At 41.1% G+C, this 57,671-nt stretch carries 55 protein-coding genes and 2 pseudogenes (2 of these 57 running past the window's edge); 16 read left to right on the plus strand and 41 right to left on the minus strand.

All coding sequences use genetic code 11. The features are described from left to right. Window positions 1-189, minus strand: the 5' portion of a protein-coding gene (gene yciH, locus MCT08_RS16400; protein WP_053312100.1) for a stress response translation initiation inhibitor YciH. Its footprint begins 123 nt before the window's first position; only the first 189 of its 312 coding nucleotides appear in the window; the start codon lies at window positions 187-189; its stop codon lies off the left edge, out of view. A gap of 6 nt (window positions 190-195) precedes the next feature. Next, window positions 196-567, minus strand: a complete 372-nt coding sequence (locus MCT08_RS16405; RefSeq protein WP_053312101.1) for a DUF3319 domain-containing protein — start codon at window positions 565-567, stop codon at window positions 196-198. A 101-nt stretch (window positions 568-668) separates the two neighbouring features. On the opposite strand from MCT08_RS16405, the gene MCT08_RS16410 reads away from it, so the two are divergent. After that, the gene (locus MCT08_RS16410) at window positions 669-1,631 is read left to right on the plus strand and encodes a tyrosine-type recombinase/integrase (RefSeq protein WP_274678890.1); all 963 of its coding nucleotides are present in this window, start codon (window positions 669-671) and stop codon (window positions 1,629-1,631) included. On the opposite strand, the gene MCT08_RS16415 is transcribed toward MCT08_RS16410, so the two are convergent. Beyond that, entirely contained in the window at window positions 1,615-2,616 is a 1,002-nt protein-coding gene (locus tag MCT08_RS16415; protein WP_274678891.1) for a D-alanine--D-alanine ligase, read from the minus strand. The two genes, MCT08_RS16410 and MCT08_RS16415, sit on opposite strands and share 17 nt — an antisense overlap. A gap of 177 nt (window positions 2,617-2,793) precedes the next feature. Beyond that, window positions 2,794-3,363: an SPOR domain-containing protein gene (locus tag MCT08_RS16420; protein WP_053312104.1), complete on the minus strand. Its 570-nt coding sequence runs from the start codon at window positions 3,361-3,363 to the stop codon at window positions 2,794-2,796. A gap of 219 nt (window positions 3,364-3,582) precedes the next feature. Here MCT08_RS16420 and MCT08_RS16425 point away from each other — a divergent pair, with 219 nt between their 5' ends. Then, a complete protein-coding gene (locus tag MCT08_RS16425; RefSeq protein ID WP_274678892.1) occupies window positions 3,583-6,270 on the plus strand; it encodes a bifunctional acetate--CoA ligase family protein/GNAT family N-acetyltransferase in 2,688 nt (895 codons plus the stop codon). 78 nt (window positions 6,271-6,348) lie between these two features. Here the strand turns inward: MCT08_RS16425 and MCT08_RS16430 are convergent, their stop codons facing one another. Then, the gene (locus MCT08_RS16430) at window positions 6,349-7,236 is read right to left on the minus strand and encodes a LysR family transcriptional regulator (protein ID WP_261918707.1); all 888 of its coding nucleotides are present in this window, start codon (window positions 7,234-7,236) and stop codon (window positions 6,349-6,351) included. A 160-nt stretch (window positions 7,237-7,396) separates the two neighbouring features. Between MCT08_RS16430 and MCT08_RS16435 the strand changes: the two genes are divergently transcribed. Next, window positions 7,397-7,567, plus strand: coding sequence for a hypothetical protein (locus MCT08_RS16435; protein ID WP_171822952.1), 171 nt, complete (start codon window positions 7,397-7,399; stop codon window positions 7,565-7,567). A gap of 176 nt (window positions 7,568-7,743) precedes the next feature. Here the strand turns inward: MCT08_RS16435 and MCT08_RS16440 are convergent, their stop codons facing one another. The 3 genes from MCT08_RS16440 to MCT08_RS16450 all read right to left on the minus strand — a co-directional run bounded on the left by MCT08_RS16440 (window position 7,744) and on the right by MCT08_RS16450 (window position 10,202). Beyond that, the gene (locus MCT08_RS16440) at window positions 7,744-9,432 is read right to left on the minus strand and encodes an SgrR family transcriptional regulator (RefSeq protein ID WP_274678893.1); all 1,689 of its coding nucleotides are present in this window, start codon (window positions 9,430-9,432) and stop codon (window positions 7,744-7,746) included. Window positions 9,433-9,514: 82 nt separating this feature from the next. Continuing rightward, window positions 9,515-9,748, minus strand: a complete 234-nt coding sequence (locus tag MCT08_RS16445; RefSeq protein ID WP_053312108.1) for a DUF3389 domain-containing protein — start codon at window positions 9,746-9,748, stop codon at window positions 9,515-9,517. Continuing rightward, the gene (locus tag MCT08_RS16450) at window positions 9,738-10,202 is read right to left on the minus strand and encodes a hotdog fold thioesterase (RefSeq protein ID WP_274678894.1); all 465 of its coding nucleotides are present in this window, start codon (window positions 10,200-10,202) and stop codon (window positions 9,738-9,740) included. The genes MCT08_RS16445 and MCT08_RS16450 overlap by 11 nt, the downstream gene beginning before the upstream one ends. A gap of 205 nt (window positions 10,203-10,407) precedes the next feature. Here MCT08_RS16450 and MCT08_RS16455 point away from each other — a divergent pair, with 205 nt between their 5' ends. After that, a complete protein-coding gene (locus tag MCT08_RS16455) occupies window positions 10,408-11,196 on the plus strand; it encodes a M48 family metallopeptidase (protein ID WP_274678895.1) in 789 nt (262 codons plus the stop codon). A 99-nt stretch (window positions 11,197-11,295) separates the two neighbouring features. On the opposite strand, the gene MCT08_RS16460 is transcribed toward MCT08_RS16455, so the two are convergent. Then, entirely contained in the window at window positions 11,296-12,378 is a 1,083-nt protein-coding gene (locus tag MCT08_RS16460; protein ID WP_053312111.1) for a site-2 protease family protein, read from the minus strand. Window positions 12,379-12,581: 203 nt separating this feature from the next. On the opposite strand from MCT08_RS16460, the gene MCT08_RS16465 reads away from it, so the two are divergent. Then, window positions 12,582-13,148: a PhnA domain-containing protein gene (locus tag MCT08_RS16465; protein WP_274678896.1), complete on the plus strand. Its 567-nt coding sequence runs from the start codon at window positions 12,582-12,584 to the stop codon at window positions 13,146-13,148. Between the two features lie 132 nt (window positions 13,149-13,280). On the opposite strand, the gene MCT08_RS16470 is transcribed toward MCT08_RS16465, so the two are convergent. The 3 genes from MCT08_RS16470 to MCT08_RS16480 form a co-directional block, all read right to left on the minus strand. Further along, complete coding sequence (locus MCT08_RS16470) at window positions 13,281-13,472, minus strand: hypothetical protein (protein WP_274678897.1); 192 nt, start codon at window positions 13,470-13,472, stop codon at window positions 13,281-13,283. 381 nt (window positions 13,473-13,853) lie between these two features. After that, a complete protein-coding gene (locus MCT08_RS16475) occupies window positions 13,854-14,801 on the minus strand; it encodes a TerC/Alx family metal homeostasis membrane protein (RefSeq protein WP_274678898.1) in 948 nt (315 codons plus the stop codon). A 522-nt stretch (window positions 14,802-15,323) separates the two neighbouring features. Further along, the gene (locus tag MCT08_RS16480) at window positions 15,324-17,066 is read right to left on the minus strand and encodes a bifunctional metallophosphatase/5'-nucleotidase (protein ID WP_274678899.1); all 1,743 of its coding nucleotides are present in this window, start codon (window positions 17,064-17,066) and stop codon (window positions 15,324-15,326) included. Window positions 17,067-17,323: 257 nt separating this feature from the next. On the opposite strand from MCT08_RS16480, the gene MCT08_RS16485 reads away from it, so the two are divergent. Further along, entirely contained in the window at window positions 17,324-18,961 is a 1,638-nt protein-coding gene (locus tag MCT08_RS16485; protein WP_168524642.1) for an ATP-dependent endonuclease, read from the plus strand. 165 nt (window positions 18,962-19,126) lie between these two features. Here MCT08_RS16485 and MCT08_RS16490 read toward each other — a convergent pair whose 3' ends face one another. Both MCT08_RS16490 and MCT08_RS16495 read right to left on the minus strand, forming a co-directional pair. Further along, on the minus strand, window positions 19,127-19,618 hold the full coding sequence (locus tag MCT08_RS16490) for a DUF1097 domain-containing protein (protein ID WP_168524641.1): 492 nt from the start codon (window positions 19,616-19,618) through the stop codon (window positions 19,127-19,129). 219 nt (window positions 19,619-19,837) lie between these two features. Then, window positions 19,838-20,743: a LysR substrate-binding domain-containing protein gene (locus MCT08_RS16495; protein WP_053312118.1), complete on the minus strand. Its 906-nt coding sequence runs from the start codon at window positions 20,741-20,743 to the stop codon at window positions 19,838-19,840. Window positions 20,744-20,993: 250 nt separating this feature from the next. On the opposite strand from MCT08_RS16495, the gene focA reads away from it, so the two are divergent. Beyond that, window positions 20,994-22,445 carry a formate transporter FocA gene (gene focA / locus MCT08_RS16500; protein ID WP_053312119.1) on the plus strand — a complete coding sequence of 484 codons (1,452 nt, stop codon included), beginning with the start codon at window positions 20,994-20,996 and terminating at the stop codon, window positions 22,443-22,445. A 107-nt stretch (window positions 22,446-22,552) separates the two neighbouring features. On the opposite strand, the gene MCT08_RS16505 is transcribed toward focA, so the two are convergent. After that, window positions 22,553-23,464: a YdcF family protein gene (locus tag MCT08_RS16505; RefSeq protein WP_053312120.1), complete on the minus strand. Its 912-nt coding sequence runs from the start codon at window positions 23,462-23,464 to the stop codon at window positions 22,553-22,555. 307 nt (window positions 23,465-23,771) lie between these two features. Between MCT08_RS16505 and MCT08_RS16510 the strand changes: the two genes are divergently transcribed. After that, window positions 23,772-25,247, plus strand: a complete 1,476-nt coding sequence (locus tag MCT08_RS16510) for a peptide MFS transporter (RefSeq protein ID WP_053312121.1) — start codon at window positions 23,772-23,774, stop codon at window positions 25,245-25,247. Window positions 25,248-25,371: 124 nt separating this feature from the next. On the opposite strand, the pseudogene MCT08_RS16515 reads toward MCT08_RS16510, so the two are convergent. Both MCT08_RS16515 and MCT08_RS16520 read right to left on the minus strand, forming a co-directional pair. Next, window positions 25,372-25,461 (minus strand): annotated as a pseudogene (locus MCT08_RS16515) (type II toxin-antitoxin system RelE/ParE family toxin); the annotation flags it as partial. 84 nt (window positions 25,462-25,545) lie between these two features. Continuing rightward, window positions 25,546-25,986, minus strand: coding sequence for a hypothetical protein (locus MCT08_RS16520; RefSeq protein ID WP_053312122.1), 441 nt, complete (start codon window positions 25,984-25,986; stop codon window positions 25,546-25,548). A gap of 250 nt (window positions 25,987-26,236) precedes the next feature. Between MCT08_RS16520 and MCT08_RS16525 the strand changes: the two genes are divergently transcribed. Beyond that, the gene (locus MCT08_RS16525; RefSeq protein WP_274678900.1) at window positions 26,237-26,656 is read left to right on the plus strand and encodes a BLUF domain-containing protein; all 420 of its coding nucleotides are present in this window, start codon (window positions 26,237-26,239) and stop codon (window positions 26,654-26,656) included. A 127-nt stretch (window positions 26,657-26,783) separates the two neighbouring features. Here the strand turns inward: MCT08_RS16525 and MCT08_RS16530 are convergent, their stop codons facing one another. The 3 genes from MCT08_RS16530 to MCT08_RS16540 all read right to left on the minus strand — a co-directional run bounded on the left by MCT08_RS16530 (window position 26,784) and on the right by MCT08_RS16540 (window position 29,141). After that, window positions 26,784-27,323, minus strand: coding sequence for a histidine phosphatase family protein (locus tag MCT08_RS16530; RefSeq protein WP_261914786.1), 540 nt, complete (start codon window positions 27,321-27,323; stop codon window positions 26,784-26,786). Window positions 27,324-27,497: 174 nt separating this feature from the next. Next, window positions 27,498-28,654, minus strand: a protein-coding gene (locus tag MCT08_RS16535; RefSeq protein ID WP_088721186.1) for an IS3-like element ISVa4 family transposase whose coding sequence is annotated in 2 segments (ribosomal slippage) — window positions 27,498-28,393 and window positions 28,393-28,654 — 1,158 coding nt in all. Because the reading frame shifts where the segments join, the coding sequence is not laid out codon by codon here. A 10-nt stretch (window positions 28,655-28,664) separates the two neighbouring features. Then, window positions 28,665-29,141: a methyltransferase domain-containing protein gene (locus MCT08_RS16540; RefSeq protein WP_274678901.1), complete on the minus strand. Its 477-nt coding sequence runs from the start codon at window positions 29,139-29,141 to the stop codon at window positions 28,665-28,667. Between the two features lie 356 nt (window positions 29,142-29,497). On the opposite strand from MCT08_RS16540, the gene MCT08_RS16545 reads away from it, so the two are divergent. Beyond that, window positions 29,498-29,641 carry a hypothetical protein gene (locus tag MCT08_RS16545; RefSeq protein ID WP_274679092.1) on the plus strand — a complete coding sequence of 48 codons (144 nt, stop codon included), beginning with the start codon at window positions 29,498-29,500 and terminating at the stop codon, window positions 29,639-29,641. Window positions 29,642-30,432: 791 nt separating this feature from the next. Here MCT08_RS16545 and MCT08_RS16555 read toward each other — a convergent pair. Then, entirely contained in the window at window positions 30,433-30,849 is a 417-nt protein-coding gene (locus MCT08_RS16555) for a plasmid pRiA4b ORF-3 family protein (RefSeq protein WP_168524626.1), read from the minus strand. A gap of 133 nt (window positions 30,850-30,982) precedes the next feature. Next, the gene (locus MCT08_RS16560) at window positions 30,983-31,354 is read right to left on the minus strand and encodes a DUF805 domain-containing protein (RefSeq protein ID WP_274679080.1); all 372 of its coding nucleotides are present in this window, start codon (window positions 31,352-31,354) and stop codon (window positions 30,983-30,985) included. Between the two features lie 43 nt (window positions 31,355-31,397). Here MCT08_RS16560 and tnpA (MCT08_RS16565) point away from each other — a divergent pair, with 43 nt between their 5' ends. The 3 genes from tnpA (MCT08_RS16565) to tnpC (MCT08_RS16575) all read left to right on the plus strand — a co-directional run bounded on the left by tnpA (MCT08_RS16565) (window position 31,398) and on the right by tnpC (MCT08_RS16575) (window position 33,657). Then, window positions 31,398-31,706, plus strand: a complete 309-nt coding sequence (tnpA, locus tag MCT08_RS16565; RefSeq protein ID WP_274678170.1) for an IS66 family insertion sequence element accessory protein TnpA — start codon at window positions 31,398-31,400, stop codon at window positions 31,704-31,706. Further along, a complete protein-coding gene (gene tnpB, locus MCT08_RS16570; protein ID WP_168524632.1) occupies window positions 31,700-32,047 on the plus strand; it encodes an IS66 family insertion sequence element accessory protein TnpB in 348 nt (115 codons plus the stop codon). The genes tnpA (MCT08_RS16565) and tnpB (MCT08_RS16570) overlap by 7 nt, the downstream gene beginning before the upstream one ends. A gap of 86 nt (window positions 32,048-32,133) precedes the next feature. Beyond that, the gene (gene tnpC, locus MCT08_RS16575) at window positions 32,134-33,657 is read left to right on the plus strand and encodes an IS66 family transposase (protein ID WP_274678169.1); all 1,524 of its coding nucleotides are present in this window, start codon (window positions 32,134-32,136) and stop codon (window positions 33,655-33,657) included. Between the two features lie 95 nt (window positions 33,658-33,752). On the opposite strand, the gene MCT08_RS16580 is transcribed toward tnpC (MCT08_RS16575), so the two are convergent. From MCT08_RS16580 to MCT08_RS16655, 15 genes and pseudogenes are all read right to left on the minus strand, one after another. Then, a complete protein-coding gene (locus MCT08_RS16580; RefSeq protein WP_194568933.1) occupies window positions 33,753-34,073 on the minus strand; it encodes a hypothetical protein in 321 nt (106 codons plus the stop codon). Between the two features lie 151 nt (window positions 34,074-34,224). Continuing rightward, complete coding sequence (locus MCT08_RS16590) at window positions 34,225-34,605, minus strand: energy transducer TonB (protein WP_021485144.1); 381 nt, start codon at window positions 34,603-34,605, stop codon at window positions 34,225-34,227. 664 nt (window positions 34,606-35,269) lie between these two features. Beyond that, window positions 35,270-36,877: an AAA family ATPase gene (locus MCT08_RS16595; RefSeq protein ID WP_274678902.1), complete on the minus strand. Its 1,608-nt coding sequence runs from the start codon at window positions 36,875-36,877 to the stop codon at window positions 35,270-35,272. Window positions 36,878-37,058: 181 nt separating this feature from the next. Continuing rightward, window positions 37,059-37,346, minus strand: coding sequence for a type II toxin-antitoxin system RelE/ParE family toxin (locus MCT08_RS16600; RefSeq protein ID WP_065431834.1), 288 nt, complete (start codon window positions 37,344-37,346; stop codon window positions 37,059-37,061). Continuing rightward, a complete protein-coding gene (locus MCT08_RS16605) occupies window positions 37,346-37,624 on the minus strand; it encodes a type II toxin-antitoxin system Phd/YefM family antitoxin (RefSeq protein ID WP_065431835.1) in 279 nt (92 codons plus the stop codon). Before MCT08_RS16605 ends, MCT08_RS16600 begins: the two co-directional genes overlap by 1 nt. A 215-nt stretch (window positions 37,625-37,839) precedes the next feature. Then, window positions 37,840-38,286, minus strand: a complete 447-nt coding sequence (locus MCT08_RS16610; RefSeq protein ID WP_241772891.1) for a hypothetical protein — start codon at window positions 38,284-38,286, stop codon at window positions 37,840-37,842. A 1,471-nt stretch (window positions 38,287-39,757) separates the two neighbouring features. Further along, window positions 39,758-40,051, minus strand: a complete 294-nt coding sequence (locus MCT08_RS16615) for a hypothetical protein (protein ID WP_274678904.1) — start codon at window positions 40,049-40,051, stop codon at window positions 39,758-39,760. Between the two features lie 37 nt (window positions 40,052-40,088). Next, window positions 40,089-40,778 carry an HIRAN domain-containing protein gene (locus MCT08_RS16620; RefSeq protein ID WP_274678905.1) on the minus strand — a complete coding sequence of 230 codons (690 nt, stop codon included), beginning with the start codon at window positions 40,776-40,778 and terminating at the stop codon, window positions 40,089-40,091. Further along, on the minus strand, window positions 40,768-41,700 hold the full coding sequence (locus MCT08_RS16625) for a HipA domain-containing protein (RefSeq protein WP_274678906.1): 933 nt from the start codon (window positions 41,698-41,700) through the stop codon (window positions 40,768-40,770). Before MCT08_RS16625 ends, MCT08_RS16620 begins: the two co-directional genes overlap by 11 nt. Window positions 41,701-41,903: 203 nt before the next feature. Beyond that, window positions 41,904-42,560: a hypothetical protein gene (locus tag MCT08_RS16630; protein WP_274678907.1), complete on the minus strand. Its 657-nt coding sequence runs from the start codon at window positions 42,558-42,560 to the stop codon at window positions 41,904-41,906. 1,368 nt (window positions 42,561-43,928) lie between these two features. Continuing rightward, the gene (tnpC, locus tag MCT08_RS16635; protein ID WP_274678169.1) at window positions 43,929-45,452 is read right to left on the minus strand and encodes an IS66 family transposase; all 1,524 of its coding nucleotides are present in this window, start codon (window positions 45,450-45,452) and stop codon (window positions 43,929-43,931) included. A gap of 86 nt (window positions 45,453-45,538) precedes the next feature. Continuing rightward, window positions 45,539-45,886: an IS66 family insertion sequence element accessory protein TnpB gene (gene tnpB / locus MCT08_RS16640; RefSeq protein ID WP_168524632.1), complete on the minus strand. Its 348-nt coding sequence runs from the start codon at window positions 45,884-45,886 to the stop codon at window positions 45,539-45,541. Further along, window positions 45,880-46,188 (minus strand): IS66 family insertion sequence element accessory protein TnpA, encoded by a 309-nt coding sequence (gene tnpA, locus MCT08_RS16645; RefSeq protein WP_274678170.1) that lies wholly within the window; start codon window positions 46,186-46,188, stop codon window positions 45,880-45,882. The genes tnpB (MCT08_RS16640) and tnpA (MCT08_RS16645) overlap by 7 nt, the downstream gene beginning before the upstream one ends. A 75-nt stretch (window positions 46,189-46,263) precedes the next feature. After that, window positions 46,264-46,530, minus strand: a pseudogene (locus tag MCT08_RS16650) (flavodoxin family protein); the annotation flags it as partial. A gap of 144 nt (window positions 46,531-46,674) precedes the next feature. Beyond that, window positions 46,675-47,274, minus strand: a complete 600-nt coding sequence (locus MCT08_RS16655; RefSeq protein ID WP_045608760.1) for a pentapeptide repeat-containing protein — start codon at window positions 47,272-47,274, stop codon at window positions 46,675-46,677. A gap of 3,528 nt (window positions 47,275-50,802) precedes the next feature. Between MCT08_RS16655 and MCT08_RS16670 the strand changes: the two genes are divergently transcribed. Continuing rightward, the gene (locus MCT08_RS16670) at window positions 50,803-51,108 is read left to right on the plus strand and encodes a hypothetical protein (RefSeq protein ID WP_274678910.1); all 306 of its coding nucleotides are present in this window, start codon (window positions 50,803-50,805) and stop codon (window positions 51,106-51,108) included. Window positions 51,109-51,327: 219 nt separating this feature from the next. Here the strand turns inward: MCT08_RS16670 and MCT08_RS16675 are convergent, their stop codons facing one another. The 3 genes from MCT08_RS16675 to MCT08_RS16685 form a co-directional block, all read right to left on the minus strand. After that, window positions 51,328-51,591, minus strand: coding sequence for a hypothetical protein (locus tag MCT08_RS16675; protein WP_038970007.1), 264 nt, complete (start codon window positions 51,589-51,591; stop codon window positions 51,328-51,330). A gap of 202 nt (window positions 51,592-51,793) precedes the next feature. Beyond that, window positions 51,794-52,249 (minus strand): hypothetical protein, encoded by a 456-nt coding sequence (locus MCT08_RS16680; RefSeq protein WP_274678911.1) that lies wholly within the window; start codon window positions 52,247-52,249, stop codon window positions 51,794-51,796. Between the two features lie 149 nt (window positions 52,250-52,398). After that, complete coding sequence (locus MCT08_RS16685) at window positions 52,399-52,806, minus strand: GNAT family N-acetyltransferase (protein ID WP_194576802.1); 408 nt, start codon at window positions 52,804-52,806, stop codon at window positions 52,399-52,401. Between the two features lie 2,448 nt (window positions 52,807-55,254). Between MCT08_RS16685 and MCT08_RS16690 the strand changes: the two genes are divergently transcribed. Further along, window positions 55,255-55,389 carry a hypothetical protein gene (locus tag MCT08_RS16690; RefSeq protein ID WP_261916756.1) on the plus strand — a complete coding sequence of 45 codons (135 nt, stop codon included), beginning with the start codon at window positions 55,255-55,257 and terminating at the stop codon, window positions 55,387-55,389. A gap of 652 nt (window positions 55,390-56,041) precedes the next feature. Then, window positions 56,042-56,236, plus strand: a complete 195-nt coding sequence (locus tag MCT08_RS16695) for a hypothetical protein (RefSeq protein WP_274678912.1) — start codon at window positions 56,042-56,044, stop codon at window positions 56,234-56,236. Between the two features lie 578 nt (window positions 56,237-56,814). Here the strand turns inward: MCT08_RS16695 and MCT08_RS16705 are convergent. Further along, window positions 56,815-57,671 carry the final stretch of an ATP-binding protein gene (locus MCT08_RS16705; RefSeq protein ID WP_274678913.1) on the minus strand. The gene runs 967 nt beyond the window's last position, so the window shows 857 of its 1,824 coding nt (coding positions 968-1,824); its start codon lies beyond the right edge, outside the window — the gene reads right to left on this strand; the stop codon is at window positions 56,815-56,817.

Consider the following 57,671-nt stretch of genomic DNA (forward strand, 5'->3'; position numbering starts at 1 on the left):
TTTCAATTCTGCTGCCAATAATTTTAATGGTGCATCATCCAAGTCTAGTCCGGTAATTATGCTCACGCCTTTACCTTTTCGGCCTTTGGTTTGGCGATGAATTCTGACAATACCATCACCTTTCGGCCGTTCTACTTTCTCAGGTTCTGATTTAATACGACCTAAATCAGTTGAATATACAAGCGTCATAAATTATTACTTCTTCATTTGTTCTGCTTTTTGCTTTGCTAGCAAAAAAGCTTCGATATGTTTTTGAATAGCCACTTTAGAACCTTTGATTAAGCGACCATTAAAAAAGCAATACCAAGCGTTAGCTTCACCGGTATCGTTTTTAAGAGTAAATCCACCAAATTGTTCTTGGTGCCCAGAGGTTACATTCCGTTTTTGTCCAACAGAATTGAATTCACGCGGGTCAATAATAGATGCTGTATCACACCACCAGTCTATGCTTTTTTTCACCGCAGCAAGGTTTCCAGTCAAAACATGGTTTTTAATTTTCACTTGCCATATTTCAGTGGAATTAGGAGCCGATTTAAGGTTAAAACCTCGATATATCGAAATAGCCATATTTTATCTGGTCTTTTAATTGTGGTTAATTAAATAATAATTGTATCTACGCCGTTATCAAGTATATTTATTGATAATTTTTGTTGTTATAGTGCATTAAGATGAGAAAAAACATTCCCGTCATCACAGATCCTATTATTTTAAAACAAAAGCTTAGTGAATTTTCTTCACCCATTCGTTTAGAGCAGTTCCAACAACTAGTACAAAATCAATATTCCAGAAATTCTTTACTCGCGATGACAAAAGATTGGAATCACTTTGTTTCTTTCTGTATTTCCAAGCATGTATCTTCTTTGCCAGCGTCAGTGGCAGCAGTTAGGCAATTTATTGAATATGAAGCAAGAACTCGCAAATACTCGACCATAAGGCGTTACGCGGTCACTATTGGTATCATACACTCATTACTCTCTTTAAATGATCCAACCACAAACCGTAAAGTTCAAATGTCACTTGCCAACCTCAGATTAGAGAAGTTAGATGACGTAAAACAAGCAATGCCATTTACCCAAGAGCATCTATTCGCCTTGGATGAGCGACTCTCACGTTCTGAATATAAAAAAGACATCCGAGATCTCGCTATTTATTACGTGATGTTTGAATGCGTGCTCAAACGAGGAGAACTTAAATTCTTCGAGCGTGAACAAATCAGTATAGATAATGAGTTAGCCATAACAGTACATGTTGGGGAAGCAAACTATTCTCTTTCCGATAGGGCTTCATTAGCGCTTAATCGTTGGCTGACAATTGTTAACAGAAATGAAGGTATTGTTTTTTGCTCTATAGATCGTCACGGTAATATTTCTTCAAAATCGCTCAATGATGCGTCGATTTTTCGTATTTTGCGTAATGCAGGTAAACAGCTAGGTCTGATGAACCTAAAATTTTCAGGCCAATCGACACGAATAGGAGCGGCGCAAGAATTAGCGAAGCAAGGTTATAAGATGAGAGATATTCAACAATTTGGACGGTGGTTAAGCCCTGCGATGCCAGCCCAATATATTGGTAAAACTCACACCGCAGAACAGGAGAAAATGAAATTTAAAACGATTAAACCTTGGTTTTGAGTGACGTTGTCACGCAGTTTGCAAGGAATTCATGAAAACAATGGCCGTTATGTTCCAGCATTTTCGGGAACATTGAAATCGGAGTCATGCCTGGGAAGGTATTGACTTCATTTAGATAAATTGCACCATCGGCCGTTAAAAAGAAATCAATTCGAGATAAGTGTCTTAACTTCATATGCGTAAACACTTTTTCTGCACAATGCCGTATCGATGCTAACTGCTGATCCGTAAGATTTTTTGCTTCAATTTCCGTCATTGAATGGCTATCTGCACTGTATTTTTCTTCATAAGTATAAAACGCATCTTCTGGAGCAATCACTTCTCCTGGTTTAGATAAATACAGAACACCATCAATTTGGTAAGCCGCAACTTCTAGTTCACGTGGTTTGAGTGCCTTTTCAACCAGCACCTGCTCTGAATAACTGAATGCAGAATCAATCGCTGTAGCTAACTGCTGAACATTTGTGACCTTGTAACATCCAACCGATGAACCTTGCCGTGCAGCTTTTACAAATATGGCGCCCCACTCTGATAATGCTTTTTCGCATTGCTGATAAGCTTGGGCATTGTTGTCAGTCAAAAATAAATAAGGCGTATTTGGGATGCCCAGAGCGTCATACCACAGCTTGGAAGTGATTTTATTAAAGCTGTTAGAGCTGGCTTCAGGACCACAGCCTAGATAAGGAATGCCAGCTAATTCAAGCATGGATTGAATATCGCCAGTTTCCCCTGGAAATCCATGGATACATGGCACGACAAAGTCGATTTTTGTCGAACTACTGCTAGTGTTTAACGTTGCAGCATTGGTATCTAAATAACTCAACTCACCTTGCTCGCTGTACCAACCATCATCTTTCATTTCAACCCGAATAACATTGAAACTCTTTGTCATCTCAAGTTGAGCTTGTAAATAGTTAGCAGAAACAAGCGATACTTCATGCTCAGAAGAACCGCCACCACACAGTAGAAGGATTGTTGTTGTCATTAAAATCTGTCCGTGATGTTACTAGATAAGCTAATTAAACATCATAATCAATTCAGCAAGAAGTTACACAATTTTAGCTAAGCAAATGTAATTTTTGGACTTAACTGATTAAATACCAAACAATTAAGGGGCTTTCGCCCCTCTTTAACATAAGTAGTCCGTATAGTTCAACAGAGGTTAATTTAACTTGTTGAGCGTTGGAAACTCAGAATTCTTAATAGCATCGATGCTTTTCGCGAACGGCTTCATTGCTTGGAATTCAGCGGGAAGCGTATTGATAGCTTCTAGTGCATCCGAACGTGTTGCATAATCCCCATAAAGAACGGTATACCACTTAGTGCCATTTACGACTTTGTAGTTTTCCCAAATCGGTTGATTGTCAGCAGTCGGTAATTTGCTCGCAAATTGATCAACTTTGGTTTGTGAACCAACAGCAACCACCTGAATCGTGTAGCCAAAACGTGGGTTCATTGCTTTTTGTTTGGCGGTTGGTGGAATAATAGCAACCGCAGGTTTAGTTTGAGCGACTTGTTTTTCTACAGCTTTTGGCGGCATTTTTACAACGTTTGGTTCAACGTTGCTTTCAGAAATCCCATTCGCCATACCATCTTGAGTCATTACTGGTTGCTGTACAGAGGCGACTTTGTACTCTTCGCGGTGACTTTCAGATGTCACATCAGTAATGTAAGTATCTGAAGCACAAGCAGCCAAAAGGACGGATAAACCGACAATTGCTATTTTTTTCATGAAATGTTCAACGCCTTAAGTAGAAATTACTATAAATCATGCCGATAGCGACGCCCAGAATCAAGTGCGCTTTTTAATTATATACCCTTACACTGTGATTTGTGGCACAAAGTCGCATATGTCCGCTGCCAAAACGATCACATTCAAACGAATATCGCCAACAAGTTCACCATTTGTTGGTTAAGCTAGCAGCAGTTCACTAATGAATGGTGTAGCTACATGAATAATTTAAGCCCATTTTTAAAACCGAAATCAATCGCAGTCATTGGTGCGTCCGTTAGGCCTTTTCGTGCGGGCAACATTGTTATGAAGAATTTACTGCAAGGTGGATTCGATGGCGCAATAATGCCTGTTACCCCTTATTACCCGTCCGTTTGTGGTGTTTTAGCTTACAAAACCATCGATGCATTACCTATCGTTCCTGACATCGCAATCCTCTGTACCCATGCGACAAGAAACGTAGCCATTTTTAAACAGTTAGCGGCAAAAGGAATTTCATCTGTCATTATACTTTCGTCTGATATGTACAAACTTGACGACCAGGGTATTGAGATCCAAAAACAGTGCTCAGAAATCGCTAAATCAGCAGCAATTCGTGTGCTCGGCCCCAACAGTTTAGGTTTAATTTTGCCTTGGCTTAATTTCAACGCCTCGTTTTCTCCAGTAACGGCATTGAAAGGCAATATCGCGTTTATTTCTCAATCCGCTGCCGTTTGTACCACCATTTTGGATTGGGCTAACGATAAACAAATTGGATTTTCCGCATTTATTTCATTAGGCAACGCCAGTGACATTGACTTTGCCGATCTACTTGATTGCCTTAGTACAGATAGGCATACCGACGCGATCCTTTTGTATGTTGACACAATAAAAGACGCAAGGCGTTTTATGTCCGCTGCACGAGCGGCTTCACGCAATCGAAGAATACTGGTGCTCAAAGGCGGCCGAACTCTGGCGGGTCGTAAAGCAGCACAAGCTCATACAGGGGGTGATGATACTCTAGACATTATTTATGACTCCGCGATTAAGCGAACTGGTATGCTACGAGTCAATAATACCCATGAATTATTTGCCGCGGTAGAGACTCTTACCCACTCTGTACCACTTAGAGGTGAACGATTGGCCATCATTACAAATGGTGGCGGCCCTGCGATTATGGCGGTGGATACTTTGCTCGAGCGCGGTGGAAAGCTGGCGGAGCTTGAAGAACATATTTTTGAGAAATTGAATCAATGTTTACCTGATAGTTGGTCACATAGTAATCCTATCGATATGGTTGGCGATGCGGATCACACAAGGTACGTCAATACGCTTAATGCACTGCTAGATAGTGATGAAGCCGATGCAATTCTTATCATGCATAGTCCTTCAGCTATTGCGCAATCAGAGCAGACGGCACAAGCCGTTGTTGATGCGATTAGAGCGCATCCAAGGCATAAACATTTCAATATCTTAACCAATTGGTCTGGAGAATTAACAGCTCGTCCTGCTAGACAAATATTCACTCAGGCAGGTATTCCAACTTATCGTACTCCAGAAAGTGCTGTGGTCGCATTCATGCATCTGGTCGAATATAGGCGCAATCAAAAACAGTTGATGGAAACCCCAACTACTGCAGAGCCCGTTCATGTTTCAGAAATCCACACCGCACAACAGTGGATTAATAAGCAGCTTGGCGAGCAATCCACTTTGCATTTAGATACTCATCAAATAGGCACACTGTTTAAGTGCTTTAATTTTGATGTGTTGCCGACATGGATAGCTTCTGATGCGAGTGAAGCAGTCCATATTGCGGAACAAATTGGTTACCCTGTCGCAGTGAAATTGAGATCACCAGATATTGCCCATAAGTCCGATGTTCAGGGCGTGATGCTTAACTTACGCAATAGCCATGAAGTGGCAAACGCCGCTCAAGCAATCTTAGACCGAACGCAGCTCTCCTATCCATCAGCTAATATTCATGGCTTATTGGTTCAAGGAATGGCTAAACTCGCTGGCGGAGAAGAGTTACGTATTAAGGTTAAAACTGATGCGACCTTTGGCCCAGTGATCTTGTTAGGACAAGGCGGATCAGAATGGGATGAAGCCATTGACGCTGCAGCCGCTTTGCCGCCACTCAATATGACATTAGCCCGTTATTTGATTGTAAGGGCAATTCGTGGAGGCAAAATTAGGCTACAAAAATTACCAGAACCGATGAATGTTAATGGCTTGTCTGAATTTCTGGTGCGAATTTCGCAAATGATAATAGATTGTCCACAAATTCACGAGCTGGATATACATCCAGTACTTGCTAATGGAAGCCAATTTACGATCCTTGATGCTGATTTAATATTAAAACCATTTCAAGGTGATGGACACAGTAGGCTGGCGATTCGTCCTTATCCAAGTGAACTAGAGGAACGGGTGACGCTACGAGACAATTCTGTTGTGATGTTACGGCCTATCTTGCCGGAAGATGAACCACAGCACGCAGAATTTATTCATAACGTCTCGAAAGAAGATTTATACAAGCGCTTTTTCTCTGATGTTGGTGAGTTCAACCACGAGGCATTAGCCAACTTTACCCAAATTGATTACGACAGAGAGATGGCTTTTGTTGCCGTTGATAGTAATGATGGTGAAGGCAAGATTATCGGGGTTTCTCGAGCACTAATTAACCCAGAAAATACCGATGCTGAATTTGCTATTTTGATCCGCTCCGATCTTAAAGGAAACGGCTTAGGAAAAATTTTGCTGCAAAAAGTCATCGATTACTGTCGTTTAAAAGGTACTGTACAAATATCAGGGATGACCATGCCGACAAACCGAGGAATGCTGACGCTTGCTCAAAAATTGGGCTTTGAAGTCGACATTCATTTTGAAGATGGCACAGCTGACATGGTGTTAGTATTAAATAAGGTCTGAGTCACAAGGGAAGATCGACCTTGATCTTCCCGCTTTCATTTGATCATTTACTCACAAGCTGAGAAATAAGCGCTCCGCTTAGCCTAACGACCAGTTTTTCTTTAGGTACTGTACGCACCACGATTTGGCCTCACCCATTTTATTTCGACGCCACGCCATAATAATTTCAACCGGAGATTCTGGAGAACCATCTATGACTTTTAGTTTGCCTTCCGCTATTAGAGGTAAAGCTATTTGCTTCGGTAGTGTTCCTATTCCTAACCCGTTGATCAGTGCTTCACATTTGGCACTAAAATTTGTCACCGTTAGTCTTGGTTGTTTCTGCAAAATATTAACGCTCATCGCTGGTTGCTCACGAGCGGTATCAGCAATCGCTATAACTCGATATTTTTCGCGTGCTACTTCATCAAATGCCCCGTTTCGTTTATGGACATAGTGCGAACTTGCAGCTACCCATATCATCGACATAGAACCAATCGTTTCGGCTTTAACGTCTTGTGGCAAAGTTTCTATTCTTGGGCAAATCAGTAGATCAGAGCGACCTGCTGACAAAGATTCCCAGCAACCTGCTAAAATTTCTTCTTGAAGCCGTACCCTAGTTTTACTTACGTTACCTAAGGCTTCCACCATAGGAAAGAAATTATTGATCGGTATGATCCCATCAAAGGCAACCGTCAGATCTAACTCCCAACCATTGGCAAGTAATGTCGCGTCATTAACCAATTTTTCTGTAGCAGTAAGAATGGCACGCCCTCGTTCTAAAATAAGCAATCCAGACTCGGTAAATGCGGCTTTATGTCCTGAGCGATCAAAGATCATGATATCTAAATCTTGCTCAAGTTTTTGTATTTGATAACTGAGCGATGAAGGTGCTCGGTTGAGTTCATTTGCCGCAGCCGCAAAGCTGCCACGCCTATCGATAGCATCTAGAATATGAAGTGCTTCTAAAGTAATTGGACTTTGCAAAATAAGTCACCCTTCCATGAAATCAGCAATTAGTTGTACCTTTGCAACTTGAATCGCAACTTCAAGTTGTTTGGCTATAGCTGCTAAGAAGTATGCCCTATTTGCTTATGTAGTGGTATTCACTGCGTTGAATAAAAGTGAAAAATTATATAGGTAAGGGATGAGCGAAAATGATACTTCAGAGAAAAGATATAAAAAAGCCAGCTTTACACTGGCCTTAGACAAATTCATTCAAAAAATGGGATTAAAAGTAAAAATGAATTGTTTATTTATTGTCGGCCATCTCTTTTTTAACCATTACAGCAGCTGCAACGATAAAAGCGATGATTAACCCAAGTTCCATACATAACCTCAATAAAAATGTAAATTTACGGAATAAAATAAGGACAAACAAAGTCTAGCATCTTTACAAGATTAAGATAGTATTTAACCAATTTATTACCTTTTTATCGACTCAGATCAAAAAACAGATGGACATCGCAAAATCATCACTTTCATCGTCTTAAATTACCACTCAGGTTTCACCCAAACATTACTAAAATCAAACCAACCTAATGCGTTACATTTTGCGTTTTGTAGAGAACCACACTGATCTTTGCTGATACCTAACCAACAGTGGAACATTGGGATCACTTGATATTTCTCAACTAATGACTTACCAATCTCTTTCGCAGGGAAAGCGGCGTGTTTATCTGCGCGCCATAAATCAACCAACCCCGTCCAGTAAGAAAAATCCTCAGCACGGCTTAAATGTTCTATATCACTATAATCCAACAACCATCCTGCAAGTGCATCTTCTCGATGATTGGCAATGCCCATCGGCTTTACCCAGATATCAACCAAACGTGTGTCTTCAACAGTTAAGTCATATTTTATCAACTCTACGTTAATCCCATCATCTTTGAGTAGTTGCTGTATGGTTTTAACCAAGCTAGGAAACATAGGGTGATGGGCATGGTACGCGACGGTAATTGAACGTTCATAGGGTGGTTTTACGGAAGTATCACTTGAGGTTTGGTGATACCAACCCGGTTTCAATCCGTACGCTGGCAGCACACCCAGCTCGACAACCTTCTCTTCTGGTAATTGCCGAAATAAGTTTAATGTACTGAGCTTATTGGTTAAGTAGTTTGCCCATACATCATCCGCAGCGACCCCATTTTTCCTATTTAACAGTAAATAAGTACAGCCGGGGTCTAGGTCGACGTCTTCCGTAAAGGAACCACGCTTAGTTTTAATTGGGTGCGATAGACTTGGAAAGACCATCGATGAATACGCTTCATCAATGACCCACACTTCGACTCTATCTAACAATGGACGAAAACCAAAGTAACCGTCGAAGGCTTGTAATACTAGGCGCTTTTCGTCATTAAGCACCACTTTATACGGTCCAGTTCCAACAGGCATTAAGTCAAAATTTTCACTACGATTTGATTCAGCCAGTAAAACTTTGGCGCAAGACTCCGCAAGCAGCAGAGGGAGACGGCTATCCGGTTTCTGTAAAAAGATGTCTATCACCCAATTTGAAGGCGAATCAATACGTTCTAAATGAGAAAACAGGTTCAGAAATCTTAATTCCCAAAGACTTTTTACAACGCATTCTGTGGTCAGTAAATCGCCATTATGGAACCTAACCCCTGGGCGTAGATAAAAACGCCAATGCGTTGCAGAAATGGCTTCCCACGTATGCGCAAGGTCGGGTTGTAATTGCTCATTTTCATCAAGCTGGGTTAAGCCGCTGAAGATTTGCATCGCGATGTGCTGCTCTGAACGACGCATCGGCTTTAAAGGATTGAGCATCGAAAGTGGTCGATAGTACGGTAGACGTACCACTTGCAGCCCTTCTTGATGCTGAACCCCCAAGTAACTTTGAATAACTTGGGTCAGTTTTGCTGCATCTTGATCCAAAACAGAGAAGGCTTGACCTATTTTACCTTCATCCAGATACCGGCGAGCAAGGTTCTCACTAACATCGCTGCGGCTACGTTTGAATTTCAGGTCAGACAATTTTCCGCGACCAGCCGCGGGGTGCCATTCGATCCAACCCTGCTCTTCCATTTTGTTCAGAACAATACGGGCGTTACGACGTGTGCAGAATAGAATATCGGTAATGTCTTCTAATTGAACACCAACATCTTGGCCATTAAAGTGTTCAAATAATGATTCGAATTGAACTCGAAGTCGCGGGCTACTCATATAAAGAGGAAATCTCAGTTTTTATAAAACTGAGATAGTTTCCTCATTTTGTGTTTACGATGCAAGGGGCTCAAAGCATTCTTTAAGCGATATCACATCCTAGCTGTTGAGACAGTTGCTTAATTTGCTGCTCATTATCTAATTTAATGGACCACTTAGCCTCTGAACAATTGACTGAAACCACATTGGCTCCTTGGCCAATAAGTTGAATGGCGTCCGTTTGTGCTTGCAGTATCACTTTGTGATCACCGTTCAAACGAACCACCAGCTCATGCGCCGTGGCAATAAGTTTTCCACCTGAAAAATCAATCACCATTTAACGGTCTACCTTTTTCTGTTTTAGTCGCATGACGCACTTTCTTTACGGCTATAGTTAAACGGCTACTACAAACCAAGCGTTCACGTTCATCAGTAATATTGATTTGCCACACTTGTGTGGAAACACCTAAATGAATTGGCGTTGCCGTACCGATAACATGGCCTTCTCTCATCGCTCTAATATGATTGGCATTGATATCCAATCCGACACAGTAGTGGTCTTGATCGACACAAAAATTTGCCGCCAATGAACCTAATGTTTCCGCGAGCACAACCGAAGCTCCACCGTGCAACATACCAAGTGGCTGATGAGTAAAATGACAAACGGGCATCGTCGCAGATAAAGAATTGTCGGTGTAATCGCTATAAATAATATTGAGATGCTCTATCAATGTGTTTTTAGAGGTCGCGTTCAAGGTTTCTAGATCGATCGGCTTCTTCCAAATGGCCATGTGTCTATCTCATCTATTTTTTAAAGACGTTCATTTTATACCTAAAACCAAGAAAAAAGCATTCGACACTTAGATGAAGAGCGTTAAATAAATTTGCACAATATAAAAACTGCCGACTTACAAACTAGTTTCTCGATGATATGATTCTTTTAAAATGTGATGAGTTGTGAGATGAGTAATCGTTCATCTAAAAGGAAACTATTTTATGGGAAACAGCCTCAAAATTTCAGTGCTATTAAGCTGCATGGCACTTGCTGCTTGTAGTTCTTCGCCCACTGGTCGAAACCAGTTAATCCTATTTTCTGATCAAGATATGAGCAGCTTAGGTGATCAATCTTTTGAACAAATGAAGAAAGAGATCCCGATCAATAATGATACTAAAACCAATGCTTATGTTCAGTGTGTCGCGAAAACGGTGACAGACTATGTCCCTAAGCAACCAAGTTTTGACAACTGGGAAGTCGTGGTATTTGAAAGTGATCAGGTCAATGCATTTGCACTGCCTGGTGGGAAAATTGGTGTCTATACAGGTTTACTCAAAGTAGCAACTAATCAAGATCAGTTGGCTACGGTGATTGGCCACGAAGTCGCGCACGTTTTAGCCAACCACAGTAACGAGCGTTTGTCTCAGTCTCAAATTGCAAATGCAGGGTTACAAATTACACAGGTAGCGATTGGTGCTTCGGAGTATGCCCAGTATAAGGAAGCAACAATGGCTGCGCTGGGCGTTGGCGTGCAATATGGCGTCATTTTGCCTTATGGGCGTACACAAGAATCAGAAGCCGATATTGTAGGACTTGAACTGATGGCAAAAGCTGGTTTTAACCCTAAAGAGAGTGTTTCTTTATGGCAAAATATGGCAAAAGCATCAGGTGGAAGCCAACCTCCTGAATTGCTATCAACCCACCCTTCGCATAGTACGCGAATCCATGATTTAGAAGAGAAGATTAAAACCTTACCAGCTTCGTCAGCTACGCGTCCTAAATGTAGGTAATGCTATTAATCACAATAAATGTTCGAAATTATTGATGTAAAAAAGGAGCACTGCATGCTCCTTTCTTTGCTTCTGAAGGTGTTTATTTTTTATAACAGCTTAAGTACCAAGAATGAGCAGAGGGAGTTGCAGCATTGCATCGCCCGTGTTGGCAAAACTCCAAATAATGGTCGTTAGCGAAACCACTAGTCCGATATACCACAGCGCAGAAAATATCTGCCCATAACGATTCAATGGTAGCAAATGGCTCTGATGCCGTTGTCGCCATTCCATGACAATTTCTAGCGTTCCCATTGCCAGCAAAAAACCAAATAAAGTCAATCCAAGTGAATAACTTAACACAACACCGCCCACAGCAGCTAAGGCACATAAGGCGATACCGAGTTTGCTGTTCATTGAAAAGCTAACGCTTTTTAAAATGTGTCCACCATCCAGAGGAAGAATTGGTAACAGGTTGAACAAATTCAGAAACGCATTAAAAACCGCCAATCCAGCAAAAAACATCTCGCCAGTCACCCAATAACATGCAACTAAAATGAGTGAGAGAATTAAGCCAAAAAATGGCCCCATGATTGATATAACGACATCTTGCCAGCGAGTGTTGATCTTATCATCACTCAGTGCAAGACCACCTAAAAATGGGATTAGATAAATACCTTTGGTTTTCATGCCAAAATACTTCATGGCGCGAATATGTCCGTATTCGTGAAACATCAAGCAGGCGATCAGCGCAAGCGCAAATTGAAACGAAAAGAGCCACGAGTAAGCAGCTAAACTGGCTGATGCAAAGACTACTTTAATTAACTTGGCACTTTTTAAAGCTTTCATCCCTAACGAAACTAGCCCAATCAAGCTAAATCGTTTTTCTACTTTCGGTGCACTATAAGGAGTTTGAGTCTCTATATCTTTCTCAACACGCTCACCCTGCGTGACAATGTCACCATTAACGGAGGCTTGGTAGTGTAAAGAAAATGGCTGCCAAGTCAGTTCCACCTTTAATTCACAATGGTTTAGTGTTTCGCCATTGAGCAACTGAAATTGATGGATAGTTGTCGGGCCAGCTTCACTTGAAGCATCACATTGAGCGACCAAATGATTATCCCAAAACAGTTGTTGCCAACCTGACAATGATCCCTCAAGGCGCAGAGATTTTCCTAAAAATGGCGTTGCTAGCAGTTCCAAACCGATACCTAACTATGAATATAAAAACTACGCGCATTATGCCTTTGAGCAATAACAGCGTAAAGCACGAAACAAAACTACTGACTATTGATGACATATTCAGTGCTATTCCCTTCAAAAAGAGCGCTTTTCAGTGATACCCCTTTTATTTCTAGGCGCAAAGTGGATAATACGTGCCTACATATTTTTACAAGGTGGGTACTATGTCTACTGAAGCAACTTTACTTGAACGCTGCCAATCAAAATGTGAGCTTTGTTCATCAGAATCTCCATTATCACCATTTGTGGTAGCGCCACATACTATGGTTACTGTTGACCATGCTGTTATGCTGTGTGATACCTGTAAAGGTCAGATTGAGAACCCAGAAACAGTAGATGTGAACCACTGGCGTTGTCTTAATGACAGCATGTGGAGCCAAGAGCAGCCGGTTCAAGTGATGGCTTGGCGTCAACTCAAGCAACTTGCCGTCACTGAAGGTTGGGCTCAAGACCTACTTGACATGATGTATCTTGAAGAAGAAACAACAAAATGGGCTGAAATTGGCATGGATGATGATGCCGAAAAACCGCGTGATGTAAACGGTGTTGAACTACAAAAAGGTGACGACGTAACGATCATTAAAGACTTACCAATCAAAGGTTCTAGTCAGGTGATCAAGCAAGGTACCGTGGTTCGTGGTATTAGCTTAGGTGATGACCCGAAACTGATTTCAGGTAAAGCTAACGGTCAATCGATGTACATCATTGCAGAATATTGCCGTAAGAAATAATTGCAGATAACAACAAAGCGTAACGACAACTTTAGCGCTTACGCTTTTCTTTTTTCTGCCAATTAGCTATCGCTATATACGAAAAAGCCGTCTCTTTCAGGGACGGCTTTTTTAATTCTAATAAATAGCTAATTAACGGTACAAACCGATATCTTTTTGCATGTGACCAGACAAGTCATTCTGGTAGTAACTACGAGGGGCGCTGCTGTCTACAAAAAGTATATCAACTAAATGTTTGATCAATCCTTTGAAGTTAACCGTGTAGGTTTTTTTGTCCATAGAGGTAGGTGCAGTGATAGTACCCAGATTCATTGCTTGTGCCATGATAGCCTCTCTTTATATTCGGTAACTTACTTTGTTGAAATGAATTCTAGGTGATATTTTTCTGGTTAAAAAATGACAAAATTTCGAAATTCAGATTAGTTATTCTAATGAAACAACACATTAACAGTGGCTGTTTTTTATATTCATTATTTTTGGTTTTATATGCGAAATGGCGTCATTTTTGTGAATTTTAATCTCAAATCCTGACGCCACCCATCGCTATTCACAAGTCGTTTACACTTATCTTTTTATCTCTTTTTGTCGTAGTTAAACTAAAATAACGGCAGGCCTTCACGGTGTGTGAAGTGTGTACAGAGAGCATGACATATCCAAGCAACTGTATATTGCAAGTAATGGTAATTACTCTCTCACGCCTGACATCTATTTTTGTATTAACAACGGTGAATGCTTCTGCTTATAAATTGAAGCAATAATGGCAACCGACATAGTGATAAGCAAAACACTCAGAGAAACTTGTGTCGGTATTTCCCACTCTGAGCCAACCAATGTCATCTTAATACCAATAAACACCATGATGAATGACAGCGCAGGTTTGAGATAAGTAAACTTGTCCATCATTCCTTGGAGAACAAAATACAATGAACGCAGGCCGAGTAGTGCAAAGACATTCGCGGCTAGCACCAAAAAAGGTTCTCGTGTCACGGCAAAAATAGCAGGTATTGAGTCCAAAGCAAACATCACATCCATAAATGCAAGCACCCCAATAACAATCAGCATCGGAGTCACAAGCCACTGTGTATCGCGTTTAACAATCAACGTGTTACCTTCATAACTGTCGGTGACTTTAAACCAGCGTCGAATGAATTTCTCCGGCATTGGGTTTAGCTGCTCATCGCCTTTTTCACGCGCAAGTTGTATCCCGGTCCACATAAGAAATAATGCGAACACATATAGCAACCAGTGATATTGCTCTAGTAACTGAGCACCGACAATGATCATTACTGCTCTTAGAATAAGCGCCCCAATCACTCCCCATAGTAATGCGCGAGGACGAAGATGTTCTGGTACGGCGTATTGGTGAAAAACAATCGCAAAAACAAACAAGTTATCAACACTGAGTGATTTCTCTAGCAAATAACCTGTGATGAATGAAATCATTGCCTTATTAGCAGAATAGGTACTGGTTGGAGCGTAAAGATCCCAATAAAAATAGATAGTTGCTGCAAACACAAAGGCTAATATAAACCACACAGCACTCCAGATAGCCGCTTTAGTGATTGATACTCGACCACTACGGGTTTGCCAAATATCAACGGAGATAAGTAGTATAGTGAGTAAACCGAAACAAACGTAGATTACTGGGGTCATGGTATGTGCATCCTCCAAAGTACGGAAGGTTCACAAGGCAATCGCGCTGTTCGAAACCTTCCGCAGACAAGTAACCACTGGTCATAGTGAACAGTGTTGTATGCGTTGGTCTCGTCGAAGTTGCCGTTTTTCTGCTTTACAAAAAAACCACTAACTTATACTTACCGGATAAGCGAATGCTTAACGAGATGACGATAAGTAAACATAAGGCGACTACTCCCCAATCGGCATGGATTTTAGGCTTGTCATCGTACAACGTCCATAGATTAGATCAAAAAAAGGAGCAATATATTGCTCCTTAATAATTTCAAAGATCTTCAACGGAACTCACGTCTAAACACCTGCAAATGGCAGTAAGTAAACTAATGCTGACCAAATGCCAACCCAAGCAACAACGATGACGGTGTCAGCCCAATCTCTACTCCACATAGTTCTCCCCTTAGCATCTTCACGCACCTTCAAAGGTTGAAGATGCTCTAAGACTAATAACTACTGAGCAAACTCTATGCCATAACAGTAATGCTACACAGTACTGTTATGTCTTCTCGACGATTCAAGAGTATTTAACGTCTCTGGGTGGGCGGTAAGCAGTTCAATAAATGCATCGGCCATTGAAACATTCGAAACAATGCCTTCACCTTGCATTTGCAGTAATGCATCGTAACCTTCTTTACCTTTCATCGTATAGGCAGAAGAAGAACCACAATAATATTTTTCAGAATCAATTAGTTGCCAACCTAATTTCTCATCAAACAGTTTTACATCAGTCACTCGGTTTCCAATTGGCCAGTCGTGGTGATAGACAAATGATAAATTATGCGTGTATGGATAACTGCCTGACCCAGTGCCGTTAACGCCATTGCCTAATGCGTTATTTATTGCACCTTCGACAGCTTGCGCAATCACTTTTCCTTGAATGTGATACACACCGATAGGAACGGCAAATGGCAGCAAGTTTCCGGCAATATCGGCAATAGAGACCTTGCCTGCATTGAGTGAATTGCGTACTCCACCAGCATTATGGATTGCAAACTGCACTGGATGTCCACGCTCTTTCATCGCATACACAAAGGATTTTGCTACCAGTGGGGCCAGTTCACTTGCTCCCATTTCATCAGGGATACGAACATGCCTTAGCGAGCAATCAGCATGAGCAATGATATTCTGTTGTAATTGGCGCACTCTTGGCATGTATTTATCGATCAAGATACCTTGGGCCAGAGGGTCTTTCTTACACACCACAACATTAGGATGATTGTTGAGAAACTCGCAGGCGCTTAGATGACTTTCATCCGTTCCGGCTTCATTCATGCTCGCATCTAAAAATAAACGGCGGCCAAGTAATAGCTCATTTCCTCCGCAAAACCCAACGACTTTTCCTTCAGTAGAGAAATCCACTTGGCAATGTCCCAAGCTTAATGCGTAGTATCCAGCTTGTACTACATAGGTATCATTAATTCTTAAGCCATAGTCATCGTCTTTCTTTAAGCCTAATGCACTAAAATCACCTTGTAAGCGATGGCTATGCCCGCCAACGATAATACCAATGCCATCAACTTGCTGTGCCAGTTCAATATCAGCTTCATAACCCAAGTGACTGAGCAAAATGATTTTATTGATGCCTTTACGGTGCAGTTGCTTAATTGTATTTCTCGCTGTTTCAATGGCATTCGCAAAAGGCGTGTCTGGATCAGGGTTAGCAATATCGGTCATTTTATCGAGTGATAAACCGAAGATAGCGATAGTTTCCTCACCTGCTTGTTTTTCTATCCATTGTGCATACTGGCCTTGAGAATCGTAGCTGATGACTTGTGGACTTGATGCTATAGGGTAAGGTTTGTCTTTTCTTTCATTAGATAAATCCCAGTTACCCGCAAGTAATGGAAATTGAATTCGCTCAACGAAATGCGCAACCGGCTCGTTGCCCATATCCAGTTCATGATTACCCAAAGCCATAGCATCAATATGAAGCGCATTAAGCATGTCGGCGTTGGCTTTTCCTTTGAATAAGGAAAAATACAAAGTACCTTGAAAACAATCTCCTGCATGCAAAAACAGAAATTGGCGCTTCATGCGCGCGGCATCATCTTTCAATTGAGCCACTCTAGTCGCTATCCGAGCAAAGCCGCCTGCACTGACATAGGGAGTCAACGTCTGTTGTTTTATATTCAATGAAAGCTGTAACGATGTAGGTTCAAAATATGAGTGAGTGTCATTTATATGTGCCAGCATAATTGATGCTGGTCTGTTCTTTTTATGCATCATTTACCTATCTCTTCTTTTTCCACTCCATCCTAGCCTACAAATCATGACAGAATCGTGACTTTTATGAAACGGCTTTGAAAACTAATTTACGCAAAGCGTGTTGCATCACCTTTCCCTAACATTATTTCTGCCTGTAGAGCTCACATAAACACTTGATATGTGAGCCAACAAGCGACTTATCTCAAAAATTTAAATTATGCTTGATAAAAAGAAGCTGAACATACAGTAAGTCTTTGAGTTATAAAAGGAGTCAGCCTATGCATTTAGAGCGAATTGAAATTTCTGGATTCAGAGGAATTAAACGTTTATCGCTCTCTTTTGATGAACTCACCACCTTAATAGGTGAAAACACGTGGGGTAAGTCCTCATTACTAGACGCATTATCTGTCGTTTTACCCGCCAATGGCATGCCTTATCAATTTGAAATGCAAGACTTTCATGTCGACTACTCTATTGCCCACCAGCAAACCCAACATTTACAAATTATTTTAAGTTTTGTTTCAACCGAAAAAAATGAATCTCGATCAGGGCGTTATCGTAAATTAAGACCACTTTGGGTCGATGATGAAAACGGTGACAAGCGTATTTTTTATCGGATAAGTGGCACACTGGATCGTCACCAAGTTACTACTCAATATCTTTTTTTAGATATTGAGGGTAATCCGCTCCCTCTTCATCATTCAGAAAAACTCGCCCAAGAGTTGATGAGCCTTCATCCTGTGATCCGCCTAAAAGATTCAAGACGTTTTGAACGCCCATTCATTAACGGTAATGGAAAAAATGCACGGGTAGAAAAACGTATCGATAATACCTGTCGTCGCTTACTTGCGATTCCTGGGCATGTCAATAAAGGTGAGATGAAAAGCAGCCTTAATTCGATGAATATTTTGGTCAATCATTATTTTTCATTCAAAAGTCAAACTCGCAAAAATCCGAGGCAACAACGTGATAGTTTAGTTTACTCAAGCCCTAAAACAGACAAGAACATAAGTCAGGTTGTTGAAGAAACAAAAAACAAACAAACTCGTCTTTTATTGATGGGGCTGCTCAATGCCTACCTTCAAGCCAAAGGGCCAACAGACTTAAGACGCTGTGCTCGACCTTTGCTCATTTTGGAAGATCCCGAAGGTCGTTTGCATCCAACTCATTTAGCACGCGCTTGGAGTTTACTCGAACTGCTTCCAATGCAAAAAATACTCACCACCAACAGTGGTGAGCTGCTGGGTTCGGTACCTTTACACTCTATTCGCCGTTTGGTGAGAACTTCTGATCGCACCACTGTAACATCAATGCCTTCACGAGGTTTAAACCAAGATGAACTACGTAGAATTGGATTTCATATACGTTTTCATCGTTCTGGAGCCTTGTTTGCTCGTTGCTGGTTATTAGTTGAAGGCGAAACGGAAGTATGGCTATTCAGTGAACTAGCACGTCAATGTGGCTACAACTTAGCCGCTGAGGGTGTACAAATTATAGAATTTGCTCAGTCAGGCTTGAAATCGTTAATTAAAGTGGCCAAAGCCTTTGGAATTGATTGGCATGTGGTCACAGATGGAGACCCTGCCGGCAAAAAATATTCGGCAACTGTTCGTGGAATGCTATCTGGTGATCAGGAAAGACATCGTCTGACAGAATTACCTGACCGAGATATTGAGCATTTCCTCTATTCTCATGGGTTTGAAAACTTTTTCAAAGATATGATCAAAATTCCGTACGACCACCCTATTCCAGCGAAAAAAGTGGTCACGCGTGTATTGAAGAAACACGCGAAGCCAGACTTAGCTTTAGCTATTGTTTCCCACTGTGAACTACAAGGTATTGAATGTATTCCCGTACTTTTACGTTGGACATTAAAGCGTGTCATTACGATGGCTAACGGCAATACTCAGTTCTAAAAAAAGGCACACATTGCTGTGTGCCTTGTACCATATTCATTCGGCATTATATAGGGACAATAAATACCGAAGACTAATATCAACAATTTTGATGAATCGATACAAATCAATCGGGGGTAGCCTTTTCTTAAACCAACGCCACACAATACCTTATAGGGAAAACCATTAAGACTGTGTTTCGGCAACGGCTTTGTCGTTAAGAGCCGGCTGTTTTGATCGCTGATGTAACCACATTCCACTTGCCTTCATTGCGTAACCGAATACACCGCCCAAAATAAGAGAAGGAACCACGACTTGCCAGTCACCGCCTGCGGCAAATGTTGCACAAGAACCAATAAATGTACCGGGGATGTAACTTAGCCATGTTTTGGAAGCTTGAATGCACATTAAAAATGCCACTATAGCAGTGATAACATAACCCAAAATATCTAGGCTAACTGAACTTGATGTATGAATAATCACCATTGCCCAAAATACACCACTGATATTGGTCATCAAACTTACTGCTAACCCTTTTATCCCATCCGTTGGAGAGGCGAAATAGCTAGTGCAGCCAAGAAAACCAGCCCACGAAAGCAGCCCTAATGAAACGGCAATCCAACCCCAAACACCGGAAAGAATTCCAGTGGTCAATGAAATGGCAAATAATGTACTCATAGCACCCTCATTTGAGCCGAACAAACCGCACGAGATTAAAATAAAGTGCAGTATTGCGATGGCATCAGTGAATCAAGTGGGCATACTAGAGTATAACCAATCAATATCTAGTGACTCTCATCACATAAATATTGCAATAGATTTATATTTCTCATCAAAAAATAGACGCAAACGGTAAATCAACAGATTTAGGAAATATGTTCTTTGTAAGAAGTGAACTTAAAGGACACTTGGTTTACCTTTCATCATTCTTAACCCTTCACGTTTAATACATTCAACCAAAGGGTTTTCAGCCATATCGGCACGCCAAATAAAAGAAAGCGTTCTTTCCATATTCAATTCAGGCACATTGAGAGCAACTAAGTTCCCAGCATTGATAAAGCGTTCAACATCTAGATACGGTAAGCATGTCAAATAAGGACCATTAGCAACCATACTACGTAATACAGGAACGTGTTCGTACTCCCGCCATACGTCTAAATCTGCAATGAGTTTGTGAATGGTACTATCAAATACTTTTCTCGTGCCGGATCCATGTTCTCGAAGTACCCACTTTGCTTGTTCGAGTTGCGCAAGACTCACAGTTTCACGCTTCGCAAACGGGTGATGTGCTGATGCAACTACGGTCAGGTGATCTCGACACCATACATCTTGGTGAATTCGATTATCGTCACAACGGCCTTCAATGACACCAAGGTCATATTTGTAATCAAGTATGCCATCTATCACCCCTTTCGTACTTTGTACTCCTAGGTCAATTCGCATCTCTGGAAAGTCGTTATCAAGAATACTGATGAGGTCTGGGACTAAGTGTTCGGCTGGCGTCTGACTGGCCCCTAAACGTATTTCACCACTAAGAAGATGTTGCTCATAAAACCCCATTTCTATTTGCTGAGCATCTTGTAATAAACGCTTTGCTTTGGGTCTCAACCACATCCCCCAATGGGTCAATGCCATTTGCTTTCCCTGCCTTTCAAACAAAGGTCGCCCTAACATTTTTTCCAGTTGTGCAAGCGACATACTGGTCGCTGATTGTGTTAGCGCTAGTTTGTCTGCAGCTTGGCTGACGCTACCACTATCGGCAACTGCGTCAAATACTGCTAATTGTTTGAGTGAATACCGCACTGCTAATCCTATTTAGTTTCATTTTCTTCTGCGTATTTAACCTTAGTTTTTAAGGTGATATATGCGCAAGCGGTTTCATTTTACACCTTCATTTATGCATATCAAATTATTTGATGATGATTTTAAAAATTATCAATTTTACCACTACATACTCAACTGGTTAGTCTGTTTAGGAAGCAAGGCATGATGCGTTGTTTTTACTCTTACATTAACTAGGAGGTAAATATGAAAATGAGTTTTGGGAGACACTATGTCAGCGGCCTACTCTGAAAATAAACAACTGTTCTCACCTGTTGAGATGATGGCTGAAGCGGAAAAATTCGCTTTAAGTAAAGCTAAGAAATCCAGCGGTATGACTTTAAGCTTGGCTATTATGGCTGGCGCATTTATTGGCTTAGCCTTTTTGTTTTACATTACGGTCACAACGGGTAGTGCCAATGCTGGTTGGGGATTAAGTCGATTAGCTGGTGGTTTGGCCTTCAGTATGGGTCTTATCTTAATTGTGATTTGCGGTGGTGAACTATTCACAAGTTCCGTGTTATCGAGCATTTCTTGGGCAAACAAGCAAATCAGCTTCGGCAAAATGTTGTCTATTTGGGGCAAAGTTTACGTCGGCAACTTCATTGGTGCCATGCTATTACTGGTTTTAGTTACTGGTGCTGGCCTTTATCAAATGGATGGTGGGCAATGGGGACTAAATGCGCTCAATATTGCACAGCACAAGTTGCATCACACCACAATTCAAGCATTTTCATTAGGGATTCTCTGTAACTTATTGGTTTGTCTTGCAATTTGGCTCACTTTTAGCTCTGCCAATGCCATGACAAAAGCAGCGATGACCATCATGCCTGTCGCGATGTTCGTATCCAGTGGATTTGAACACTGTGTCGCTAACATGTTTATGGTGCCTTTAGGTATTGTGATTCAAAACTTTGCTCCAGACAGTTTCTGGCAACAAATTGGTGTGAATGCAAGTCACTATGCCGATCTCAACATCTATCACTTTATTACCGCAAATCTAATCCCTGTAACGTTAGGCAATATCGTTGGCGGAGCGGTGCTGGTTGGTTTAGCCAACTGGAGTATTTTCCGACGTCCGCAACTCAAAGCTGCCAACATCCAATCTATTACAAAAACTGCAACAATCACGTCAGTTAAGGAAACTAAAATGAACAAAACGACAATGGTCCAAGACATCATGAATACCCAACCAATCACTCTGGGCGTTGAAATGCCAACGGCTGTTGCGGTTGATATGCTTTTAGATAACCAGCTTGATAGTGCTCCAGTTGTCGATGTGGAAGGTCGCTTAGTAGGATTTTTCTCCGCTCATGATGTGATGGTCGACTTATGGTGCCAAGATTACATTCCAACAGCAGACCAAAAAGTGGTTGATTTGATGAGTCGTGACGTTGTGGCTATCGATGCTTCTGACCGTCTAATCGATATTGCAGAATTCTTATGTATTGATAAGGAGCAGCTATACCCAACGACAAGCATGGGTATTGCTACTCGCTTTAGCTCACTATCACTAGAGGAGCGCGCAAAAAGCATGAAAGTCAGCAAGCCGCAAAACCTGCCCGTTCTAGACAATGGTAAATTTGTCGGAATGCTGACTCGTAATCACGTACTTCAAGCATTACGCCCTATTTATGGTGAACGCTTAACGGTTGTGGAAGAACGCTCTTTAGAAATCGCTTAGCCCTCAATTTTGGTCAGGAAATAAGTCGCTTGACTAAAAGCAAAAAGACCCCGCTTGCGGGGTCTATCTATTGGTAGTAGGTCGTAACGAATAGTAGTTTGTAGTAGCTAGCGCCACCATCGCCCTGCATGTGATTGCTCGGGATCAAACCAACGATTTAATAGCGCTAAGTGAGTGTCAAAAATGATTAAATATGACTCAATCATCTGTGGTGATTGCTCGCAATGCGTGGCCTCAATACACTCTCTGAGTAGCTCTATACTCGATACCAAAAAAGACCACTTCTCGCTTTGTTGGATAAGTGCATTCATACGATTTAGCGCAGAATTCGCAATACGGTAAGGTTGAGACCTTACCGACTCTAAATCTCTCGTAAAAGAATGCCTTACAACACCTTCAAGATAAACACGATACGTTGTCAGTTCATCGCATAATAGAAACAATTGAGCTTCTAAATGCTGATAGGGATATTGAGCAACAAAGTGTCGGCTGATGTCATAGTCGACCAATACAGTTAGGCCTGACTGCTCACAGCGTTTTTTTAGAGTTCCAAGAAGACCTTGTTCATCCATCAACTGTTGTATTTCAAAAATACGCTGGAGGTGATAATCACTAGAGATAAAGGTAACGTGTAATTGATTACCGGCTTGCAGTTGACCAGTTTTTAGCAATTCAATCGCTAAATTTTCAATATTTTCCACTGTATTGGTTGAAGACTCTTCTAACAAAATATGGTTGCGATTCAATAAATTCGACAAACCACCACGTTGATTTGAACATTCATCGACTTGGCTTACCAAATAGCGATACATCGCCGACGCTTCTGACACCGTTTGTCCTTTGGTTACTCCACCACAGAATGCAAGCACGCTATTATCTATTTCATTACACCGTAACGCCATCACCAATCTATCGATACGACTTTGCCCCTCTAAAGTGAGTTGGTCCGCGGCAAGGCGCTTACCCAACACCACATAAATTTTCTTTGTATTGTTGCTACTCGTATCTTCTGGGTTCATTTTCTACCTAAAAAGTTAAATAACTAAAATGACCAAAACCATCTTATGCCCTTCTTATTCAAAGCTGAAAGTTACCAATCATCTCAGGGATACATTGAAAACAGGCTAATCAATAATTTTACTCATGCGTGACAACACTCAAGGGAAACGTTTGCCTTGATTATACATTAGCGAAACATGATTTATACATTAGAAAAACTCGTGCATAAAGTGACATTTCTGCGATAATCGCGCCAAATTACAAACGCCTGACAGTGATAAAATAATCAGGAATAAATTATTAATATCACTATATATCGAGATAATTATGTGGAATAAACTCAATAAATCAATGATGTTTTGCCAAATGATGTTTGGCTTGTCGTTTTACGGTGTGATGGTAATCCTCACGCGTTTTTTCCTAGAAGATCTAGGTTATAACGAAGCGGATACCATGATGGTTGTCGGTGCGTTTTCATCGATTGGCCCTTTGTTTGCTATTGCTGGTGGATTTATCGCAGATAAATTCCTTGGTGCATATCGCTCATTAACTATTGCCTATGGTGCATTTGCAACGGGTTATGTGCTATTGGTTCTAGGTGCTTCTGCGACCAATGTCCCAATGGCTTTAGCTGGTATTGCACTTGCGAGTTACGCTCGTGGTTTGATGTCTCCTTCGTACCCCAGTTTGTATAAACGCACTTTTAAATCGCAAGAAGACTTCGAAAACTGCTACCCAATCAACTACTCAGTCAATAATGTTGGGGCACTACTTGGTCAATACCTATTTCCAATGTTTGTTTTGGCTATCGGTTTTAACGGTAGCTTTATGCTTTCTGCTATTTTGGCAGCGTGCGCATTTGCAACACTAATTATTTTCAATAAACCATTGGTTGGTGTAGCCGCTGAAATTGACCAAAATAAGGTTAGCAAAAAGAACTGGTTGGCTTTCTTAGTGCTTTCTTGCGCGATGGTGGGACTGGTATTTTTCATGTTCTCTAATATGGATATCGGCCAAAACATCGTCTATGCGATCGGTGCAGCCGCTATTTTATATTTCATAACATTAATGCTAAAAGCACAAAAATCAGACGCGCTGAAGATGGGAGCCATCCTTATCATGACGCTGCTCACTACTTGTTTCTTTGTTTACTACGGTCAAATGATGACTTCCATGACCATGGTAACAATCAACACAATGCGTGGTGACTTGTTTGGCTTAATCCCAATAGCGCCGGAAGCATCAATGGCGATGAACCCACTATGGTGTATCGTGGCGGGCCCAGTGATTGCGATGACATTCTCATCACTTGAAAAACGTGGCGTTAACTTTTCTACCGCAACGAAAATCGGCTTCGCATTTATTTTTACTGCCATTGCCTTTGGTATTCTAACCATGGCAGTCATGAGTGTCGGCGCAGATGTCGTTATCCGTCCTGAAGTGTTCTTAGTGATCCACTTCTTCCAAGCGTTTGCAGAAGTGATTGTCGGTAGCCTAGTGGTTGCGTTTATCCTTTCGGTCGCGCCTAAACATATCGAAAACTTCTCTGTTAGCTTATTTTCAGTTGCGATTGCCTTAAGTGGCATTGTCGGGGCCGTTTTCTCGACCTCAATAGCATTAGAAAAAGGCCAAGTCATTACCCAACAAATTGTACAAACCGTTTATGGCGATTACTTTAAATTGCTGACCATACTTGCTGTTGTAATGGTTGTGGTAGCGCTGATTGCTTCATTTATTATTAAAAAAATGCTCGAGGCGGCTCAGTCAAACCAGCCTAATGATCTTGTTGAAGCGAAAAGCTAGATTCATTAACACGTTTAAAAAATATCCTCCGGCATAGCCGGAGGTTTTTCATCTGCGCCCTAGTAGGTGCATCGCGATCTGACATTTGCATATGACTATTACTTACGCCCCATAAACGGGCTATCTTAATATGGGAGCGACAAGGGCTAGCAACGACTTCACGGTAGCTTAAATAATCAAGTTCAGGAGGGACACGCCTTGATTCTGGGAACATTTCTAAACGTTCCACTTTATCGAAAACAGACTGAACCAAAAGCTTCGTTGGCTAACGCCGAGCGTTGGGAATCCCTCGTTAACCTTATTTTTTGAGCTTCACAACTTCACCACTCAATGCAACTCCAGCCATCACGGCTCCAGCACCACATTGAAAAGTATCGTTGCTTGAAGTGAGGTTATTTTTGTAATTTGATTTGATATTGACCACCGCATTTCCACCCTCTTTTATCGCTCTGTTTTTAAGAGCAATCATGGCAGAAAGAAAAACCCAATTGCACGCTTCTTCATCTGTTTTATTGAAAGCGTTCGTTTTTTTGTTGGTTTTAAATTCACCTAATTCTTTGAGAACTTTGCCGTAACTCTGCTCGCCAAAGTAAAATGAAACTTCAGAGCCTAATTTAGATTTAGCTACTTCAGAGCTCATTGCTTTTGTAATCGAATAATTACCCACATCATCTCTAGCAAAAGTGTTTGATGAGAAGAAAACCAGTGATGAAAGAGCTAAAATTGTTAATTTTTTCATTGTGATAAATTCCAAAATAATTTGATTGTGACTAGAGCATGACGCTGCATTAGAGGGTGAACAACGCACTGGCCAAGCCGTTGCATTCCACCGTAAAACACTTTACCTGACGCAGAGTAAAACTGCCACGCGTTGAGAATCCACTTAAATTGTTTGTTAGTTTAATTTTTCAGCACTGCACCAAATTAGCAATTTCAGTTATATAGATTATATTTGATCATAACGACCATAAAATCACAGAGTGTGCATTATGCCTTTAGCTAGATTAATTTACGTAAGTACCCTTTCAAAGGACTGCGATTCGATCGCGTTACAAGACATTTTGAACAAATCTCGTGAACACAACGCAATGTGTAACATTACAGGGCTTCTAAGCCACAACGACAAATACTTCATGCAATGCTTGGAAGGCTCCCGTGAAGAGATCAATAAAACTTATAACTATATTATTAATGACCAACGGCATAGCAATGTGACGATTGTGTACTTTGAAGAAATACACTCACGACAATTTGGGGACTGGTCTATGGGAGACGTGCCTCAGTCTCACCTTACTTCTCTTCTTAACCTTCAATTTTCGGGCTCGGATGAATTTAAACCGTATGGACTAACCGGTCAAAGTGCATATTTGATGCTACTTGAACTCAAGCAACACTTACCCTCGGAGTAAGAGGTTAAGCTAACGCAACGTTAAATGGTGAGCAACGCACTGGCCAAGTCGCCGCATTGCACCATAAAACACTTTATTCAACGCATAGTAAAACTGCCACGCGTTGAGAATCCATTTGAATTGTTTGTTAGCCCAATTTTTCCAACGTTAGCGAACGATAACTTCCACAACCAATGCCATTATCTTGATAACCAGCCAGACTTTCAAAGACATTGAAATGAGATACTACTATTACCTTAGAATAATGCGTGTATCTAGATAGAACATTTTCTGCACGGTTTTTAAGTTCACCCCAAGACTCATACGGAACATGGTTAGCCTCCACATTATGTTTCAGTGAGGTGCGATACTCATGCCAACGGCGATCTCTTTCTGAAAGATCTACATAACCACCACCCAAGTCTGCTCGCCACTCTCGTAGGTCATGTTCAACAAAGAGTTCTAAGCCTAGTTCTCGGTTAATAATTTCGGCTGTTTGCAACGCTCTTGTATACGGTGAAGATATGATTACTTCGGCTTTTTCGAGTTGAATTTCTTGAGCAACAGCGTGCAATTCATGTATGTAGTCCCTATTTAAAGGGGCATAATCTTTTTCTAGTTGGGTCATTTTTCGCTCGTCAGATAACGAGTAGTCAGGCACCCCATGCCTTACAAATACAATTTCCATTCGTCTCTAAATCTCCATTTTGACTGCATTGGGCTAACGCCCAATTAAGTGGTGAACAACGCACAGGCCAAGTCGCTGCATTGCACCGTAAAACACTTTACCTGACGCATAGTAAAACTGCCAAGCGTTGGGAATCCCTCTTAAATGTAATGATCCAGCTTTTTTGGAGAGTTTTTAAGCCACTTTTTGCATTTGTTGGTATTTTTCATTTGGCGTTAAATAATCAATCCCACTATGACTTCGTTTATAGTTGTAAAAACGAATGTAGCTCTCTACCTCCATTACGATTGACTGATGATTGATAAAGCTTAATTCGTTTAAACGCTCTGATTTTAAAGAACGAAAAAAACGTTCCATCACAGCATTATCCCAACAACACCCTCGTTTACTCATGCTTTGTGTAATATTTAGCACTTGTAATCTATGCCTATAAGCTCGTGAGCTAAAGTGACATCCTTGATCTGAGTGCAACAGTAATTGAGTTGTGTCGGCTCGTCGTTTTTGGATGGCATTGTCTAATGCGGCCAAAGTTAAATTGGTATCAGGGGAGCGTGACAACGAATATCCGACCACCTCTTTCGTTGCTAGATCTAATACGCATGCCAAGTAACTCCAACCTTGATGGGAACGAATATAGGTCACATCCGTCACCCAATGAGTATTGTGAGTTTCGGGGGTAAACTGCCTTTTCAATATATTAGGTGCATAGATACTTTCTTCACCAACCTCGTTGTAACGATGTCTTTTTTTCGGATACTTAACTGGTATTTCAATGGCTTTCATCAGTCTCGATACTTTTGCTAAACCTATCTTTACATCACTTTTTACCAGTTCTCGGTGTATTCGGCGCTTGCCATAAGTAAAATCAGAATCCTCTGCAATACGGTAAATTCTATCGTGCAGGGTGGTCTCATCAGAGCATACAACTCTCGTATAGTAAAAACAGCTGCTGGCGACGCCAAGCACTCGGCAAAGTTCAGAGATAGTGAATGTTGGGTGCGCCTTCTTCAATTTTCTGACAACGTCAGGCTTTACTGACTTTGTATGAACAAGGCGCTGGCTTTTTTTAATATATCGATGTCTCTTTTGGCTCTAGCAAGTTGTTTTTCCAACTCTTGTATACGTTGCTGCTCTGGTGTTAATGCCACTCTATTAGTGGGTGTCATGCCTAACATTTCTTCTTTATATTGGCGCTTCCAGCGCACTACAGCTGATGAACAAGCACCACTGATATCTTGTATCTGTTGATTGGTGTAACCATCTTCAACCATCATCTTGGCATATTCAAGCTTCTGTTGAGGGGTGATTTGCACTCGTAGTTTTGGTGACATATCAGATTCCTTATAAGTAGTGATAATTATAAGGCTTAAATGCCATCCAAGTTAACCGTACCATTACATAAGGGTCTGAACCAATAAACCAGCAGATTAGCATATCAAATGAAGCCTGTTGGAAAACTTGGAATTTCGCGACGTCAAATAGGTTTAAGATAAAGATATCTACTCGAGAACTTGTTTCTTGGTATTTCCCGTTAACACTTTTTACAACTGACGTGGACACGCCATGACTGGTTAAATATTCTTCAGCTTTTGAAGCTAAGTGTTCATTTACCTCAACACATATAACCTTAGGAACTTTTTTGGCTATTTCCAAAGTACTAAAACCAGCACCACAGCCAATCTCTAGTGCTCGAGTCGCGCTAGGTAAAGTACTTGCCATCCATGTGTAAAAGTTTCTTTTTTCAAACCCAGATGAGTTTTTCGACCACTCATTGGCATATTGTAATTTATTCATTGGTGTTGCATTTTTAAAATCCATTTATACCTCATTAAGTCATTGTATTGGGGGAAAGATAACGCCCAATTAAGGGGTGAGCAACGCCTTCACCCAAACCTAAAGCATTGTGCCATAAACACTAAATTTGAAGTAGAAGCAAAAATGCCAAGCGTTGATAATCCCTCTTAAATTGCTTGTTATGTTTTACCACAAATGACTGATTTATTTGGCAAAGAACTGCACTGTTGACCGCATTTCAAGAAGTCAGTCACACGCCCAAACTCACTTGGCCGACAGATGCACGAAACATAAAACGCGTAAGTCCACTTCCCTGCCCAATGAGGCAACTCGACTTAGTTTCAACAAGCGCCCTCTCTTTCCAACCAAAGCGCAGAACAATGGCAAATTGCCGAGGCAACTGCCAAGCTAACATGCTGATTGGCAAATATGCTCAAAGCGACTTTGAGCCAGTTAAACAAGAAGCCAACCGCCACGACCTGACAATGAAGCACCCACGAACATTGGCATGTTTTACGGCCTGAGTGATTCAAGAACTTAGACCGACAATGTGGATTTGCTGAGTCTACTAGGGACGAGTTGCCAGAGGGACAAAGAACTAGAGCCTAAGACTTTTAAGCCTTTGAAATACAAGTAAACATAACGCCGCGTTAAGTGGTGAGCAACGCGACCACAATCCTAAACCATTGTGCCTTAAACACAAAACTCAACCTAGACCCGAAACTCCCAAGCGTTGGGAATCCGTCTTAAACGCCTAGTTAGCTGCTGCACTTTCGTTAGCAAATTACGCCAAAATGCCTAATTTGAAACACATTATTGCTTTCAAACGGCAAAGTAAAACGGACAGCTGTGAAATTAAAACTTAATCCACGAAATGTGCTTGGCAAAGAAGAAATGACCGAGAAAATCACCATTCCTGAGATCGGTAATTAGCAAAGAATTCTATCGAAAAAGCCAACGACAAAGCACACGAAACAAATTTAAGAATGCATAAATTTCAACACCAAAGAAGCCGCACCAACGAACTTAACAAACACAACATTTCCCGTAAGCAGACTTCGTTAAGTTCAAACACTTCCCGAAAAGTGCCACTGGCGAGATAGTTGATAAGCTGGGATTTGTCCGGTGTGTAGCTAGAAAACCGAAAGCCTTTCCACCCTAAATTCACAGCTTTTCTTAACCCCAGCTAACGCCTTGCTAAGGTGTGAGTAACGCAATACAAAAGCTACCGCACGGCACCTTAATCACCATAAGCCACCGCATAGTAAAAATGCCACGCGTTACGAATCACTCTTAAGCAATTTGTTAGGCAAATTTACCACTCAGACTCTGGATATTGCTCTGGTTTAACACCTACTTCTTTTACCACTTTAGGATACTCTGCGCCATCTGCGAATGGCTTAGGTTTACTGCGAGATTTGGATATCTGAAATATCCAATCATCGCCAAAGTCAAACCAGTAAAATAACCTTTTACCTTTCGGTAGTGGAAACAAACCATATAACTCAGTATCGAGTGAGTATGTGCGGTCATCGAACGATTCTCGACTTGAACCAAATTCTCTACGAGAAATAAAAAATTGAGAGAAGTGGTCATTATCAAAGCCAACGGCATTAAGAATGATCTCATTGAGTTCGCGCAGTGATGTCTTTTGCGACAACTCTATTTCACAACTCCAGTCTTCATAAGCATACATACCTGAGACCAGACTTACTTTAATTGATATGTACATACTTTCCTCATTTGCCTAACGCCAAATTAAGGTGTGAACAACGCTGACACCTTATCTAACGCATTGTGCCATAAACACTAAACCGACTTGAAGTGAGGGCGCCAAGCGTTGTGAATCACTCTTAAATTTCTTGTTAGGCAAATGTTTCGCCCGACTCCTTAGGGTTGGAGCCATATTCATTACTTCCTTCATTTCCGTCAGTTGCTGCGAATATGATAAGCACTATCAATCCAATTAATGGGATCAGCCCAATTAAAACCCACCACCCTGTGCGACCAATATCGTGTAGCCTACGAACAGTAACAGCTATACCTGGAATTAAAACTGCCAACCCGTAAATAGTACCGATAAATACAGTACCCAAGAAGCCATCAACAAACCCCAAAATGAAAGAAAAAATGAGGTTAAATAAAAAGAACATCCAGTATTCCTTTCGTCTAGCCCTTCCACTAAAAACTGCATACTTCTTTAAAGTAAGCGTCGATTTAACCCCACCTACTAATATTTCCGCATGCTCGGCATAGTGATTCCATAACTAAGGAGTCACCATGAACCCATCCAATAAACCTCAGTTCTGGGCTGAAATCATTGAACAGCAGAGCCAAAGTGAGTTATCCATTGTCGCGTTCTGCAAAGCAAATCAATTGACGGAACATACTTTTTATTACTGGCGTAAAAAACTTTACGGCGGGGGTCAATGTCAGCTTGTCCATCCTGTTGTGATCGAAGATAAACCGAAAATAAAAAGCAATATTCAATCGGTAGTGCTCTCACTACCAACAGGAATAACGGCTGAGTTGCCCGCTGAAATGCCAGCACACCAAATCCAGAACTGGTTACAGGCACTGATGTGTTAACACCAAATTCGGGTATTTATCTGGTCTCTGGTATTACCGATATGCGTAAGTCCATTGATGGCCTGTCACTGATTGTTGCTGATGTACTGGACATGGATCCGTTCAGTGAAGCCTGGTTTATCTTCTGCAACCGTGGACGAGATAAAATCAAAATTCTCTTTTGGGATACCAATGGCTTCTGGCTTTATTACCGCCGACTGGAGAAAGGCCGCTTTAAATGGCCGAAACCAAATAAATCGGGTCACGTAGCTATTTCCAGACAGCAGCTTCAGTGGCTATTATCAGGGCTTAATCTGGAGCATCCTAAGGCTCACCAGCCCTTATATGGTCTTGAAGTGTGAGCTAAAACCATGATCGATATAAAGGGCTTGAACGATCCTTTTCCCCTGTCAGACTAACAGCATAATCTTGACCAAGAGCCTGACAAATGAATGACCTTCCTGATGATGTAGAACAACTGAAAGCGATGCTGTTAGCGCTTCAGGAAGCCAACCTGGCTAAGGATAAACTGCTACAGGCTCAGCAAGAAGAAATGGCTGAGCTTAAAACACGGGTGGAACTTCTACTTGAGCAACTCAATCTCAGTAAATCCAAACGGTTCTCTTCCCAAAGTGAAAAGGTGGCTAAAGGTACCTTTAACGAAGCAGAGCAGCAAAATGCGTTGAACAAGCCAGCCCATCATAAAAAAGGACGTAAGCCTTTACCCGAAGAGTTAGAGCGGGAAGTTCAGGTGCATACGCTGAATGCGCCACACTGCGAATGTTGCGGTCATGAACTGCATAAGTGTGGCGTGGAGACTTCGGAAGAGCTGAAGATCATCCCTCAGAGAATCAGTGTGCTCCGTCATGAACGAACCAAATATGCTTGCCGCCAGTGCGAGCATACCGAAATCAGTAGTAAGATAGTGACAGCTCCAAGACCCGCTAGCATGATCCCCAAAAGTATCGGCAGCCCAGAAACCTTCGCCGCCATCGTTACAGCAAAATATGTGGATGCATTACCGTTATACAGACAGGTTGATATCCTCAAACGCGGTAATATCGATATCAGCCGAGGTACTTTGGCAAACTGGTGCGTTCAGTTAGGGAGTAAAATTGACGTCATTATCGACCAGATGAAAGCCCGTCTGTTATCAGAAAGCCTTATCTGCGCAGATGAAACCACGGTACAGGTGCTATCGGAGCCAGGAAAGACAGCTCAGAGTCAATCCTACATGTGGGTCTACCGAAGTGGCGAGTTCCATACGACTCCCGTAGTCATCTACGATTACCAACCGAGTCGAAGTGCAAATTGTGTAAAAACCTTCTTGGGTGACTACTCCGGGTATCTACTGTCAGATGGATATCCTGCCTATGACACACTGAAAACAGTAACACAAGCGGGTTGCATGGCACATGTGAGACGTAAGTTCACCGATGCTCAAAAAGCCCAACCAACAAAGAAAGTGGGCCGTGTAGAGAAAGCGTTGAACTATATTGGAAAACTCTACGGCATTGAACGGGAAGTCAGAGAGCTAAGTCCAGAAATACGACAGCAGATTAGGCAACAAAAATCCAGCCCCGTTCTTGATGAGTTCCACAAATGGCTGGTCGGAATCAAAGAAACACAATTACCTAAGGGAAAGCTCGGGGTTGCTATCAACTATACGATAAACCAGTGGCCAAAACTCCTTACCTATCTGGCAGACGGAAATATCAGCATCGATAATAACGTGACTGAAAGAGATGTGCGTCCGTTTACGACTGGGCGCAAAAATTGGATGTTCTCAACTTCAGTTGGCGGAGCAAAGGCCAGTGCAAACCTCTATAGCCTAGTCATGACTTGTCGCGCTAACGATATCAATCCGTACTTCTACTTCGTGCACCTGTTCAGGGAATTACCGAAGCGCTCTTCAAGTGATGATCTGACCGATCTTATGCCATGGAATGTAGAAATCCGTGAGGCTGAATAAGGCCTCACTGGTTAATTAAGCGTTTACTCTTTAAAACAGCCAAATACCAATCCATTTTATTTCCTCTGTTAGTTATAAACACCGTTGTTAGAAACTTATTCGCCACCTAAGCTAATTGCAACGCTTATTGCATACGAATCGTCACCATAAATGGTTTTAACCATTGATTCTACTTCATTTCCTAGCTTGCTTACTATCACGTCATTTAACGAGTTGGCACGATAAACAACCGTAATACTAGTTAATTCACCATTATGGATATTCCAACTTATTTCTGCTTTAGCACCGAGATTATTGATACTTAGATCATTAAACTGCTTTTCTTTATTGTCCATATCTTGGAATGCTTCGAAAGGAGAGCATGCTGCAATACCAATAAGCAAAAGCGAACTTAAAGTTAATTTCAAAACTGTCATTGAAGATCCTAAGGAAATTTTGCCTAACGCCCTGTTAAGGGGTGAGCAACGCAATACCGAAACCGCCGCAAACCACCTTAACCACTAAAGTCAACACATAGTAAAAATGCCACGCGTTGCGAATCCCTCTTGAACAGTTTGTTATATTTTTCTATTCCGCAAATTTAATTTCAGTTGTCACATATACTGGTATATTCAGTGAGTTAGACTCGGATGGTACGTATTCAACTTTACTTAACGCTTTTAAGGCAATTAGATCCCATTCACCCTTAGGAGACGACTCAACAATTGTAGGATTAAATATCTCGCCATTCGAGTCTATTAAATAGTTAATTAGGACATAACCACCTGTTTTTGGCACCTTTATATTAGACTTCAAACTAAATCTAAAATCCTCTGACGACTGAACCCAATAATCACCTAAGTCATGTTGCTCAACTTTTATTGGAGATTGTGTCAGATACACTTCCTGTTTTGATGCACAACCACATAAAATTAAAAAACTTAGTGACAATATACTCAGTTTTTTCATATACACTCCTTGTAAAACATAACGCTGCGTTAAGTGGTGAGCAACGCGACCACAATCCTAAACCATTGCGCCCTAAACACAACACTCAACCTAGAACCGAAACTCCCAAGCGTTGGGAATCCGTCTTAAACGCCTAGTTAGCTGCTGCACTTTAGCTAGCAAATTACGCCAAAATGCCAAATTTGAAACACATTATTGCTTTCAAATGGCAAAGTAAAACGGACAGCTGTGAAATTAAAACCCAATCCACGAAATGCGCTTGGCAAAGAAGAAATGACCGAGGAAATCACCATTCCTGAACTCGGTAATTTGCAAAGAATTCTATCGAAAAAGCCAACGACAAAGCACACGAAACGAATTTAGGCATTCATGAAGTTCAACAACAAAGAAGCCGCGCCAACGAACTTAACAAACACAACACTTCCCGTAAGCAGACTTCGTTAAGTTCAAACACTTCCCGAAAAGTGCCACTGGCGAGATAGTTGAGAAGCTGAGATTTTTCCGGTGTGTAGCTAGAAAACCGAAAGCCTTTCCACCCTAAATTCACCGTTTTTCTTAACCCCAGCTAACGCCGCATTAAGGTGTGAGCAGCGCTTGGCTATACTTGAGCGAAGCGAAAATGCCAAGCGTTGCGAATCACTCTTAAATGCTTTGTTATGTAATTTTAACAAGCCTCTACTTCTGGCATCTGTTCTTTTATGGCACGTTTAACTACATTGTCAGCCTGCTGACTCAAAACTCTTGATAGCCATTGCTCAAAATGAGCTAATCGACAACCTTTTAAATTAGTGGCAGCTAATGCAAGTAATCCTTTATTGTCAAAATGCTTCAAAAATGCAGATAAGTCATGCTTAGTTACAGCGTCCTGAATTCCCTGTCTCTTGGTATTTGAGATGGTAGAAATATCGAGTTCAGACAACTTTGAACCTAAAACCGTTGAAAGCTCTTCAACGCTTTTTGCATCGGTTAGGTCTACTTTCTTCAACGCCCTATCTATGCGGCGCTTACTATGCCTCAGTACTACATCTTCGATTTGTTTATCATTGATGCTATTTAAAATAGAAGTGCAATAAAGATTATGCTTAGAAGTTAGCTCTACTCCTGAATAACCCTCCAATTCTAAAATTGCTCGGCTAACTGATGGTAGCAAGAAGATATTTTCAACCTCCGATACAGGAATCACTTTTATACCAAGTCCATCTAAGTACTCGATATCGTCACTGCTATAGTCATCAGCGTCGACAATGCCTGAACATAACACACGAGTAAGTTCTGAATTTTGTCTCATTGTTACAACGGAATGGATTACTTGTTCACAAGAACCACGAGGAATCACGGTCCACTCAGGGTAACAACTACGATACGTCATTAAATCGATACTATTATAATTGCCTTCGACAAAGAGAATTGGTTTGCGACTCCCCATAATAAGAGTCACTAGTTGTTCGTCAAATCCTGTATCTTGAGGGATACAACCGATCTCCCAAAAGGGCTGAGGGTTATAGGAAGTAATTACATATTTATCTGCGACTCTGCTGGATGCAAACTCAAGATCGTGAGTTATGAATAGAAATGCACAATCAGGGCGTAGAGCTTCCAGTTTATCCCACAACTTAGACATTATTGACTTATGAATATGCAACTCAGGTTCATCAAAAATCAATAATGAGCCTTCATCAGCTACAAGTACCTGCCCTAATATGTAAAATGTCGCACGTTCACCGTCACTCATATCTGCCGCTGAATACAAGTTACTGCTGCCACTAATGCTAACTTGAATATCATCACCGGTGATATGCAGATCTCTGTGGGGTAACAATTCATGCCACGCTTCAGATAATACTTCAAATTTTGTTGCGACAGGTTCGCTGCGATCACCAGCCCTCGCTTTATTATGTGTTTCCAAAGATCTATTTGTTTGCTCCGCAAACAATGCTTGCAATAGATAGTCGAAGTCATTTAATAGGGAGACAGGGGCATTATTTCCCCAACGAGAGCTGGTTCTGTGTGTCATTTGAGCCCAGTCTTGATCAGAACCTATTTTCAAGCCTTTTAGCGCTTGCCTTTGGCTGACTTTACTTACATTTGGATTAAGGGATAACGCTCTGTGGGCAGCAATACGGTGAGCCTTGTCCCCTATTTTCTCTTCAACATAGGTAGCCAACCGTGTTTTACCCGATCCATTTGCACCCACAATCATTGCAGATGAACCATTCTGAATTTCTATACATTTAACGCTATCTACAATCGGAATTTCAATAGTGAAAGACATTTTACCTCTCTGTATATTCACCAAAATTTGCTATTTACGCTTAATCACATAACGCCGCGTTAAGTGGTGAGCAACGCCAACCACTCTACCTAAACCATTGTGACATAAACACTTAAACTGAATTAAGCCGAAAATGCCAAGCGTTGGGAATCCGTCTTAAACGCTTTGTTAGAACACCGGTTTAGACGTCACTTTCAGATAACTGCTGACGACAGTTACGAACAGTCAAAATGCGAATTTCAAGACCTAAACTGTAAATAATACGATAGTGACCAAACAAGATTTCACGATATTGCGTATGTGGCATTTCTGGAACCATTCGTCCCATTTCAGGCATAGTCCCAAGTAAATCAGTTTTATCGAAAATCTCATTAACCCAGTTTTTTGCAGCCGCTGGGTTATCTAATGCAATGAACTCAGCAGCATCACCAAGCTTTTCGAGAGCTAATGGAGACCAAACTACTTTCATTATTTGATACGCCCCAGCACTTGAGCACGAGCATCTTCATTAGATACACCTAACCCCGAAGCTAATTGTGCTTCTGCTGTTCTCATCTCTTCCAGTAACTCAATTTTTTCCTGCATTGCTTCATACTCTGCAACGTCGAGTACAACTGCAACACCCTTACCGCGCTGAGTAATCACTAAAGGTCGGCGTGTCTCATTGATTTGTTTAATGAATGAGGTTACACCTGCACGAAACTCAGAAAGAGGCTGAATATCTTGATCGAAATGAATGCGACTCATATTGAACTCCAAATAGTACAAAATAGTGTACAAATAATAGTTCAAATGGAATCTAGGAGCAAGAAGTCTATTAGGTGTACTAACGCCGCATTAAGTGGTGAGCAACGCAGACCACTGCACTTAAAGTATTGTGCCGTAAACACTTAAGCTGAAGCAAACCGAAAATACCGAGCGTTGGGAATCCGTCTTAAATGCTTTGTTATAAATATTTTGACCTACTTATACTTCTCTGTAACTACGGCTTCTATAGCCTGACAAAACTCATTGATGTCTTTCGTCTCGACACCGGAAAAAGTCAGAAAAATTGAACTGTTTTTATACGTAACCGTGAAGCTTTCATAGTGAACTGTACTACTAAAATTAAAATAAATATCCAACTCAATTGATTTGTGGAGCCCAAAATCATCAAGGCCGTCGACAGATGTAACTATATGAATTGGGGGAACTCGCTCACTATCATGGATATTGTTTGCATACGAAGTAACTTTGCCACGAGTACAGAAATGCTTATTCAAACGCTTTTCGAGATCTTTAAGTGTTCTGATAGCTAGCTTTTTAGCGTTAGTTTCAGTTCTCGAGGTCTCAAGAATCTTTTTGTTTAATTGATCAAATTTCCCACCGGGTTTGCCAACCATAAGTCTACGAAAAAAATCAAAATTCACCGATAATGCCTCTAATATTTATAACGCCCAATTAAGTGGTGAACAACGCACTGACCAAGCCGCCGCATTGTACCGTAAAACACTTTACCTAACGCATAGTAAAACTGCCACGCGTTGAGAATCCACTTGAATTGCTTGTTATGTGAATTTTACCGTGAATTCAAAGTAAACCACCGTAGAAATGAAGAAATTTGAATAAGTTACGTACAAAAACGATGCTTACCAAAACCTAAATTTCACAGCGATCTGAGCCAAAGAGAGCCACTTACAGAATCGACAACAAAGAAAGCGCCCTTTCAGCAACCGCTAAATTTTTTGCTTCACCAGATTTTCAGAGCTGAGTGTCAGCAAATAAATCAGTCAAAAAGACATTTCAATTGAAGCGATTTGAAACCGACGAAACACAACACAAACCAGATCCAAAACACAATTGAGGCAACCCAAGAACCTTGAAAACGATCAATCTCAGGTTGTTCAAAAATCCATTTCGACCAAGCCAACCTGCCGAAAATACAGAACGAATTCTCAATGAAATCGTAGCTTTGACCTTAAAAACTCATCAAACACATAACGCCGCGTTAAGTGGTGAGCAACGCGACCACAATCCTAAACCATTGTGCCTTAAACACAAAACTCAACTTAAAGCCGAAACTCCCAAGCGTTGGGAATCCGTCTTAAACGCCTAGTTAGCTGCTGCACTTTCGCTAGCAAATTACGCCAAAGTGCCTAATTTGAAACACATTATTGCTTTCAAACAGCAAAGTAAAACAGACAGCTGTGAAATTAAAACCTAATCCACGAAATGCACTTGGCAAAGAAGAAATGACCGAGAAAATCACCATTCCTAAGCATGGTAATTTGCAAAGAATTCTATCGAAAAAGCCAACGACAAAGCACACGAAATGAATTTAGGCATTCATGAACTTCAACAGCAAAGAAGCCGCGCCAACGAACTTAACAAACACAACTCTTCCCGTAAGCAGACTTCGTTAAGTTCAAACACTTCCCGAAAAGTGCCACTGGCGAGATAGTTGAGAAGCTGAGATTTGTCCGGTGTGTAGCTAGAAAACCGAAAGCCTTTCCACCCTAAATTCACCGTTTTTCTTAACCCCAGCTAACGCCCAATTAAGTGGTGAACAACGCACTGACCAAGTCGCTGCATTGCACCATAAAACACTTTACTCAACGCATAGTAAAACTGCCACGCGTTGAGAATCCACTTGAATTGCTTGTTATGTGAATTTTACCGTGAATTCAAAGTAAACCACCGTAGAAATGAAGATATTTGAATAAGTTACGTACAAAAACGATGCTTACTAAAACCTAAATTTCACAGCGTTCTTAGCCAAAGAGAGCCACTTACAGGATCAACAACAAAGAAAGCGCCCTTTCAGCCACAACAAAACCTTTTGCTTCATCAGACTTTCAGAGCTGAATGTCAGCAAATGAATCAGTCAAAAAGACATTTCAATTAAAGCGATTGGAAACCACCGAAACTCAACACAAACCAGATCCAAAACCTAATTGAGGCAACCCAAGAACCTTCAAAACGATAAATCTCAGGTTGTTCAAGAATCCATTTCGACCAAGCCAACTTGCCGAAAACACAGAACGAATTCTCAATGAAATCGTAGCTTTGACCGAAAAACTGACCAAACACATAACGCCGCATTAAGGTGTGAGCAACGCTACCACGTACCAAAACCATAACACCATAAACACGAAACCCAACGATGACATAAAAATGCCAAGCGTTGGGAATCACTCTTAAATGCTTTGTTAAGCAACTGTAGTTATATAGTCTACTTTGCAGATAGCATGACATATATAAGTGGACGTTCACTAGTGCCCGATACTTTGGCAACATAACAATCCACTTCTCGCTCCATGAGCTTTCTAACCGTTTGACAGAATAGTTTATTCACATAACCGATTTTTGTTTGATTAACGAACATAGCGACTGCATTACAATCAAACTCATTTTCGTTCTCACAACGCAAACTCACTTTAGAACCAAGTTGAATCGCACTCGATTGCTCAAAATCCAAGTAGTATCGTGTACCTGCTACTTCCATTAAGTAATCAAATGGAATATCAGCTTCTTCTAAGTTTGGAATTAAATCGAAACCATCACTAGGTAACTGAATACCGGTATGTGCGATCAAGTCAAAATCATTACCATCAAATTCCTCTGGTAAATGATGATTAACTAAGTATCTCTTAAAATCACGACGAGAACGAGGCGGTAACCTTTTCATAAAGGTTGTCATGACATCGTTAGTAAATGACCCTTTGTTCAAAGGAAAAGCTGGATATCCCAAGAAGCCTTGAGCTATTGCATCGGAGTAGTCTTGCGTTTCCGTTAAGTACGAAAACTCAAAACCACTTTCTAGTTTTTTCAAAGCACCAACAAGATATCGCTGATTACGATCCCGGTTTGACTGCCATGTCAAAAACAAAGTGTTTACATGTATTGAGTTTTCAATCATCATTTTTTACTTCTTCTTTTAGTAACTCTAATCGCATTACGATATTTCTTTTGATCCAATCAAACCTTTCTTGAGTGAACGGAACGTCAATATCAATTTTTGTTAGATCTTCGATTTCTGCAAGCATACCTTCTAAATCTAGTGTATCAAGCTTTTGCTGCATATATTTTTGTATATCTTTGCCAGCAACTGAGATTCCATCGACCAACTCAAAGTGCTTGATTCTTTGCTTAGTATTTTCTCGATTAAACCTCAAGTGGTGACAGCCACGCTTAACATAGGCTTCTAAACGATGGTCATCCCAGTCCTTAACTTTGTCTAAGAAACGTTCATGTCCTAATGATGTCCCGTTGTCAAAAAGTGGACTTAAACGCGATTTATCATCACTTTGAAAAACCACACCCCAGTTCTCTTGATGTCTATCAGTGTTTCCAATCAAAGAATCAAATAGAGCCATATCTGCTAACCATTTAATTCGTTCAGTCACCAACCCAGATTGAATTGCAAGACCACGAATAAAAGTATTCATGTCAGCAAAATTATGCTGCTTGCCTGTTTTATCATCAAAATCAGGAATAATTCTCTTAAAGTATGAACCAGCATGAACAAATCGCTCACTATCTACATCATAAAACCATTCGATTAGAGAACCACATACAATTCCGTCTTCAGTTTTTTTAATCGCAGGAAAAACTTTTGGTACATCAACAGCCAAATACTTAGATACTATGTATGCTACTAATTCAGTCCAATACTGGTCTTGATAGCGATATATTGATTCCTTAAACAAGTATGGCCAATTAGGCTTAAGATCCTCGACTTGCGCTTCCGGAGACCATAACATCTCCTTGTCTCGGGCACCGACTGGAAATATGGCATGGTGCTCATCTCCAATCCAATCTGTAACGTCGATTACCTCTACCACCTTTAAAGCCTCTCTATTATTGTTAAATCAATCAAAAGCCAATGCACAAACTCACAATATCACATGTGTATACATACAGGTAACGATATTTTCTGATGAATTTGATTAAGTTACTTAACGCCGCATTAAGGTGTGAGCGGCGCTTGGCTATACTTGAGCGAAGCGAAACTGCCAAGCGTTGCGAATCACTCTTAAATGCTTTGTTAGCAATATTTTTCCGTTTTGCTACTTTCTTCTTTGTATTGACCTTGGTTAAAGGTGTAAACACTTATTATCGATTCACAAGCCCCCATTCTCCACTTACCTGAAATTACCGCCCAACCCTCAATTGTTCGACCAGTTAAGTGGTAGTTTGATACCGGAAGTGAACCTATGTTATTGATTGTTTTTGATTTACGATCAAATGAGTAAATTTCAAACTGACAGCCCCCAGAACCACAAAAAATGGGCACTTCCACTACCAACTCCGGATAACCATCGTTGTTTAAATCTAACCCACCCATATTTTGATTTAACAAACTAACCTCGTACTCAAAACGCCACTCAGAATCAGGAGTGACATTCAGATCAGCTTTTACTTCATTTTCGATAAAGCTATCAATTTCCTTTAGCATTTCAAGATATGCTCGATTGAAACCACTAGCTTCCTCTCTCATAGCCTCAATTGAATAATAACGAGTTAAAGGCTCTGAAGTGACGCTAGTATCTTTGCTAGATGCATCATCAAAATAAGGAGCTATCGCTAAAACTAAACCAAATACCGCGAGCACAAAACTAATAAAACCTAATCGCTCGATTAAGTTCCAACCTTCCCAATGACTTCCGAATCTCAAATCGAGCACCTTTCTATAATATTCCACTTTAATATTGCTAACGCCCAATTAAGTGGTGAACAACGCACTGGCCAAGCCGCTGCATAACACCGAAAAACACTTTACCTGACGCATAGTAAAACTGCCACGCGTTGAGAATCCACTTGAATTCCTTGTTATGTGAATTTTACCGTGAATTCAAAGTAAACCACCGTAGAAATGAATAGATTTTAATAAGTTACGTGCAAAAACGATGCTTACCAAAACCTAAATTTCCCAGCGCTCTTAGCCAAAGAGAGCCACTTACAGAATCGACAACAAAGAAAGCGACCTTTCACCCACAACAAAACCTTTTGCTTCACCAGACTATTAGAACTGAGCTTCAGCAAGAGAATCAGTCAAAAAGACATTTCAATTAAAGCGATTTGAAACTGACGAAACTCAACACAAGCCAGAACCAAAACTTAATTGAGGCAACCCAAGAACCTTGAAAGCGATCAATCTCAGGTTGTTCAAGAATCCATTTCGACCAAGCCAACTTGCCGAAAACACAGAACGAATTCTCAATGAAATCGTAGAGTTAACCTTAAAACTCATCCAAAACATAACGCTGCGTTAAGTGGTGAGCAACGCGACCACAATCCTAAAACATTGCGCCTTAAACACAAAACTCAACCTAGAGCCGAAACTCCCAAGCGTTGGGAATCCGTCTTAAACGCCTAGTTAGCTGCTGCACTTTCGCTAGCAAATTACGCCAAAATGCCTAATTTGGAACACATTATTGCTTTCAAACGGCAAAGTAAAACGGACAGCTGTGAAATTAAAACCCAATCCACGAAATGCGCTTGGCAAAGAAGAAATGACCGAGGAAATCACCATTCCTGAGTTCAGTAATTTGCAAAGAATTCTATCGAAAAAACCAACAACAGAGCACACGAAACGCATTTAGGCATTCATGAATTTCAACAGCAAAGAAGCCGCGCCAACGAGCTTAACAAACACAACATTTCCCGTAAGCAGACTTCGTTAAGTTCAAACGCTTCCCGAAAAGTGCCACTGGCGAGATAGTTGAGAAGCTGAGATTTGTCCGGTGTGTAGCTAGAAAACCGAAAGCCTTTCCACCCTAAATTCACAGCTTTTCTTAACCCCAGCTAACGCCCAATTAAGGGGTGAGCAACGCTACCACCCAACCTAACGTATTGTACCGTAAACACTAAAATTGAAGTAGAAGCAAAATGCCAAGCGTTGGGAATCCCTCTTAAATTGTTTGTTAGCCGACACTCTCAAGGTCAAACCTCGATGCATTCAATTGATGTTATTATACGCCATTCGATACCAACAAAACCTATGAGAAATTATTGATGTCAGGTCAAAAACCACTACTAGATGGTAAACGCTTAATTAACCAGTGAGGCCTTATTCAGCCTCACGGATTTCTACATTCCATGGCATAAGATCGGTCAGATCATCACTTGAAGAGCGCTTCGGTAATTCCCTGAACAGGTGCACGAAGTAGAAGTACGGATTGATATCGTTAGCGCGACAAGTCATGACTAGGCTATAGAGGTTTGCACTGGCCTTTGCTCCGCCAACTGAAGTTGAGAACATCCAATTTTTGCGCCCAGTCGTAAACGGACGCACATCTCTTTCAGTCACGTTATTATCGATGCTGATATTTCCGTCTGCCAGATAGGTAAGGAGTTTTGGCCACTGGTTTATCGTATAGTTGATAGCAACCCCGAGCTTTCCCTTAGGTAATTGTGTTTCTTTGATTCCGACCAGCCATTTGTGGAACTCATCAAGAACGGGGCTGGATTTTTGTTGCCTAATCTGCTGTCGTATTTCTGGACTTAGCTCTCTGACTTCCCGTTCAATGCCGTAGAGTTTTCCAATATAGTTCAACGCTTTCTCTACACGGCCCACTTTCTTTGTTGGTTGGGCTTTTTGAGCATCGGTGAACTTACGTCTCACATGTGCCATGCAACCCGCTTGTGTTACTGTTTTCAGTGTGTCATAGGCAGGATATCCATCTGACAGTAGATACCCGGAGTAGTCACCCAAGAAGGTTTTTACACAATTTGCACTTCGACTCGGTTGGTAATCGTAGATGACTACGGGAGTCGTATGGAACTCGCCACTTCGGTAGACCCACATGTAGGATTGACTCTGAGCTGTCTTTCCTGGCTCCGATAGCACCTGTACCGTGGTTTCATCTGCGCAGATAAGGCTTTCTGATAACAGACGGGCTTTCATCTGGTCGATAATGACGTCAATTTTACTCCCTAACTGAACGCACCAGTTTGCCAAAGTACCTCGGCTGATATCGATATTACCGCGTTTGAGGATATCAACCTGTCTGTATAACGGTAATGCATCCACATATTTTGCTGTAACGATGGCGGCGAAGGTTTCTGGGCTGCCGATACTTTTGGGGATCATGCTAGCGGGTCTTGGAGCTGTCACTATCTTACTACTGATTTCGGTATGCTCGCACTGGCGGCAAGCATATTTGGTTCGTTCATGACGGAGCACACTGATTCTCTGAGGGATGATCTTCAGCTCTTCCGAAGTCTCCACGCCACACTTATGCAGTTCATGACCGCAACATTCGCAGTGTGGCGCATTCAGCGTATGCACCTGAACTTCCCGCTCTAACTCTTCGGGTAAAGGCTTACGTCCTTTTTTATGATGGGCTGGCTTGTTCAACGCATTTTGCTGCTCTGCTTCGTTAAAGGTACCTTTAGCCACCTTTTCACTTTGGGAAGAGAACCGTTTGGATTTACTGAGATTGAGTTGCTCAAGTAGAAGTTCCACCCGTGTTTTAAGCTCAGCCATTTCTTCTTGCTGAGCCTGTAGCAGTTTATCCTTAGCCAGGTTGGCTTCCTGAAGCGCTAACAGCATCGCTTTCAGTTGTTCTACATCATCAGGAAGGTCATTCATTTGTCAGGCTCTTGGTCAAGATTATGCTGTTAGTCTGACAGGGGAAAAGGATCGTTCAAGCCCTTTATATCGATCATGGTTTTAGCTCACACTTCAAGACCATATAAGGGCTGGTGAGCCTTAGGATGCTCCAGATTAAGCCCTGATAATAGCCACTGAAGCTGCTGTCTGGAAATAGCTACGTGACCCGATTTATTTGGTTTCGGCCATTTAAAGCGGCCTTTCTCCAGTCGGCGGTAATAAAGCCAGAAGCCATTGGTATCCCAAAAGAGAATTTTGATTTTATCTCGTCCACGGTTGCAGAAGATAAACCAGGCTTCACTGAACGGATCCATGTCCAGTACATCAGCAACAATCAGTGACAGGCCATCAATGGACTTACGCATATCGGTAATACCAGAGACCAGATAAATACCCGAATTTGGTGTTAACACATCAGTGCCTGTAACCAGTTCTGGATTTGGTGTGCTGGCATTTCAGCGGGCAACTCAGCCGTTATTCCTGTTGGTAGTGAGAGCACTACCGATTGAATATTGCTTTTTATTTTCGGTTTATCTTCGATCACAACAGGATGGACAAGCTGACATTGACCCCCGCCGTAAAGTTTTTTACGCCAGTAATAAAAAGTATGTTCCGTCAATTGATTTGCTTTGCAGAACGCGACAATGGATAACTCACTTTGGCTCTGCTGTTCAATGATTTCAGCCCAGAACTGAGGTTTATTGGATGGGTTCATGGTGACTCCTTAGTTATGGAATCACTATGCCGAGCATGCGGAAATATTAGTAGGTGGGGTTAAATCGACGCTTACAGATAGTCGGTCGAAGAAGACTTTTAACTGTGCTGACATTGAATACCAGTAGACAGGTGAAGCAAACACCACATGATCAAAGCCGCTAATTTCATGGATTATGGATAAGAAGTCATCATTTCTATTTTCATGCTCATAATCGTAGAAACTGATGTCGAAATCGGAGAGATCGAACAGCTTTGCTCCCGACTTTTCTACAAACGACTCGACTAAATTTCTAGTGTTTCCGTCCGATTTTGAAGTACCTAGAATAACTGCGATTTTCATTGAACCTCCATGTTACATAACGCCCAATTAAGGGGTGAGCAACGCTACCACCTAACCTAACGCATTGTGCTATAAACACTAAAATCAAAGTAGAGCCAAAAATAGCAAGCGTTGAGAATCCCTCTTAAATTGCTTGTTAGGCTATTAATCCACCAATTCAATACCTAAGCTTTCTAATAAGCTCAACGCTTCATATCGTGAAAACTTAGCTTTTTTAACGTTATTTTCTAATACGTCAATTGAGTATGCTGTTGATTCACTGAAATCAACACCTTGCAAATTTGTTCTCATAAATAAACTGTAGCTAAAATCACTATAAATCATTGTTGAACCTGCAAAGTTACCTTCACGGAAATCAACATCATGCAACTTACATTCATCCAAAACCAATTCATTTAAAGTCAGGCCAAAGAAAGACGAGTCATTTAAAATACAACGCTTAAAACTTAGCTCAAAGTCTGAGTGATAAACTGGCCATGTCGCTTTCGTCCAATCAACGCCAACTAACTTACTGTCTTGAAATTTAAGCTCAAAGAGCTTTGAGTTTGTAAAATCGACCAAACTCAAATTACAGCGTTCAAATGTGCAGTTTGTAAACTTACATTTCTGAAATTTAACCGCTGAGAAATCGCAGTCGGAGAATTGGCAATCTTCAAACTCGACGTTGCTATATTTCTCATCAGGTGAGGAAAGCTTCTCAAAAGAAACGTCGAAATATTGCTCATTATTTTTTAAATCTGTCATCGTATCCTCTGAATAGCCTAACGCTGCGTTAAGTGGTGAGCAACGCGACCACAATCCTAAACCATTGTGCCTTAAACACAAAACTCAACCTAGAGCCGAAACTCCCAAGCGTTGGGAATCCGTCTTAAACGCCTAGTTAGCTGCTGCACTTTCGCTAGCAAATTACGCCAAAATGCCTAATTTTAAACACATTATTGCTTTCAAACGACAAAGTAAAACGGACAGCTGTGAAATTAAAACCCAATCCACGAAATGCGCTTGGCAAAGAAGAAATGGCCGAATAAATCACCATTCCTGAGCTCGGTAATTTGCAAAGAATTCTATCGAAAAAGCCAACGACAAAGCACACGAAATGAATTTAGGCATTCATGAATTTCAAAGCAAAGAAGCCGCACCAACGAACTTAACAAACACAACATTTCCCGTAAGCAGACTTCGTTAAGTTCAAATACTTCCCTAAAAGTGCCACTGGCGAGATAGTTGAGAAGCTGAGATTTATCCGGTGTGTAGCTAGAAAACTAAAAGCCTTTCCACCCTAAATTCACCACTTTTCTTAACCCTAGCTAACGCCCAATTAAGTGGTGAACAACGCACTGGCCAAGCCGCTGCATTGCACCGTAAAACACTTTACCTAACGCATAGTAAAACTGCCACGCGTTGAGAATCCACTTGAATTGCTTGTTATGTGAATTTTACCGTGAATTCAAAGTAAACCACCGTAGAAATGAAGAAATTTGAATAAGTTACGTAAAAAACGATGCTTACTAAAACCTAAGTTTCACAGCGATCTTAGCCGAAGAAAGCCACTTACAGAATCAACAACAAAGAAAGCGCACTTTCAGCAACCGCTAAACCTTTTGCGTCATCAGACTTTCAGAACTGAATTTCAACAAGAGAATCAGTCAAAAAGACATTTCAATTAAAGCGATTTGAAACTGACGAAACTCAACACAAACCAGATCCAAAACTTAATTGAGGCAACCCAAGAACCTTGAAAACGATCAATCTCAGATTGTTCAAGAATCCATTTCGACCAAGCCAACTTGCCGAAAACACGGAACGAGTTCTCAATGAAATCGTAGATTTGACCTCAAAAACTCATCCAACACATAACGCCCAATTAAGGTGTGAGGCACGCAATACCGATGCTGCCGCATACCACCATAATCATTAAAACCAACGCACAGTAAAAATGCCACGCGTGCCGAATCACTCTTAAATTGTTTGTTAGTACGCTGTTCCTAAACCTGTTGGTTTGCACCAAGATATTGAAATATAGCACGAAACTGTTGGCTTAAAACGCCGAAGCCGAACGGACAACTGCCAAACTAGAGCCCAATCTCAAAACGCTAGTTGGCGTGAAGAAAAATACGACAAACTATCCGACTTTGACCGATTTTAAATTAGCAAAGAATTCGATCACTGAACGTTGACAACCACACCAACGTACTGAATTTAAACTAAAAACCTGACCCTAAAAAAGAAGCCACACCAGCGAAATAACTCCAAAGTTAGAAACCGTAAACGGTGAAATCGACGCGAACACTCCGCACATAGTGCCACCGGAAAGAACGTGAAAGGCACGCCCGTTCAGGTGTAAAGATTGGAAAAAAACCAATAAACACCGAAATTTTTACCGTTGATGCCAACCCCGTACTAACGCCGCGTTAAGTGGTGAGCAACGCGACCACAATCCTAAACCATTGCGCCTTAAACACAAAACTCAACCTAGAATCGAAACTCCCAAGCGTTGGGAATCCGTCTTAAACGCCTAGTTAGCTGCTGTACTTTCGCTAGCAAATTACGCCAAACTGCCTAATTTGAAACACATTATTGCTTTCAAACGGCAAAGTAAAACGGACAGCTGTAAAATTAAAACCCAATCCACGAAATGCGCTTGGCAAAGAAGAAATGGCCGAATAAATCACCATTCCTGAGCTCGGTAATTTGCAAAGAATTCTATCGAAAAAGCCAACGACAAAGCACACGAAACGAATTTAGGCATTCATGAATTTCAACAACAAAGAAACCGCGCCAACGAACTTAACAAACACAACCCTTCCCGTAAGCAGACTTCGTTAAGTTCAAACACTTCCCGAAAAGTGCCACTGGCGAGATAGTTGAGAAGCTGAGATTTGTCCGGTGTGTAGCTAGAAAACCGAAAGCCTTTCCACCCTAAATTCACCGTTTTTCTTAACCCCAGCTAACGCCCAATTAAGGGGTGAGCAACGCTACCACCCAACCTAACGCATTGTACCGTAAACACTAAATTTGAAGTAGAAGCAAAAATGCCAAGCGTTGGGAATCCCTCTTAAATTGCTTGTTATGTGATTTTTACCGTGAATTCAAAGTAAACCACCGTAGAAATGAAGAGATTTGAATAAGTTACGTACAAAAACGATGCTGACCAAAACCTAAATTTCACAGCGTTCTGAGCCAAAGAGAACCACTTGCAGAATCAACAACAAAGAAAGCGCCCTTTCAGCAACCGCTAAATTTTTTGCGTCACCAGATTTTCAGAGCTGAATGTCAGCAAGAAAATCAGTCAAAAAGACATTTCAATTAAAGCGATTTGAAACTGACGAAACTCAAAACAAACCAGATCAAAAACGCAATTGAGGCAGCCCAAGAACCTTGGACGTGACCAATTGAAATTCTTTCACTGATTCATTTCGACAAAGCTAACTTGCCGAAAATACGGAACGAATTCTCAATGAAATCGTAGAGTTAACCTTAAAAACTCATCAAACACATAACGCCCAATTAAGTGGTGAACAACGCACTGACCAAGCCGCCGCATTGCACCGTAAAACACTTTACCTAACGCATAGTAAAACTGCCACGCGTTGAGAATCCACTTGAATTGCTTGTTATGTGAATTTTACCGTGAATTCAAAGTAAACCACCGTAGAAATGAAGAGATTTGAATAAGTTACGTACAAAAACGATGCTTACCAAAACCTAAATTTCACAGCGATCTTAGCCGAAGAAAACCACTTACAGAATCAACAACAAAGAAAGCGCCCTTTCAGCAACCGCTAAACTTTTTGCTTCACCAGACTTTCAGTGCTGAATGTCAGCAAGCAAATCAGTCAAAAATGCATTTCAATTGAAGCGATTTGAAACCGATAAAACTCAACACAAACCAGATCCAAAACTCAATTGAGGCAACCCAAGAACCTTGAAAACGATCAAACTCAGGTTGTTCAAGAATCCATTTCGATCAAGCCAACTTGCCGAAAACACGGAACGAATTTTCAATGAAATCGTAGCGTTGACCTTAAAAACCCATCAAACACATAACGCTCTGTTAAGGTGTGAGCAACGCAATACAGAAGCTCCCGCATACCACCTTAACCACTAAAACCAACGCATAGTAAAAATGCCACGCGTTGTGAATCACTCTTAAACAGTTTGTTAGTCGCGAGGCATCGAGCGACAATTTTAAGCCGAACTAAACTTTGCAAACAACAAACTTTATGTGCTTTGATGCACTTAAGTCAGGCGTAGTCTCAAAGCGGCTATTCAATGAAACCACTTGGAACAAACAACGCCGCAGAAAACGGACTGACAACACCAAAAAACGCTTTTGGAAAACCAATCTCACAGTGTGGACTTTCGACAAAGTCACTGAAACCACGTGGAATTTACAACACCAGAGAAAACGTCACTTCAGCGAGTAAATTGGCTTTTGTACCAACAAACTCACCAAGCAGAGTTGCAACCAAAAACAGACTCTCGATTACCCTGCACTGTCAGCACCAAAGAACAAAACAACCGTTAGGACACTTGCATAGCTTTGGACCCAAAACAGCTAAAACTAAGGTCTCATGATCGACGATGAATCTGTGTGCCAAACAAACCGCTGCTAAATTTTAAGCTCAGAAACATGATTTTGATTGCTAGCTTTTTCTGGCGACTAACGCCCAATTAAGGGGTGAACAACGCCTCCACCCAAACCTAAAGCATTATGCCATAAACACTAAAACTGAAGTAGAAGCAAAAATGCCCAGCGTTGGGAATCCCTCTTAAATTGTTTGTTATGTGCCGTGGTTAGTGTTTTTCACAATCCTTTTTGTCTTTGAACAGATTAGTTAGTGCCGTTGCTTCTGTTCTTTCTAGGTCTTGATAAGCATCGAAAACGTCACCATTTTTGTACCCAAGAAGGCACAGCCCACCTTGAATAATTAGGGTAAAAAATGACACAACTAGAATCAGAAATGGAATGACACCAAACATATCAAGAGACAGTAAAAGTGAAGACAATGCTATAGCCACCACTGAAATCACCACTTTAACCTTGCTGCTAAAAACCATAACACCCTCTAAAATATGAAATTTTATCCATTCTATAAGTTAATGGTTGCACATAATGTTTGTCGCTTCACATGAAAGGCACATAACGCCGCATTAAGGTGTGAGCAACGCTACCACTAAACTTAACCACACCACCGTAAACACAAAACCCAACGATGAAATGAAAAATGCCATGCGTTGGGAATCACTCTTAAATGCTTTGTTATGTGCGTTCTTTTTTCACACTCTCTACAACTTGCTCGCTTTGATTAAGTAGCTCTGACTTTATGGTTACACCCAGAGTAAAAATAGAAACAATAGCAGCTAAAACAGCGACATAAAGTGATGTTTTAAAGCGACTATGATCATTTGAAAGATCTGCGACGATTGATGATAGCATAGGGAAATTAATGCAATGCTTGTCTTTTCCTACAGATAGGTTGAACAAATAGTTTGTCACTCCATCTGCATTGTCGTGCTGATACTTTGGATTCAGGTGATAATAGAGACGACCAAATACGAGATCACCTTCCATATGGAAGTGTTTGGCGATATGATCTACATCGATTGGCACATAGATTTTTGTTTCTCTATTTTTAGCTGTCTCATATGCTAAATAATCTTCCATATAATGATTCAAAATGAATTCTAGTATTTTTAAATCTGTTGGTATTTTCATTTTTCCTCGCTAGCACATAACGCCAAATTAAGGTGTGAACAACGCTACCACCTTACCTAAAACATTGTGCCATAAACACTAAACTGACTTGAAGTGACGGCGCCAAGCGTTGTGAATCACTCTTAAATTTATTGTTATGTTTGTGGTTCTTACACCCACGAAACAGACATTTTGAAGTACGCTACATTTGATTTGTAAAACTCTTCACCTTCAACACACAACCCAAACTTCTGATAGAAAGACAGTGCTGAAGTTCGTGCGTCACACCAGAAATAGCTCACATTTTCTCGCTTCAAATCACGCACCAGCTTCTCGATGACCTTAGTACCAATTCCTTGCCCTTGGTATTCAGACAGAGTAGCAAATTTTCTGAGCCTAGCTTCATGACCATTGTTATAAACGGATGCCACACAAACCAGTTTCCCACCAATAAATGCGCCATAGTGAGTAGCAGAGTCATCCCCTTCGACTTCGCAGAATGAAGGCGATTTATTAGGCCATAAAACAAGATGCCTAATGGGTAAAACCTCTGCTGTGGTAACCTTTCGTATATCCATATTTCCTCAAAAAACATAACGCTGCGTTAAGTGGTGAGCAACGCGACCACAATCCTAAACCATTGTGCCTTAAACACAAAACTCAACCTAGAATCGAAACTCCCAAGCGTTGGGAATCCGTCTTAAACGCCTAGTTAGCTGCTGCACTTTAGCTAGCAAATTACGCCAAAATGCCTAATTTGAAACACATTATTGCTTTCAAGCGGCAAAGTAAAACGGACAGCTGTGAAATTAAAACCCAATCCACGAAATACTCTTGGCAAAGAAGAAATGACCGAAGAAATCCCCATTCCTGAGCTCGATAATTTGCAAAGAATTCTATCGAAAAAGCCAACGACAGAGCACACGAAACGAATTTAAGAATGCATAAATTTCAACACCAAAGAAGCCGCGCCAACGAACTTAACAAACAGAACATTTCCCGTAAGTAGACTTCGTTAAGTTCAAATACTTCCCTAAAAGTGCCACTGGCGAGATAGTTGAATAACTGAGATTTGTCCGGTGTGTAGCTAGAAAACCGAAAGCCTTTCCACCCTAAATCCACCGTTTTTCTTAACCCCAGCTAACGCCCAATTAAGTGGTGAACAACGCACTGGCCAAGCCGCTGCATTGTACCGTAAAGCACTTTACCTGACGCATAGTAAAACTGCCACGCGTTGAGAATCCACTTGAATTGCTTGTTATGTGAATTTTACCGTGAATTCAAAGTAAACCACCGTAAAAATGAAGATATTTGAATAAGTTACGTGCAAAAACGATGCTTACCAAAACCTAAATTTCACAGCGATCTGAGCCAAAGAGAGCCACTTACAGAATCGACAACAAAGAAAGCGCCCTTTCAGCCACAACAAAACCTTTTACTTCACCAGACTTTCAGAGCTGAACTTCAACAAGTGAATCAGTCAAAAAGACATTTCAATTAAAGCGATTTGAAACCAACGAAACTCAACACGAACCAGATCCAAAACTCAATTGAGGCAACCCAAAAACCTTGAAAACGCTCAATCTCAAGTTGTTCAAGAATCCATTTCGACTAAGCCAACTTGCCGAAAACACGGAACGAATTATCAATGAAATCGTAGCTTTGACCTAAAAACTGACCAAACACATAACGCCCAATTAAGGGGTGAACAACGCCTCCAACCAAACCTAAAGCATTGTGCCATAAACACTAAATTTGAAGTAGAAGCAAAAATGCCGAGCGTTGTGAATCCCTCTTAAATTGCTTGTTATGTTTTACCACAAACACATGATTTACTTGAGAAAGAACTACTATTTCAGGCCAGTTTTCTGAAGCAAACCACAAGGTAAGAACCAACTTGGCCGCCAAAGGCGACCACCCTAAAACGTGTAATTCCACTTCCCTGCCCAATGAGGCAACCCGACGAAGCACCAACAAGCGCCCTGTCTTTCCAACCAAAGCGCAAAACAATGCTAAATTGCCGAGGCAACTGCCAAGCCGAAGCGCTGATTGGCTAAGAACCTAAAAGCGACTTTGAGCCAGTTAAACCAGAAACTAACCGCCACGACCTGACAATGAAGCAACCCACGAACATTGACATGTTTTACGGGCTGAGAGGTGCAAGAACTTAGACCGACAATGTGGATTTGCTGAGTCTACTAGGGACGAATTGCCAGAGAGACAAAGAACTAGAGCCTAAGACCTTTAAGCCTTTGAATTTCAAGTAAACATAACGCTGCGTTAAGTGGTGAGCAACGCGACCACAATCCTAAACCATTGTGCCTTAAACACAAAACTCAACCTAGAATCGAAACTCCCAAGCGTTGGGAATCCGTCTTAAACGCCTAGTTAGCTGCTGCACTTTCGCTAGCAAATTACGCCAAAATACCTAATTTGAAACACATTATTGCTTTCAAGCGACAAAGTAAAACGGACAGCTGTGAAATTAAAACTTAATCCACGAAATGCGCTTGGCAAAGAAGAAATGACCGAGAAAATCACCATTTTTAAGCATGGTAATTTGCAAAGAATTCTATCGAAAAAGCCAACGACAGAGCACACGAAATGAATTTAGGCATTCGTGAATTTCAACAGCAAAGAAACCACGCCAACGAACTTAACAAACACAACATTTCCCGTAAGCAGACTTCGTTAAGTTCAAACACTTCCCAAAAAGTGCCACTGGCGAGATAGTTGAGAAACTGAGATTTGTCCGGTGTGTAGCTAGAAAACCGAAAGCCTTTCCACCCTAAATTCACCGTTTTTCTTAACCCCAGCTAACGCCGCGTTAAGTGGTGAGCAACGCGACCACAATCCTAAACCATTGTGCCTTAAACACAAAACTCAACCTAGACCCGAAACTCCCAAGCGTTGGGAATCCGTCTTAAACGCCTAGTTAGCTGCTGCACTTTCGTTAGCAAATTACGCCAAAATGCCTAATTTGAAACACATTATTGCTTTCAAACGGCAAAGTAAAACGGACAGCTGTGAAATTAAAACCTAATCCACGAAATGCGCTTGGCAAAGAAGAAATGACCGAGAAAATCACCATTCCTGAGCTCGGTAATTTGCAAAGAATTCTATCGAAAAAGCCAACGACAGAGCACACGAAACGAATTTAGGCATTCATGAATTTCAACACCAAAGAAACCGCGCCAATGAACTTAACAAACACAACACTTCCCGTAAGCAGACTTCGTTAAGTTCAAACATTTCCCGAAAAGTGCCACTGGCGAGATAGTCGAGAAGCTGAGATTTGTCCGGTGTGTAGCTAGAAAACCGAAAGCCTTTCCACCCTAAATTCACCGTTTTTCTTAACCCCAGCTAACGCCCAATTAAGTGGTGAACAACGCACTGGCCAAGCCGCCGCATTGCACCGTAAAACACTTTACCTAACGCATAGTAAAACTGCCACGCGTTGAGAATCCACTTGAATTGCTTGTTATGTGAATTTTACCGTGAATTCAAAGTAAACCACCGTAGAAATGAAGGAATTTTAATAAGTTACGTACAAAAACGATATTTACCAAAACCTAAATTTCACAGCGATCTGAGCCGAAGAGAGCCACTTACAGAATCAACAACAAAGAAAGCGCCCTTTCAGCCACAACAAAACCTTTTGCTTCACCAGACTTTCAGAGCTGAATTTCAGCAAGTGAATGAGTCAAAAAGACATTTCAATTTAAGCGATTTGAAACCACCGAAACTCAGCACAAGCCAGATCCAAAACTTAATTGAGGCAACCCAAGAACCTTGAAAACGATCAATATCAGGTTGTTCAAGAATCCATTTCGACCAAGCCAACTTGCCGAAAAAACGGAACGAATTCTCAATGAAATCGTAGAGTTAACCTTAAAAACTCATCAAACACATAACGCCCAATTAAGTGGTGAACAACGCACTGGCCAAGCCGCTGCATTGCACCGTAAAACACTTTACCTAACGCATAGTAAAACTGCCACGCGTTGAGAATCCACTTGAATTGCTTGTTATGTGAATTTTACCGTGAATTCAAAGTAAACCACCGTAGAAATGAAGATATTTTAATAAGTTACGCACAAAAACGATGCTTACCAAAACCTAAATTTCACAGCGATCTTAGCCAAAGAGAGCCACTTGCAAAATCAACAACAAAGAAAGCGCCCTTTCAGCCACAACAAAACCTTTTGCTTCACCAGACTTTCAGAGCTGAACTTCAGCAAGAGAGTCAGTCAAAAAGACATTTCAATTAAAGCGATTTGAAACCGACGAATCTCAACACAAACCAGATCCAAAACTTAATTGAGGCAACCCAAGAACCTTAAAAACGATAAATCTCAGATTGTTCAAGAATCCATTTCGACCAAGCCAACTTGCCGAAAACACGGAGCGAATTCTCAATGAAGTCGTAGCTTTGACCTTAAAAACTCATCAAACACATAACGCCCTGTTAAGGTGTGAGCAACGCAATACCGAGGCTCCCGCATACCACTTTAAACACTAAACGCAACGCATAGCAAAAATGCCACGCGTTGCGAATCACTCTTAAACAGATTGTTATAACCCGATTACACCAAATAGCCACCGATTGTTGTAAACCATTCTTTTACTTCACCATTTGGATCTCTTTCATGAATCATCGCGGAAGTCATGCAAGGGAATGCTTTGTTTGATAGTCTAATTTTCGCGTTATTATCTTTCATTACACCATCATAACCTTGATCTGCAGAGTAAACTTCAGCAAAGACTTTGGGCGTAGCTTTACCTTCTGCGTTTGGATGATCTGTAACTTCAACGTCTACGCCAAAAGCCAATTTTATCGCATCTGTATGCAAGTAACTTTCAATCTCATGTTTTTGTGTAATGAATGCTTTTGAACCATCTGTACGCTGATTGATTTCTCTAGCTGCATCAGCATAACTTGGAACATCTGCATCATAAATATGAATTTCAGGTCGCCCTAAGCCACTCAAATAATGGTGGTTAACCCAGTGTTTTAAGTTACCACCACCAAGGACAATAAAAGCAACTCGATCATCTGTATTTAAATCAGGCACAGCCTCATCTTCAGTATGTAGAGCTGCGCTGAGAGCCTTAAGTGCGCTAACATCAGTAGGTCCTTCAACACATATTAATACTTTAACTCGACTATCAGGGGTTACTCCTAACGCACTTGCAACATCAGTTAGTACGTCAGAACCATGTTCAATAACTGGCTTTCCTGCCTCATCTCGGTTTATATATCTAATTCCGTCCATAGGAAGATCACTAGCAAAACCAGGGCTGTGAGTTGTGAGAATCACTTGGCAATTATGTTCCGATGCCAATGCAGAAAATGAGGATTGTAATATTTTTTGATTATTGGGATGTTGAGCTGTTTCAGGTTCCTCTACAGCATAAATTATTCCTTTCTTACTTCCTTTTG

The organism is Vibrio aestuarianus (genome assembly GCF_028858425.1).
In the GTDB taxonomy this organism is placed as follows: domain Bacteria; phylum Pseudomonadota; class Gammaproteobacteria; order Enterobacterales; family Vibrionaceae; genus Vibrio; species Vibrio aestuarianus.

Excerpts from the sequence above, each read along its gene's own strand:
- MCT08_RS16505 (WP_053312120.1), bottom strand. The coding sequence starts at position 23,464 with ATGAACCCAGAAGATACGAGTAGCAACAATACAAAGAAAATTTATGTG.
- focA (WP_053312119.1), top strand. The coding sequence starts at position 20,994 with ATGTCAGCGGCCTACTCTGAAAATAAACAACTGTTCTCACCTGTTGAG.
- MCT08_RS16475 (WP_274678898.1), bottom strand. The coding sequence starts at position 14,801 with ATGACCCCAGTAATCTACGTTTGTTTCGGTTTACTCACTATACTACTT.
- MCT08_RS16470 (WP_274678897.1), bottom strand. The coding sequence starts at position 13,472 with ATGGCACAAGCAATGAATCTGGGTACTATCACTGCACCTACCTCTATG.
- tnpC (WP_274678169.1), bottom strand. The coding sequence starts at position 45,452 with ATGAATGACCTTCCTGATGATGTAGAACAACTGAAAGCGATGCTGTTA.
- MCT08_RS16520 (WP_053312122.1), bottom strand. The coding sequence starts at position 25,986 with ATGAAAAAATTAACAATTTTAGCTCTTTCATCACTGGTTTTCTTCTCA.
- MCT08_RS16455 (WP_274678895.1), top strand. The coding sequence starts at position 10,408 with ATGGGAAACAGCCTCAAAATTTCAGTGCTATTAAGCTGCATGGCACTT.
- MCT08_RS16530 (WP_261914786.1), bottom strand. The coding sequence starts at position 27,323 with ATGGAAATTGTATTTGTAAGGCATGGGGTGCCTGACTACTCGTTATCT.
- MCT08_RS16450 (WP_274678894.1), bottom strand. The coding sequence starts at position 10,202 with ATGGCCATTTGGAAGAAGCCGATCGATCTAGAAACCTTGAACGCGACC.
- MCT08_RS16510 (WP_053312121.1), top strand. The coding sequence starts at position 23,772 with ATGTGGAATAAACTCAATAAATCAATGATGTTTTGCCAAATGATGTTT.
- MCT08_RS16595 (WP_274678902.1), bottom strand. The coding sequence starts at position 36,877 with ATGTCTTTCACTATTGAAATTCCGATTGTAGATAGCGTTAAATGTATA.
- MCT08_RS16410 (WP_274678890.1), top strand. The coding sequence starts at position 669 with ATGAGAAAAAACATTCCCGTCATCACAGATCCTATTATTTTAAAACAA.
- MCT08_RS16415 (WP_274678891.1), bottom strand. The coding sequence starts at position 2,616 with ATGACAACAACAATCCTTCTACTGTGTGGTGGCGGTTCTTCTGAGCAT.
- tnpC (WP_274678169.1), top strand. The coding sequence starts at position 32,134 with ATGAATGACCTTCCTGATGATGTAGAACAACTGAAAGCGATGCTGTTA.
- MCT08_RS16420 (WP_053312104.1), bottom strand. The coding sequence starts at position 3,363 with ATGAAAAAAATAGCAATTGTCGGTTTATCCGTCCTTTTGGCTGCTTGT.
- MCT08_RS16445 (WP_053312108.1), bottom strand. The coding sequence starts at position 9,748 with ATGGTGATTGATTTTTCAGGTGGAAAACTTATTGCCACGGCGCATGAG.
- MCT08_RS16540 (WP_274678901.1), bottom strand. The coding sequence starts at position 29,141 with ATGGATTTTAAAAATGCAACACCAATGAATAAATTACAATATGCCAAT.
- MCT08_RS16435 (WP_171822952.1), top strand. The coding sequence starts at position 7,397 with ATGAGCGAAAATGATACTTCAGAGAAAAGATATAAAAAAGCCAGCTTT.
- MCT08_RS16675 (WP_038970007.1), bottom strand. The coding sequence starts at position 51,591 with ATGGTTTTTAGCAGCAAGGTTAAAGTGGTGATTTCAGTGGTGGCTATA.
- MCT08_RS16600 (WP_065431834.1), bottom strand. The coding sequence starts at position 37,346 with ATGAAAGTAGTTTGGTCTCCATTAGCTCTCGAAAAGCTTGGTGATGCT.
- MCT08_RS16620 (WP_274678905.1), bottom strand. The coding sequence starts at position 40,778 with ATGATGATTGAAAACTCAATACATGTAAACACTTTGTTTTTGACATGG.
- MCT08_RS16555 (WP_168524626.1), bottom strand. The coding sequence starts at position 30,849 with ATGTACATATCAATTAAAGTAAGTCTGGTCTCAGGTATGTATGCTTAT.
- MCT08_RS16465 (WP_274678896.1), top strand. The coding sequence starts at position 12,582 with ATGTCTACTGAAGCAACTTTACTTGAACGCTGCCAATCAAAATGTGAG.
- MCT08_RS16425 (WP_274678892.1), top strand. The coding sequence starts at position 3,583 with ATGAATAATTTAAGCCCATTTTTAAAACCGAAATCAATCGCAGTCATT.
- MCT08_RS16680 (WP_274678911.1), bottom strand. The coding sequence starts at position 52,249 with ATGAAAATACCAACAGATTTAAAAATACTAGAATTCATTTTGAATCAT.
- MCT08_RS16605 (WP_065431835.1), bottom strand. The coding sequence starts at position 37,624 with ATGAGTCGCATTCATTTCGATCAAGATATTCAGCCTCTTTCTGAGTTT.
- MCT08_RS16545 (WP_274679092.1), top strand. The coding sequence starts at position 29,498 with ATGGCAAATTGCCGAGGCAACTGCCAAGCTAACATGCTGATTGGCAAA.
- tnpA (WP_274678170.1), top strand. The coding sequence starts at position 31,398 with ATGAACCCATCCAATAAACCTCAGTTCTGGGCTGAAATCATTGAACAG.
- MCT08_RS16580 (WP_194568933.1), bottom strand. The coding sequence starts at position 34,073 with ATGACAGTTTTGAAATTAACTTTAAGTTCGCTTTTGCTTATTGGTATT.
- MCT08_RS16440 (WP_274678893.1), bottom strand. The coding sequence starts at position 9,432 with ATGAGTAGCCCGCGACTTCGAGTTCAATTCGAATCATTATTTGAACAC.
- MCT08_RS16480 (WP_274678899.1), bottom strand. The coding sequence starts at position 17,066 with ATGATGCATAAAAAGAACAGACCAGCATCAATTATGCTGGCACATATA.
- MCT08_RS16490 (WP_168524641.1), bottom strand. The coding sequence starts at position 19,618 with ATGAGTACATTATTTGCCATTTCATTGACCACTGGAATTCTTTCCGGT.
- MCT08_RS16525 (WP_274678900.1), top strand. The coding sequence starts at position 26,237 with ATGCCTTTAGCTAGATTAATTTACGTAAGTACCCTTTCAAAGGACTGC.
- MCT08_RS16405 (WP_053312101.1), bottom strand. The coding sequence starts at position 567 with ATGGCTATTTCGATATATCGAGGTTTTAACCTTAAATCGGCTCCTAAT.
- MCT08_RS16590 (WP_021485144.1), bottom strand. The coding sequence starts at position 34,605 with ATGAAAAAACTGAGTATATTGTCACTAAGTTTTTTAATTTTATGTGGT.
- MCT08_RS16655 (WP_045608760.1), bottom strand. The coding sequence starts at position 47,274 with ATGACAGATTTAAAAAATAATGAGCAATATTTCGACGTTTCTTTTGAG.
- MCT08_RS16485 (WP_168524642.1), top strand. The coding sequence starts at position 17,324 with ATGCATTTAGAGCGAATTGAAATTTCTGGATTCAGAGGAATTAAACGT.
- MCT08_RS16670 (WP_274678910.1), top strand. The coding sequence starts at position 50,803 with ATGAAACCACTTGGAACAAACAACGCCGCAGAAAACGGACTGACAACA.
- MCT08_RS16685 (WP_194576802.1), bottom strand. The coding sequence starts at position 52,806 with ATGGATATACGAAAGGTTACCACAGCAGAGGTTTTACCCATTAGGCAT.
- tnpA (WP_274678170.1), bottom strand. The coding sequence starts at position 46,188 with ATGAACCCATCCAATAAACCTCAGTTCTGGGCTGAAATCATTGAACAG.